A 57,671-nucleotide genomic window follows, 5' to 3' on the forward strand; every position below is an offset into this window, starting at 1 on the left:
GCCACCGTGGCCGCCAGCTGCTGCACGTCCGCCTCGTCCGAGCTCTTCTGGCTGGCCTGCTGCTCCTTGGCCGGGTCCTTGCCGACCTTCGGGGAGGTGATCGAACCGTCCGCCTTGATCTTCGGCAGGCTCTTCTCCGGGGTGGGCAGCAGCGCCTTCTTCTGGTCGATCGAGCCGTCGGCCTGGACGCCGTACAGGGCGTTGTAGATGTGGCGCACGGCCTCACCGGAGGCGCCCGAGCCCGTACCGGCCTGAGCGATCGTCATGACGATCGTGTAGTCCTTGCTGTAGGTGGCGAGCCAGGACGTGGTCTGCTTGCCGTAGACCTCGGCGGTACCTGTCTTGGCGTGCAGCGGGATCTCGTCCTGCGGCCAGCCCTGGAACTTCCACGCGGCGGTACCGCGGGTGACGACGCCTTCGAGGGCCGTGTCCATGCCCTTGAGCGTGGCCTTGCTGACCGGCAGCTTGGCCTTGACCTGGGGCTTGATCTCCTGCACGGTCTTGCCGTCGGCACTGACGATCGCCTTGCCGATGGTCGGGACGTACTCGGTGCCACCGTTGGCGAGGGCCCCGTAGATCATGGCCTGCTGGACCGGCGTGACGAGGGTGTCGCCCTGGCCGATGGAGTAGTTGATCGAGTCGCCCTCGCGCATCTTGTTGCCTTCGAGGCAGTTCTCGTAGGCGATCTTCTCGACGTAACTGCCGTCCTTCTTACCGGTCTTGCACCAGGAGTCCTTGTTGGCCTTCCAGTAGTCCTGCTTCCACTGGCGGTCCGGGACGCGGCCGGTGACCTCGTTGGGCAGGTCGATGCCGGTCTCCTTGCCGAGGCCGAACTGGTGCGCGGCCTTGTAGAAGTAGTCCTTGGGCTCACCCTTCTTCGGGTTGATGCCGCCGTCCTTCTTCCACTCCCGGTCGGCGAGGCCGTAGAAGACGGTGTCGCAGGAGACCTCCAGGGCTCGGCCGAGCGAGATCGGGCCGAAGCTCTCCCCCTCGAAGTTCTTGAAGACCTGGCCTCCCACCGAGTACGAGCTGGTGCACGGGTAGCCGCCGTCCCACTCGTAGCCGGCCTCGACCGCGGCTGCCGTGGAGACCACCTTGAAGGTCGAACCGGGCGCGGACTGACCCTGTATGGCCCGGTTGAGCAGCGGGTAGTTGGAGTCCTTGCCGGTGAGCTTCTTGTAGTCCTTGGCGGAGATGCCGCCGACCCAGGCGTTCGGGTCGTACGTCGGGGCGGAGGCCATCGAGACGATCCGGCCGGTCTTGGCCTCCATCACGATGACGGCGCCCGAGTCGGCCTTGTAGTTCTCGCCGGTGATCTTGTCGTACTGCTTGCGGGCGGTCTTCATCGCCTGGTTCAGCTCGTACTCGGCCACGCGCTGGACGCGGGCGTCGATGCTGGTGACCAGGTTGGAGCCGGGCTGGGCGGCGTCGGCCTCGGCCTCGCCGATGACGCGGCCGAGGTTGTCGACCTCGTAGCGGGTGACGCCGGCCTTGCCGCGCAGCTCCTTGTCGTACTCGCGCTCCAGACCCGAGCGGCCCACCTGGTCGGAGCGCAGGTAGGGCGAGTCGGTGTCCTGGGCCTTGGTGATCTCCTCGTCGGTGACGGGCGAGAGGTAACCGAGGACCTGGGCGGTGTTGGCCTTGCCGGGGGCGGCGTAGCGCCGCACGGCCTCCGGCTCGGCGGTGACGCCGGGGAAGTCCTCGGCGCGCTCGCGGATCTGGAGGGCCTGCTTGGCGGTGGCCTCGTCGGTGACGGGGATCGGCTGGTAGGGCGAGCCGTTCCAGCAGGGCTGCGGCGTCTTGGAGTCGCACAGCCGGACCTTCTCCATGACCTCCTGGGGCTTCATGCCCAGCACGCCCGCCAACTTGGTGAGGACGGCCTTGCCGTCGTCCTTCATCTTCAGCAGATCGGTGCGGGAGGCGGAGACCACCAGCCGGGTCTCGTTGTCCGCGAGGGGCACTCCGCGCGCGTCCAGGATCGAGCCGCGTACGGCGGGTTCGACGACCTGCTGGACGTGGTTGCCGGACGCCTCCTTGGCGTACTCGTCGCCCTCGCGGATCTGGAGGTACCACAGGCGTCCGCCGAGGGTGCCGAGCAGGGAGAGGACGAGGATCTGGATGACGACGAGCCGGATCTGGACCCGTGGGGTCCGGCCGGTCTCCGGGATGTTGGTCATGGGCGCAGCCCATTCGTCGGAAGGGTGGTGGCGGGCGACGGGTGGGCGGTCACTGCGGCTGCCTCCCCCTCTCAGTGTGTGTATGTGTCATATACGACGGACCTGTGAGCCGGTGACCCGGCCGACTCCCGCGCGATCACAGCCGCTTGACCCCCTTGATGCGGCCGGCCCGCGTCGTGCGGGCCCTGGCGGCCTTCACCTTCAGCCCGTTGCGCTGACCGCCGATCCGCAGCCCGGTGCCGGCGGAGAGCCAGCCGGAGGAGATGTCGGCGGTCTTGGCGGCGGAGTGGCTCTCCGCGAGGGGGTCGTTCTCAGCGCGCCGGGCCAGCGCCATGATGCCGGGGACGACGAACGGGGCGAGCAGCAGGTCGTAGAGCGCGGCCGTGAACAGCAGGCTGCCGAGGCCGACATGGCGGGCGGCGGTGTCGCCGACGAGGGCGCCGACACCGGCGTACAGCAGGGTGGAGCCGATGGCGGCGGCGACCACGACGACCATGGGTCCGGTGGCCGATTTCAGCCGGCCGTTCTCGGGTTTCGCCAGGCCCGCGAGGTAGCCGATGACGCACAGCACGAGGGCGTAGCGGCCGGCCGCGTGGTCGGCGGGCGGGGCGAGGTCGGCGAGGAGTCCGGCGCCGAACCCGACGAGGGCGCCGCCGACATGGCCGTACACCATGGCGAGGCCCAGGACGGTGAGGAGCAGCAGGTCGGGGACGGCGCCCGGGAGATGGAGGCGGGCCAGGACGCTCACCTGGAGGACCAGGGCGACGACGACCAGGGCGGTGGACAGCAGGATCCGGTTGACGCGCATGGGCTGAAGCTCCTACTGCTCTTCTTGGATCTGGCCGTCGATCGGCGCGTTCGCGGACGGGGTGACGGTGACCGTCACGGTCGGCGTGGGGGTCGGCTTCGGCTTGGCGGGCAGCACCGTATCGCGTGGGTCCTTCTTCGGGGCCTCGACGACGACGCCGACGATGTCGAGCTTGCTGAAGCTGACGTACGGCGTGACGTAGAGAGTGCGGGTGAGGTCGCCGGCGGAGGGGTCGACGCGGGAGACCACGCCGACCGGCACGCCGGGCACGAAGGGCTTGTCGGCCTGCGAGCCGAAGGTGACCAGGCGGTCGCCCTGCTTGATCTCGGCCTTGCCGTTGAGGAGTTCGACGCGCAGCGGGCGGTCGCCCTGCCCGGAGGCGAAGCCGAGTTCGTCACCGGCCTCCATGCGGGTACCGACGGTGAAGTCGGGGTCGTTGGCGAGCAGCACGGTGGAAGTGTCGGGGCCGACGGTCGTCACGCGCCCCACGAGGCCGTCCCCGTTCAGCACGGTCATGTCGCGCTTGATGCCGTCGCTCGCGCCGACGTCGATGGTGATGGTCCAGGAGAAGCCCTGGGCCGCTCCTATGGCGATGACCTGGGCGCCCTTGATGCCGTACTGGCCGGCGCCCGAGAGCTTCAGCATCTTGTCGAGCTGGGTGAGGCGGCTGCGGTTGCGGTCGTCGCTGCCGAGCTTCGCCTCGAGGGCCGCGTTCTCCTTCTCCAACTCGGCGAGCCGGTCGTGCCGTTCGCCGGAGTCACGGATGGCCGATACGGCGTTGCCGACCGGGTCGACCGCGGCCGACACCCCGTCCTCCATCGGGCCGAACACCGTGGCCGCGCCCTGGCGGGCACCGTCGACCGGCGAGTCCTCCCCACCGCGGATGTCCACCGTGATCAGCGCGAACGCGACGGCGACCAGCAGCACCAGGAGCAGCCGGCTCTCTCGTGTGTCCCTCACGTGCGGCGGCCGTGCCCTTCCTCATAGGAATGCGAGTGCAATGTTTACGTGTCGTTACTTATGGGGCGTGTTGATACTTATGAGCGAGCTTATGTCTCTATATCAACGATCCGCCGCACGAGAGGAGATCATCTCGTACGGCGGAATCGAAGAGTTGCGTCATCTGCGCGGCTGGGCGTCCAGAACCTGCTGCAACGCCTCGAACTCCTCGACGCACTTTCCGGATCCGAGCGCCACACTGTCCAGCGGGTCCTCGGCGATGTGGATCGGCATGCCGGTCTCGCGGCGCAGCCGCTCGTCGAGCCCGCGCAGCAGCGCACCGCCACCGGTGAGAACGATTCCGCGGTCCATGATGTCGCCGGACAGCTCCGGCGGGCACTTGTCGAGGGTCGTCTTCACGGCGTCCACGATGGCGTTGACGGGCTCCTCGATCGCCTTGCGGACTTCGGCGGCCGAGATGACGACGGTCTTGGGCAGCCCGGAGACGAGGTCCCGGCCACGGATTTCGGTGTGCTCGTCAGCGTCGAGGTCGTACGCCGAACCGATCGTGATCTTGATCTGCTCGGCCGTCCGCTCACCCAGCAGGAGCGAGTACTCCTTCTTGATGTGCTGGATGATCGCGTTGTCCAGTTCGTCGCCCGCCACGCGGATGGACTGGGCGGTGACGATGCCGCCGAGGGAGATGACCGCGACCTCCGTGGTGCCGCCGCCGATGTCCACCACCATGTTGCCCGTGGCCTCGTGGACCGGCAGGCCGGAGCCGATGGCGGCCGCCATCGGCTCCTCGATGATGTGCACCTGACGGGCGCCGGCCTGGGACGACGCCTCGATGACGGCGCGGCGCTCGACGCCCGTGATGCCCGAGGGCACACAGACGACGACCCGCGGACGAGCCAGATACCGCCGCTTGTGGATCTTCAGAATGAAGTAGCGGAGCATCCGCTCGGTGATCTCGAAGTCGGCGATCACGCCGTCCTTCAGCGGACGCACGGCAACGATGTTGCCGGGTGTGCGCCCGATCATCTTCTTCGCTTCGGCGCCGACCGCGAGGATGCCACCGGTGTTGGTGTTGATCGCGACGACGGACGGCTCGTTGAGTACGATCCCGCGACCCCTGACGTACACCAGCGTGTTGGCGGTCCCGAGGTCGACAGCCATGTCACGGCCGATGAACGACATTGAGTTCCCCATCAGGATTCGACTGGCCTTCCCATTGAGCTTTTGAGGGCTTTTCAGGTCGGCGAAGTGGGTGCAGCGACGTGAAGGCTTCCATCGTAGACGCGCCTTCGCGAACACTGCGTGAGGGTCTCCGCCATTGTCAGCAGATGCCGTGCGGGTTCGCTTCTGGAGACGGGCGTTCGGGGTCACTCGTTCCCTCGATCGCCCCGCATATGCCGGAACGTCCGGGGGCAAACACCCCCAGACTCTCACTCGGCCGCCGCGGGCGCTACGCGCGACCGGGGAAGAAGATCTTCACCTCACGTTCGGCGGACTCCTCGGAGTCGGAGGCGTGGATCAGGTTCTCCCGCACGATCACGCCGTAGTCCCCGCGGATGGAGCCGGGCGCGGCGGCGATCGGGTCGGTCGGACCGGCCAGCGCCCGCACCCCCTCGATGACCCGGTCGCCCTCGACGATCAGCACCACGACCGGACCGGAGGCCATGAACTCCACGAGCGGCTCGTAGAAGGGCTTGCCCTTGTGCTCGCCGTAGTGCTGCTCCAGGGTGTCCTGGTCCAGGGTGCGCAGCTCCAGCGCGGTGATCTGCCAGCCGGCCTTGCGCTCGATACGGCTGATGATCTCGCCGGTCAGGCCACGACGAACGGCGTCGGGCTTGAGAAGGACGAGGGTGCGCTGGCTCACGACGGGGCTCCTTCGGATCAAGGATGGTGCGGGATGCTGAGATTACAGGGCGTGTCCGGCCTCCTGTTACGCAGCGTCAGGTGCAAAGGAGCCGCGGTGGAACGGGTCACGCCGGGTCCGGCGTCGAGGTGTCCGCCTGCGCCGCGAATCTCGCCTTCGCCTCGTCGATCTTCCGTCCGTAGTGCACGGACGCCCACCACAGGGCCGCGAAGATCGCACCCAGGAAGAACATCGTCGGGACGATGACGCCGGAGGCGATCAGCGCGATCTGGAGGGCCCAGCCGAGCGCGACGCCGCCGGGCCTGGTGACCATGCCGCACAGCAGCAGGCACGCGAACATGGCGATCCCGCTGACCGTCCACACCGTGGTCGTGGACAGGTCGGGGTCCTTCATCGCGACCAGCGCGGCGAAGCCGATGATGAAGACCTCGCCGATCAGGGTCGATGCACAGAGCGTACGCATGCCGGTCTCAGCCCTTCCCCAGCAGCAGCCGGGCCTCGCCGACGGTGATGACGGAGCCGGTGACGAGCACCCCGCCGCCCGCGAACTCGCCCTCCTCCTCGGCCAGCGTGATCGCGGCCTCCAGGGCGTCCGGCAGCCGCGGTTCGACCTGCACCCGCTCGTCGCCGAACACCTCGACGGCGATCGCGGCGAGCTCGTCGGCGTCCATCGCGCGATGGCTGGAGTTCTGCGTGACGACGACCTCGGCGAAGATCGGCTCGAAGGCCTCCAGCAGCCCTCGTACGTTCTTGTCCCCGCTCGCCCCGACGATCCCGATCAGCCGGCTGAAGTCGAACGCCTCCCCGACCGCCTCCGCGGTGGCGCGGGCGCCCGCCGGATTGTGGGCCGCGTCCAGGACGACGGTCGGCGACCGCCGTACGACCTCCATCCGGCCCGGCGCGGCCACCGCCGCGAACGCCTTGCGGACGGTGTCGATGTCGAGCGGCTCGGGCCGCTGCGAGCCGACGCCGAAGAACGCCTCGACGGCGGCGAGGGCGACGGCCGCGTTGTGCGCCTGATAGGGGCCGTGCAGGGGGAGGTACACCTCGGTGTACTCGCCGCCGAGCCCGCGCAGGGTGAGCAATTGTCCGCCGACGGCGATCGTCCGTGCCACGACGCCGAACTCGAGCCCCTCACGGGCCACGGTCGCGTCGACCTCGACGGCCTTCTTCAGCAGCACCTGAGCGGCGTCGACCGGCTGCTGCGCCAGGATCACCGCCGCGTCCTGCTTGACGATGCCGGCCTTCTCGGTGGCGATCGCCGCGAACGTCTCACCGAGCCGGTCGGTGTGGTCGAGGTCGATGGGGGTGACGACGGCGACGTCCCCGTCGATGACGTTGGTGGCGTCCCAGGACCCGCCCATGCCCACTTCCACGACGGCGACGTCGACGGGGGCGTCGGCGAAGGCCGCGTACGCCATTCCCGTGAGCACCTCGAAGAAGGACAGCCGGTACTCCTGCTGCGCGTCGACCATCTCGACGTACGGCTTGATGTCCTGGTACGTCTCGATGAACCGCTCGGCGGAGATGGGTACGCCGTCGAGACTGATGCGCTCGGTGATCGACTGGACGTGGGGGCTCGTGTACCTGCCGGTGCGCAGCTCGAAGGCGCCGAGGAGGGCCTCGATCATGCGGGCGGTGGAGGTCTTGCCGTTGGTGCCGGTGATGTGGATGGAGGGGTACGACCGCTGCGGCTCGCCCAGCACGTCCATCAGCGCGGCGATGCGGCTGACGGAGGGCTCCAGCTTGGTCTCGCCCCAGCGGGTGGCGAGCTCCGCCTCGACTTCCCTCAGGGCCTTGTCGACCTCGGGGTCCGCCGGGCGTGTCGGCACGTCGGCCTGCGGCGAACCGCCCTGCGTGCGCAGGGTACGGCTGCCGGCCTCGATCACCGCGAGATCCGGGTCCCGCTCGGTCTCGGCCGCGATGATCTCGTCGAAGTCACTGCTGTCGTCACTGCTGTCGTGCGGGGGCTGCTCACTCACGGGGTCAGTCTACGGAGGCGACGGTGTGGGCGCGGGTCGGCGGGGGTGGTTGTCCCTGGGGGATCGGTCCCAGACCTCCGGGGCGCAGCCGCACATAGCCGTCCGCGTAGCTGCGGGCAGTCGTGCCGCTGGGGCGATGGGGGTCCCCCCGCTCGAGCGAAGTCGAGAGTGGGGGAGGCACCCCGCAACGCCGGGTTGCGCGACCCGTCCCGACTCCACCCCGTAGCGCCGGGCCGCGCGAACTTGCCCCACGGCAACCGAAGGCCCCCGGAGCCAACCAACTCCGAGGGCCTTCACCGACGTACCCGGACCGCCTACGCCTCCGGCAACCGGTCCAGCTGCGCGGCGATCCGCGCGATGTCCTCGTCCGCCTTCGCCAACCGCGTCCGGATCTTCTCCACCACGTGATCGGGAGCCTTCGCCAGGAACGCCTCGTTGCCGAGCTTCGCGTTCGCCTGGGCCTTCTCCTTCTCCGCCGCGGCGAGATCCTTGGCCAGCCGCTTCCGCTCGGCCGCCACATCGATCGTGCCGGACAGGTCGAGCGCCACCTCGGCACCGCCGACCGGCAGCGTCGCCGTAGCGGTGAAGGCGTCGCCCTCCGGCTGGAGCCGCAGGAGCTGGCGGATCGCCGCCTCGTGCGGGGCGAGCGCCGTGCCGTCCAGCGAAAGGCGGGCCGGGACCCGCTGCCCCGGCTGCAGACCCTGGTCGGCGCGGAAGCGGCGGACCTCGGTGATGACCTGCTGGAGCGTCTCGATCTCCTTCTCCGCGCCCGTGTCACGGAAGCCGCTGTCCGAGGGCCACTCGGCGATGACGAGCGACTCGCCACCGGTCAGCGTGGTCCACAGAGTCTCCGTGACGAACGGGACGACGGGGTGGAGCAGGCGCAGCGTGACGTCCAGGACCTCACCGAGGACGCGCTTGGAGACCTCGGCCGCCTCGCCGCCCGCCTGGAACGTGGTCTTGGACAGCTCGACGTACCAGTCGAACACCTCGTCCCACGCGAAGTGGAACAGCGCGTCGGAGAGCTTGGCGAACTGGTAGTCCTCGTAGAACGCGTCGACCTCGGCGACAACGGAGTTGAGCCGGGACAGGATCCATCGATCGGTCGCCGACATCGCCGAAAGCTCTGGCAGCGGCCCCTCGACCGTCGCGCCGTTCATCAGCGCGAAGCGCGTCGCGTTCCAGATCTTGTTGGCGAAGTTGCGGGAGCCCTGGACCCAGTCCTCGCCGATCGGGACGTCGACGCCCGGGTTGGCGCCCCGGGCGAGAGTGAACCGGAGGGCGTCGCTGCCGTACTTGTCCATCCAGTCCAGCGGGTTGACCGCGTTGCCGAAGGACTTCGACATCTTCTTGCCGAACTGGTCGCGGACCATGCCGTGCAGGGCGATGGTGTGGAACGGCGGGGTGCCGTCCATGGCGTACAGGCCGAACATCATCATCCGGGCGACCCAGAAGAAGAGGATGTCGTAGCCGGTGACCAGGACGGAGTTCGGGTAGAACTTCGCGAGCGATTCGGTCTGTTCGGGCCAGCCGAGGGTGGAGAAGGGCCACAGGCCGGAGGAGAACCAGGTGTCGAGGACGTCGGTGTCCTGACGCCAGCCCTCGCCGGTGGGGGCCTCGTCGTCGGGACCGACGCAGACGACTTCGCCATTCGGCCCGTACCAGACCGGGATTCGGTGCCCCCACCACAACTGCCGTGAGATGCACCAGTCGTGGAGGTTGTCGACCCAGTCGAAGTACCGCTTCTCCATCTCCTGCGGATGGATCTTGACGCGTCCGTCCCGGACGGCGTCACCGGCGGCCTTCGCGAGCGGGCCCACCTTGACCCACCACTGCATGGACAGGCGCGGCTCGATGGTGGTCTTGCAGCGCGAGCAGTGGCCGACCGAGTGGACGTAGGGCCGCTTCTCGGCGACGATCCGGCCCTCTGCGCGCAGCGCGGCGACGATCGCCGAGCGGGCCTCCAGCCGGTCCTGGCCCTGGAAGGGGCCGTGGGCGGTGATGACGGCGTGCTCGTCCATGATCGTGATGGCGGGCAGGTCGTGGCGCTGGCCGATCTCGAAGTCGTTCGGATCGTGGGCCGGGGTGACCTTGACGGCACCCGTGCCGAACTCGGGGTCGACGTGGTCGTCGGCGACGACCGGGATGGAACGGTCGGTCAGCGGCAGCCTGATGAGCTTGCCGACCAGGTGCTTGTACCGCTCGTCGTCGGGGTGAACGGCGACCGCCGTGTCACCGAGCATGGTCTCGGCACGGGTGGTGGCGACGACGATCGTCTCGTCCCCGTCGCCGTACTTCATGGAGACCAGTTCGCCGTCGTCGTCCTGATACTCCACCTCGATGTCCGAGATGGCGGTCAGGCAGCGCGGGCACCAGTTGATGATGCGCTCGGCGCGGTAGATCAGCTCGTCGTCGTAGAGCCGCTTGAAGATGGTCTGGACGGCCTGCGAGAGCCCTTCGTCCATGGTGAAGCGCTCACGGGTCCAGGCGACGCCGTCGCCGAGGCGCCGCATCTGACCGGAGATCTGCCCGCCGGACTCGGCCTTCCACTGCCAGACACGCTCGACGAAGGCCTCACGGCCGAGGTCGTGCCGGGACTTGCCCTCCTTGCCGAGCTCCCGCTCGACGACGTTCTGTGTGGCGATGCCGGCGTGATCCATGCCGGGCTGCCACAGCGCCTCGTAGCCCTGCATGCGCTTGCGGCGGGTCAGGGCGTCGATGAGCGTGTGCTCGAAGGCGTGCCCGAGGTGCAGGCTGCCCGTGACGTTCGGCGGCGGGATGACGATGGTGTACGGAGGCTTGTCGCTCTTCGCGTCGGCCTCGAAGTAACCGCGCTCTACCCAGCGCTCGTACAGCGGCCCCTCTACGTCGGCCGGCGCGTACTGGGTCGGCAGTTCGGTGTCGGGCGCTGATGGCTGCTGCTGAGCGTTCTCGGTCACGGGCTCAGTTTAGGGGTGTCACCGGGCAGTCCCGAAACGCGATTCTTGTGTAACGGTGAGCCCCCCGACGCCATGTGTCCCCTGTGGCTACGCCAGGATGTCAGGGACACATAAGCATCTGGAGGGGAACCCAGAAATGAGCTACAACCAGCCGGGCCCGTACGGCGGGCAGCCCCAGCAGCCTGGACCATACGGTCAGCAGGGCCCCTACGGCCAGCCGCCGCAGGCTCCGCCCGCCCAGCCCGGCTACGGTTACCCCCAGCAGGCCCCGCCCGCCCAGCCCGGTTACGGCTACCCCCAGCAGGCCCCGCCCGCCCAGCCGGGCTACGGCCAACCGCAACAGCCCCCGCAGGACGTCCCGCCCCAGCAGCAGCCGTACGGACAGCAGGCCCCTTACGGCCAGCAGCCGTACGGTCAGCAGCCGCCCTACGGCCAGGCTCCGTACGGGGTTCCGCAGCCGCCGGCCGCCGGTGGCGGCAAGAAGAAGACGGGCATCATCATCGCCGCCGTCGCCGTCGTGGCCGCCGTAGGCGTGGGTGCGTACTTCGTCATCGGCGGGAGCGGGGGCGGCCTGGAGGACGACGGCGCGCACAAGCTCGACACGCCGGCGACCGTGGTCACCGAGTACAAGCGCGTCGGCAAGGGCGGCGAGAGCAGCGACGCGAGCACCACCAAGTACCTCTCCGCAAGCGGCATGAAGGACGGCAAGGCCGTCGTCGTGCAGTACTCGACGGCCGACTTCAGCGGCTTCGACCAGAGCGACCCGAGCACCTTGCCGCCCCAGTCCGAGCTGCTGGTCGCCAAGGGCGTCACGGTCGTGGGCGGTTACGGCAAGATCGCGGACCCCGAGAAGGCCCTGGACACGTACTTCGCCGCCATCACGAAGCAGATCCTGGACAGTTCCTCCAGCTCCGGCTCCTCCGGCAGCGGCGCCGAGCTGATCGGCCAGCCCGAGGAGGCCGATATCGACGGGGCGCTCATGAAGTGCCAGTCGGCGAAGAGCACCAACAGCCTCACCAAGAAGGAGTCGACCGACTGGTTCTGCGTCTGGTCCGACTACAGCACGATCGCCATGGTCTCCCCCGGAGACAACACCAAGAGCACCACCAAGGACGTTGCGATCGACCTGACGAAGAAGATCCGCGACGAGATCCGCGTCTCGGCCTGACGCCCTCTTCTGAGCTCAACCACCGAGGGGCCCCGGTCCGTTGACCGGGGCCCCTCGGTGTACGTACGTCTGTGCCGCTACGCCGTCTTCTGCTCGCCCGGACCCCGCCCGCGCGCCTCCCGCGGGATCAGCGTCGGGTTCACGTTCGAGTGGACGACGTCGGCCGTGATGACCACGCGGGCCACGTCCTTGCGGGACGGGATCTCGTACATCACGCCCTGGAGGACTTCCTCCATGATGGCGCGCAGGCCGCGGGCGCCGGTCTGGCGGAGGATGGCCTGGTCGGCGATGGCCTCGAGGGCCTCGCGCTCGAAGTCCAGCTCCACGCCGTCGAGTTCGAAGAGGCGCTCGTACTGCTTGACGAGCGCGTTGCGCGGCTCGACCAGGATCTGGAGGAGGGCCTCGCGGTCGAGGTTGTGGACCGAGGTGATGACCGGGAGACGGCCGATGAACTCGGGGATCATGCCGAACTTGACCAGGTCCTCGGGCATGACGGACTCGAACTGGTCCTTGGTCTCCAGCTCGCGCTTGGACCGGATCGTCGCGCCGAAGCCGATGCCCTTGGCGCCGGCCCGGGACTCGATGAGCTTCTCCAGGCCCGCGAAGGCGCCGCCCACGATGAACAGCACGTTCGTCGTGTCGATCTGGATGAACTCCTGGTGGGGGTGCTTGCGGCCGCCCTGCGGCGGGACCGAGGCCGTGGTGCCCTCCAGGATCTTCAGCAGGGCCTGCTGCACACCCTCGCCGCTGACATCACGCGTGATCGAAGGGTTTTCGCTCTTGCGGGCGACCTTGTCGATCTCGTCGATGTAGATGATCCCGGTCTCGGCCTTCTTGACGTCGTAGTCGGCCGCCTGGATCAGCTTGAGCAGGATGTTCTCGACGTCCTCGCCGACGTACCCCGCCTCGGTGAGGGCCGTTGCGTCGGCGATCGCGAAGGGGACGTTCAGCATGCGGGCGAGGGTCTGGGCGAGGAGGGTCTTGCCGGAGCCCGTGGGGCCCAGCAGGAGGATGTTGGACTTCGCCAACTCGATGGCGTCGTCGCGGCCTTGGGCGCCGCCGTTCTCGCCGGCCTGGACCCGCTTGTAGTGGTTGTACACCGCGACCGAGAGGGCCTTCTTGGCCGGTTCCTGGCCGACGACGTACCCCTCGAGGAACTCGTAGATCTCGCGGGGCTTGGGGAGCTCCTCCCAGCGGACCTCGCTGGTCTCGGCCAGCTCCTCCTCGATGATCTCGTTGCAGAGATCGATGCACTCGTCGCAGATGTATACACCGGGACCTGCGATGAGCTTCTTGACCTGCTTCTGGCTCTTGCCGCAGAACGAGCACTTGAGCAGATCGCCGCCGTCACCGATGCGTGCCACGGTGTGCTTCCCCTTCGCCTGGGAGACGCCTAGGTCCAGCGGCTCCTGGTGCTGCCTTATGTCCGACGGTACCTTGCCGGGCCCCTCGTTCGGGCCCCCCTTGGCACGGTTCACTTTGACGTGCACTTTGTCGTGCACCGTCCTGAACCGTGCCAAGGAGCGGCAGACGATACAGCGTCCGCCGTCAGCGCACGCTCGCGTTGTTCATCTTCCGGGTGGAGATGATCTGATCGATCAGGCCGTACGCCAGGGCGTCCTCGGCCGTGAGGATCTTGTCGCGCTCGATGTCCTCGCGGATCTTCTCGATCGGCGTGGTGGAGTGCTTGGCCAGCAGCTCTTCCAGCTGGGCACGCATCCGGAGGATCTCGTTCGCGGCGATCTCCAGGTCGGACACCTGGCCGCGGCCGGTCTCGCTGTAGGGCTGGTGGATCAGCACGCGCGCGTTCGGGAGCGCCATGCGCTTGCCCGGCGTACCGGCGGCCAGCAGGATGGCGGCGGCCGAGGCGGCCTGGCCCATGCAGACGGTCTGGACGTCGGGCTTCACGAACTGCATCGTGTCGTAGATCGCAGTCAGCGCCGTGAAGGAGCCGCCGGGGCTGTTGATGTAGACCGAGATGTCCCGGTCGGGGTCCATCGACTCAAGGCACAGCAGCTGCGCCATGACGTCGTTGGCGGAGGCGTCGTCGATCTGCACGCCGAGGAAGATCACGCGCTCCTCGAAAAGCTTCGCGTACGGGTCGTACTCGCGAATGCCCTGCGAGGTGCGCTCGACGAAGCGCGGGATCACGTACCGGGACTCTGCCACGGGCACCGTGCTCTCGGCGCGTGCGCGGTCGTACAGGCCGCTGCCGGGGAAGTCGTTCACTGTCTCTCTCCTAGGGGCTGTGGCGGTCGGCTGGGGGCGTGCAAGGGGCCTCAGGCCCCGGTGCCGCCGCCGCCCGGCATGTTGGCGGCCGTGGTGATGACCTCGTCGATGAGGCCGTAGTCCCTGGCCTCGGCGGCGTCGAACCAGCGGTCCCGGTCGGAGTCGCGGGTGATCTGCTCGATGGTCTGGCCGGTGTGGAAGGACGTCAGCTCGGCCATGCGCTTCTTGGTGTGCAGCAGCCGCTCGGCGTGGATCTTGATGTCCGAGGCCGAGCCGGCGAGGCCGGCGGACGGCTGGTGGATCAGGATCTCGGCGTTCGGCAGCGCGAAGCGCTTGCCGGGGGTGCCGGCGCTGAGCAGGAACTGGCCCATGGAGGCGGCGAGGCCCATGGCGATCGTCACCACGTCGTTCTTGATGTACTGCATGGTGTCGTAGATCGCCATGCCGGCCGTGATCGAGCCGCCGGGGCTGTTGATGTAGAGGTAGATGTCCTTGTCGGGGTCGGCGGCAAGGAGCAGCAGCTGTGCGGTGATCTTGTTGGCGATGTCGTCGTCGACCGCCTGGCCGAGGAAGATGATCCGCTCGCCGAGCAGCCGGTTGTAGACCTGGTCGCCGAGGCCACCACCGATTGAGGGGTCGCCGGCGGCGGAGGGCATCAGATTCGTCACGTATCCACCTGCTCGTCTTACGACGGCGCCGGGCCGTCTCACGTTTCCCTGCGGGGCTGGAGCCGTTTCGGGGACTCCCCTGCCCTCGTATTCATGGACCCTAACGCGCTGGTCCCTCCGGAGAATCCCGGAGAAGAGACTGTTCGCTGTCAGCGCATGTCGCTCCGCCGGGTGGGGCGGGTTCTGCGCCGTGGGTCCATCGGCCGGTCGGCGGGTGCGGGTCCGCTGTGGCTCGTCGCGCAGTTCCCCGCGCCCCTTTGCGGCGTTGTCCAGCCGTACGCCGACAGGCCCCGGGGAGCGTGATCCTCCCCGGGGCCTGTCGTACGGGCGTCAGTCGCGCCGTGGGCGTCAGCCCTCGGTCTTCTCGGCCTCGGCCTCGGTGGTGGCCTCGGCCGCCGCCTCGCCGTCGGTCTCGGCCTCGGGCGCCTCGGTGGTGGCCTCGTCGGCCTCCTCCTCGTCCTCGAGGTCGATGATCTCACCGTTGGTGTCCTTGACCGTGGCCTTCTCGACCACGACGGCCAGGGCCTTGCCGCGGGCGACCTCGCCGACGAGGAGCGGAACCTGGCCGCCCTCGACGACCGCCTGGGCGAACTGGTCCGGGGACATGCCGGAGGAGGCCGCGCGCCGCATGAGGTGCTCGGTGAGCTCCTCCTGGTTGACGTTGAGCTTCTCCTGCTTGACGAGCTCGTCGAGGACGAACTGCGTCTTGATCCCCTTGACCGCGGCTTCCTTGGTCTCGGCGTCGAACTCCTCGACCGTCTTGCCCTGGATCTCGAGGTACTTCTCGAAGTCGAGGCCCATCTGGCCGAGCTGGTGGTGCTCGAGGTTGTGCTTGCGGGTGTTGATCTCGTCCTCGAGCAGCTTCTCGGGGACCGGGACCTCGACCAGCTCGAGCAGCTTCTCCAGGACGCGCTCCTGGGCCTGCGTGGCCTGGTCGTACTGCTTCATGTTCTCGAGGCGCTTGCGGCTGTCGGCCTTGAGCTCTTCGAGGGTGTCGAACTCGGACGCGAGCTGCGCGAAATCGTCGTCCAGCTCGGGCAGTTCGCGGGCGGCGACCTGGGTGACCTTGACGGTGACCTCGGCCTCCTTGCCGGCCGCCGAGCCGCCCTTGAGCTCGGAGGTGAAGGTGGCCTCGCCACCGGCCTCCAGGCCCTTCACGGCGTCGTCGATGCCTTCCAGCAGCTCACCGGAGCCGATCGTGTAGGAGACGCCGCTGGCGACGCCGTCCTCCAGGATCTCGCCGTCGACCTTGGCCTCCAGGTCGATGGTGACGACGTCGCCGTCCTCGGCGGCCCGCTCGACGGGGGACGTCGAGGCGAAGCGCTCGCGGAGCTGCTCGACCGACTTGTCGATGTCCTCCTCGGTGACCTCGACGGCGTCGACCTCGACCTCGATGCCGGAGAAGTCCGGGATCTCGATGGCCGGGCGGACGTCGACCTCGGCGGTGAAGTTCAGCGTCTCGCCGTCCTTCAGCTCGGTGATGTCGACCTCGGGCTGGCCGAGGACGTCGATCTCCGCCTCGTTGACCGCCTCGGTGTAGAACTTCGGAAGCGCGTCGTTGACCGCCTCCTCCAGGACCGCACCGCGGCCGAACCGCTGGTCGATGACGCGCGCCGGGATCTTGCCCTTCCGGAAGCCCTTCACCGTGACCTGCTGGTTGATCTTCTTGTACGCCGCGTCGAGGCTGTCCTTGAGCTCCTCGAAGGGCACCTCGATGCTGAGCCGAACCCGAGTCGGGTTCAGGGTCTCCACGGCGCTCTTCACGGTTCGGTCTCCTTGGGGGCTGACTTCTTGGTTTCTGCCGGAGCCAGACCGGCCCCGGCGGATTCGCCGCCCGGAGGACTTCCAGAGGAGAGAGACACACGGGCGTGCAGCTTGCATAGTAACGGCAGCGGCGACACGTCCCAAAGGCGATCACGTCGGGTGGTCACACGAGGTGACCGTGGGGTGACCGGTGATGGCCGGCCGGTACATGGTCGGGGTGGCGGGATTTGAACCCACGGCCTTCCGCTCCCAAAGCGGACGCGCTACCAAGCTGCGCCACACCCCGTCGGTGCGACACGTAGGGTACATGCCCGCAGGCAGCGGAGTCGCCGCATTTCGCGAGCGCGCGTCCGGCACCCGGGTGCGCGGGAACGCGGTGTGCGACGAAGGGGGACGACCCGCTACGATGCCTCCAGTGCCGCGGTCACTGACCTGCGGCGCGCGCTGTGCGGGCGTAGCTCAATGGTAGAGCACTAGTCTTCCAAACTAGCTACGCGGGTTCGATTCCCGTCGCCCGCTCCGAACAGGCCTCCGGCCCGGTCCTTACGAGGATCGGGCCGGAGGCCTTTGTGCTGTCCGGGGGTGTCGTGCGAGGTCTGCGGCGGCTGCGCGGCGGCGGACCATGCGGGCGCGCCTGGAGGACAGGGCCCTAGAACTGGATCGAGTTGATGGTCTCCGCTATCGAGTTCAGGAACCGCTGGATGTCGTCGGCCATGCCGGTCGAGGCGAGGAAGAAGCCGAAGAGCACCGCGACGACGGCGGGGCCGGCCTTGATGGAGCCTCCCCGGATCAACACCACCAGGATGATCGCCAACAGCAGCACCACTGACAGAGAAATGGCCACAACTGATCACACCCTTGGTCGGTCCGCTCTCCCGGCCCGGGGACGCGACCGTGCGCACCCCCGCCAGAACCATCGTGCCACCAATGAGGCCCGCATATGCGGCGCGTGACTGAACGTTGGCCACTTCCGTGCCCGGAGCCGCCCGCGGCCGGGCGGGCGGGCGGATCAACTCGGCTCGTCCGCACAGTAATTCGACCCTGCACCCACACGGGAAATCGGACGAGTTCGTTTCCGCGTCCACACAACGTGTTCGCAGGTAATTCGAATTGAGGCCACAAAAGACGCCAACCGCCCTGGGAGCAGGCCCTCAAAGGCGTCTTATGCCCTACTTAGTCAGGATGAATGGCGACAAGAAGGTCCCATGTGGGGCACTCGGTTGAACTCTGAACGTGTGTCGGTCATCACGTCGGCGGTGACGTCAACTACGGGATATCCCGGGCACTCGCAGGCATTAGCCAGGAATGACATGGAGGGTTTTACGAAAACCCACAGCCAAGGCTAGGGTGCCTCAGATGTTCCACGCCGTCTCGTCCCCCTCAAGCGCAGTGCCGAGTCCGCGTTCGCCGCAGAACGCCCGCCCCGCCGCGGGCGACAAGCCCGCCCCAACCGGCGACAAACCCGGCAAACAGCGCGACGCGTTCTTCGACAACGCCAAGTACCTGGCGATCGTGCTGGTGGCCATCGGCCACTCCTGGGAGCCCCTCAAGGGCGACAGCCGGATCCTGGAGGGTCTGTACACGGCCGTGTACGCCTTCCACATGCCGGCGTTCATCGTCATCTCCGGCTTTTTCTCGCGCAGTTTCGACATGCGCGCCGACCGGCTGCAACGGCTCATCACCGGCGTCGTCGTGCCGTACGTCCTCTTCGAGACCGCGTACTCGCTCTTCAACCGCTATGTCGGCGACACGCCGGACCAGGACATCAGCCTGCTGGATCCCTGGTACCTGACCTGGTTCCTGATCGCGCTGTTCATCTGGCGGCTGACCACGCCGATCTGGAAGCTGGTGCGGTGGCCGCTGCCGCTGGCGCTCGCCATCGCCATGCTGGCGTCCGTCACCCCGGAGATCGGCGACGACCTGGACCTCCAGCGGGTGCTGCAGTTCCTGCCGTTCTTCGTGCTCGGCCTGATGATGAAGCCCGAGCACTTCCGGCTGGTGCGCCGGCGTTCGGTGCGGATCCTGGCGGTGCCGGTGTTCGCCTGTGCGGTGGTCGTCGGCTGGTGGTCGGTGCCGCGTATGAACACCGGGTGGTTCTACCACCGCGACTCCGCGCAGGAGTTGGGCGCGCCCTGGTGGACCGGGCCGGTCATGGTCCTCGCCCTGTTCGGCTGCTCACTGCTGCTGACCGCCTGCTTCTTCTCCTGGGTGCCGGGCCGGAAGATGTGGTTCACCTCGCTCGGCGCGGGCACGCTGTTCGGCTATCTGCTGCACGGCTTCCTGGTCAAGGCCGGCGACTACGCGGGCTGGTTCGACCACCCCTGGCTGCACCGGCCGCTCGGCGAGATCTTCGTGAGCGTCTGCGCGGGCGTCGCCGTCACCGTGCTGTGCACCGCGCCGGTGCGCCGCGTCTTCCGGTTCGCCATGGAGCCGAAGATGGAGTGGGCCTTCAAGCCGGATGCCACCGAGGCGGCCCGCGGCCGCGAGCAACGCGAGAAGACCCCCGTACGGGAACGGGAGAAGGTCACGGCGGCGAGCTGAGACAACACCCGAGCCCCCCACTGCCGAGCAGTGGGGGGCTCGGTCATTCCCGAGCGACCGGGCTACTCGCCCTTCAGGTGTCTCATCAGGCGCTCCAAGGCCTGCCGGCCCGACAGGTCCGACGGGTCGCCCGGCAGCGGTAGTACAGCGCGGGACGGGTCCTCGGGCCCGACTCCAGCAGCTGACTGTCGTAGTCCCGTGCCATTCATTCGTCCTGGGGAGGGGTGTGCCCGAGGGTCAGTCGCCCGGGGCGAGACCGAGACGGTGCCGCATGGCGGCGTACTTCTGCCTGAGCCGCCGGGCGGTGTGCTCGTCTAGTACGGCGAGACGGCCCGGGTCGGCGTTGTGCGCGAGGTCGGCCGCCTTGACGAGCCGGGCGCCGGGGGTGGCCAGGATCCGGGACGCGTACGCCTCCTGGTCCTCGTCCGGCCGCTTGGTCATCGCCCGTACGACGTCCTTGGTGCGCTGTGGAACCGCGGCGGCGTCGAGCCAGTCCTCACTGAGCACTCCGTCCTCCAGGGCGTCGTGCAGCCAGGCGGCGGCGACGAGTTCCTCACCGCCACCCCGGGCACGCACTCCCTCGGCGACGGCCGACAGATGCTCGGCGTACGGCCGTCCGGCCTTGTCCGTCTGCCCGGCGTGCGCGGCACGGGCGACGGCCTCGACCTCGCTGAGACTCATCTCCGCCCCGGTCCCGGGCGGCCTCTCCTGCGGCATGTGGATCCCCCCTACTTCGCTTGCGCAACATAAGACATCAACGCGCCACCCGTACAGCCGGGGTACGGCCGTCTCTCGCGGCGGGTTGAGGGTGCGCGGCCGTGGAGGGGCCCGGGTGGACCTGGGGTTGCTCGGTGGGTGGGGGCGTCGGCCAGGAGCCGCTCCTCGGCGGAGAGGCGGTCTCAGGCGGGCGCCGACCGACCGATCTCGGTGAGCACCGTGTCCGCGTAGGGACGTACCTGCGCTCTCAGCTCCTGGCTCCGGTTCTCCTCGGAGTAACGGCAGTTGAGATACAGCGCTCTGGCGTGTTCCAGTACCGGGCGCCGATCCGGGGGAAGCCGGACGAGGGCCCAGTCGGCCGCGGCGCCATGGACCTGATCTCACCGGTGGCGAGCGTGGTCCAGATGCGCGCCAGGGTCAGCACGACGTTGCGGGTGTCGCTCTCCAGGTCGTCGAGCAGGCCCGGGATACCCGACACACTGGCCCGGACCAAGTCCGCATACCGGACGCGATCCAGGACCCGCGCCGGCGGCGGAACGCTGACGGCGCGGTTGCCGGAGAGCACCATGGTGATCAGCAGCGCCAGATCCGGCATCGGCCCCGGCAGAGGGGGCCGACCTGCCTCGAACTCCTTTTCCTGACCGTTCATGCTCCGCCGTGAGACCACAAAGATGTCCACATCACTGGCCGGCTTGAGGCCGCCGAGCACCCAGGACCCCTGCACATACGCCCCGATGGGCTCGGACCCCAGCACGGAGCCGGCCAGGCCCACGATCTTCCGCAACTGGTCCATCACACCAGCGTGGCACCGCGGCTCGCGTGGCGGCACCTGTCTCGTATCGCTACTCGGGTGAGGTCGTCTGCGACTTCGACGCGGGAGTCGCCCTGCTCATCGTCGAGCGGCCTCGTGGGGACAAGACAACTCAGTGAGGGGACGACGCGGCCGCCGCCGTCGGGCCCTCGCGGCAGATCAGCAGCAGCGCCCGGTCGTCGTTGACGTCCTTCGCCACCGCCTCGATGAGGTGCCACGCGGCTCCGTGGAAGCCGCCGGCGACATAGCGGTCGGCCTCGCCGGTGAGGCGGTCGATGCCCTCCACGATGTCGCGGTCGGACGTCTCCACCAAACCGTCCGTGAACAGCATCAACACGTCCCCCGGGCGCAGCGAGCCCTTCACGGGGTCGAACTGCGCACCGTCGTACACACCTAGGAGCGGGCCCTCGGCGGCCTTCTCCTCCCAGCGGCCGCTGCCCGCGCTGAGCTGCAACCCCGGCGGGTGGCCCGCGGAGTACAGCTCGTAGTCTCCCGAGTCCAGGTCCAAAACCAGGTGGATCGAGGTCGCGAAGCCCTCGTCCCAGTCCTGGCGGAGCAGGTAGCCGTTCGCCGCCGGCAGGAACGCGTGCGGGGGGAGCGAGCCGAGCAGGCCGCCGAAGGCTCCCGACAGGAGCAGCGCGCGCGAACCCGCGTCCATGCCCTTGCCGGACACGTCGGTCAGGACGACCTCCATCGTGCGGCCGCCGTTCGTGCGGGCCGCGACAACGAAGTCACCGGAGAACGACTGGCCGCCCGCCGGGCGCAGCGCCATCTCCCGGTGCCAGCCCTGTGGCAGCTGCGGCAACTTGCTCTGGACGCGGATGCGTTCGCGCAGGTCGAAGAGCATGGTGCCGCCACGCCGCCAGGGCACGCCGACCCGGCTGCGGAACTGGGCGATGAGGAGACCGAAGAACCCGCAGGCGGCGACCACCAGGACCACGCCCGGGGTGACCCGGGACGGGCCCTCCGTGTACGGGCCCAGCTGCACCGACTCCACGATCAGCGCGGTCGCCGCCGCCGCGTACAGGCCGAGCAGGCTCGCCGGGCGCAGCAGCAGGCCGCCGGCGACGATCGGCAGGACCAGCGCGGCCGGTGAGCACCACACCGAGTTGGCCAGTGTGGTGGCCGCGATCACGGGAACGGTGATGAGCAGACCGGCCAGCGCGACCCAGTCCGAGCCGTCGCCGCGGAAGTAGTCGACGGCACTTCTGCGCAGGCCGACGCGAGCCCGGTGCCACTGCATCTTCAACCGGGCCGTGAACGTCTCGGCTTCCGCGCGCCGCTCTCGTCCTGCTGCCATTAGTTCGGGACCCTATCCATCGGACCAGGTGCTTGGCACGGGAGGTCCCACTTCTCCCCCGTCCGAGGCTCGACTTCACAGTGAACTTCACAGAACGCCATCGTGGCGCCATCAAGGCGAAATTCCCTGGCCCGTCCCGCAATGCCCTGGTAGGCATGGTTCATGGGGACTGACGTGCGGGTACTGCAGCGGGACGACTGGGACCAGTGGTACGACAAGCTGATCCGCGCCTTCGGCGGGGTTCCGGAGTCGTCCGAGGAGCGGGAGGTGTGGCGCTCGCTCACCGAGACCGACCGTTCCCTCGGCGTCTGGGACGGTGACGTGTGCGTGGGCACGGCGGGGGCGTTCAGCTTCCGGCTGACCGTGCCGGGTGGCGCCTCGGTGCCGGCGGCCGGCGTGACCATGGTCAGCGTGGCCGCCACGCACCGGCGGCGCGGCGTGCTGCGTTCCATGATGCGTCGGCAGCTGGACGACGTACGGGAATGGGGCGAGCCGCTGGCCGTCCTGACGGCCTCGGAGCCCGAGATCTACGGCCGGTTCGGGTACGGCGCGGCGACCCACTGCGTGAACATCGAGGTCGACACCACGCGCGTACGGCTGTCCGTGCCGCCCGGCACCGATGACGTACGGCTGCGGTACGCCGCCCCCGCCGACGTCCTCGACGCGTGCGAGGCGGTGTACGCGCGCAAGGTGCCCGGGCGGCCGGGGATGGTGGCGCGGCAGCCCGGGTGGGAGCGGGTCGGGGTGCTCGACCCGGAGAGCGGCCGGGGCGGGGCGTCACCGCTGCAGTGCGTGGTGGCCGAGCGGGGTGGCGAGGTCGTGGGGTACGCGCGCTTCCGGATCAGGCCGGAGTGGGAGACCGCCGGGCCCAAGAGCGTGGTGGTCCTGCGGGACACGGAAGCGCTGGACGCGGCGGCGCATGCCGCGCTGTGGCGCTTCCTGTTCGGGATCGACCTGACGTCGACGCTGACCGCGCTGGGACGGCCGTCGGACGAGCCGTGGCTGTCCATGGTGTCCGACATCCGGCGGTGCGGGCTGCGGGTGCGGGATTCGTTGTACGTCCGGCTGGTGGACGTCGGCGCCGCGCTCGAGGCGCGGACCTATCAGGCGCCGGTGGATGTGGTGTTCGACGTGGAGGACGCCTTCTGCCCCTGGAACGCGGGGCGTTGGCGGCTCACCGGTGACGCGAAGGGCGCCTCGTGCGCTCGTACGACGGATGCGGCCGATCTCGCCTTGTCGGTACGGGAGTTGGGGGCGGCGTACCTCGGAGGGGTGAGCCTGGCGTCGTTGGGCGCGGCCGGACGGGTGCGGGAGCTGCGGCAGGGGGTGCTGGCGGAGGCGGCCGTGGGGTTCGGGTCGGTGGTCGCGCCCTGGCTGCCGCACGGGTTCTAGGCCGGCGTAAGGGTGTGGGCGTGGTTCCAGGCCGGCCTCAGGGCTTCTGGCAGGTCGGGCACCAGAAGAGGTTGCGGGCGGCGAGATCGGCGGTGCGGATCTCGCCACCACAGATGAGGCAGGGCAGGTTGGCCCTGCGGTACACGTAGACCTCGCCGCCGTGGTCGTCGACGCGCGGCGGGCGGCCCATCGCCTCCGGGGTGTGTTCCGGGCGGACGGTGTCGATGCGGTTGTTGCGGACGCCCTCACGCATGAGGTCGGCGAGGTCCTGCCAGATCGCGTCCCACTCGGCGGGGGTGACGCTGTTGCCGGTGCGGTACGGGTCGATGCGGTGCCGGAAGAGGACCTCGGCGCGGTAGACGTTGCCGACGCCCGCGACGACCTTCTGGTCCATGAGCAGGGCGGCGATCGTCGTACGGCTGCGGGAGACGCGCCGGTACGCGGCCTTCGGGTCGGCGTCCTCACGGAGGGGGTCGGGGCCGAGGCGGCCGTGTATCGCGCCCTTCTCGCTGTCCGTGATCAGCGCGCAGGTCGTCGGGCCGCGGAGATCGACGTACGACGTGCTGTTCGCGAGCCGGAGACGGACGGTGTCCGTGGGTCGGGGTGCGGGGGCGGGGCCGAAGGTGACCTTGCCGAAGAGGCCGAGGTGGATATGAATCCACTCGCCGGCGCGGAAGCCCAGGAAGAGGTGCTTGCCGTGGGCCTCGGTGGCGGTGAGTTCCGTACCGGTGAGGAGGGCGGCGGAGTCGGTGAACTTGCCCTGGGGACTGGTCACCTGCGGTGCGGTGCGGAGAAACGCGGCGGCGTAGTCCTGAGCCAACCGGTGAATGGTGTGCCCCTCCGGCACGGTGCGGTTCCTTTCCCAACCCCTGGGGCTCCGCCCCAGACCCCGCCAGGGGCTCCGGCCCCTGGACCCCTGGCCTGTGCCCACCCTCCCCCACGCTCGGCTGCGCTCGCGCGGGGGGGGGGACCCCCATCCCGACTCGGTGGGTCACCAACGAGCCGTAGCGCCTACTGCTGCGGGTGGTGTGCCGGGATCGGCGGCAGGTCGCCCGTCGTCTCGTAGTCGGCCAGCATCTCGATGCGGCGCATGTGGCGCTCGTCACCCGAGAACGGCGTGTTCAGGAAGGTCTCGACGAACTTCGTCGCCTCCTCCTGGGTGTGCATGCGCGCGCCCACCGCGACGACGTTGGCATTGTTGTGCTGGCGGCCGAGGGAGGCCGTCTCCTCGCTCCAGGCGAGGGCCGAGCGCACGCCCTTCACCTTGTTCGCGGCGATCTGCTCGCCGTTGCCGGAGCCGCCGATGACGACGCCGAGGGCGTCGGGGTCCGCGGCCGTCCGCTCGGCGGCGCGGAGGCAGAACGGCGGGTAGTCGTCCTGGGCGTCGTAGATGTGGGGTCCGCAGTCGACCGGGTCGTGGCCCGCCGCCCTGAGCCACTCGACGAGGTGGTTCTTGAGTTCGAAGCCGGCATGGTCGGAGCCGAGATACACGCGCATGGGACGAGTGTGACACGGGCGTTTCCGGGCAGCAGCTCGGGGGGCCAACCCGGAAAACTGTGGGCAACACTACAGAACCTCAGGAAAAGCTCAAGTAACGATCCGGAATCAAAGGTTCACCAATCCCTTTACCTCCGATTCACTGGACCGACCCGTACGCCGCTCGTACGGGAACCCGCACCACCCCCGTGCGGGAAGAGCTCACCCGGCGCAAAGGAATCCCCCCTCCTATGACCTCGCAGCCGACCCTTCCCAAGACTGGTCACGACCCCGGAGTCCCCGGCGAACCCGGCGGCGACCTCCAGGCAGGCCTCAAGAACCGTCATCTCTCGATGATCGCCATCGGCGGTGTCATCGGGGCCGGACTCTTCGTCGGATCCAGCTCCGGCATCGCCACCGCGGGCCCCGGCATCCTCCTGTCGTACGCGCTCGTCGGCACGCTCGTGGTGCTGGTGATGCGGATGCTCGGCGAGATGTCCGCCGCCAACCCGACCTCGGGTTCGTTCTCCGCGCACGCCGACCGGGCGCTCGGGCCGTGGGCCGGGTTCTCCATCGGCTGGCTGTACTGGTTCTTCTGGGTGGTCGTCCTCGCGGTGGAGGCCACCGCCGGGGCCAAGATCCTCGAAGGGTGGATTCCCGCCGTACCGCAGTGGGGGTGGGCCCTCATCGTGATGGTGGTCCTCACCGCGACCAACCTCGTGTCCGTCGGTTCCTACGGCGAGTTCGAGTTCTGGTTCGCCGGGATCAAGGTCGTGGCGATCGGCGCGTTCATCGTCGTCGGCGGGCTCGCCGTCTTCGGCGTGCTGCCCGGCGCCGGCAGCGACCAGGCGGGGCTCGGCAACCTCACCGACCACGGCGGCTTCCTGCCCAACGGGCCCGGCGCCATCCTCACCGGTGTGCTGCTCGTCGTCTTCTCCTTCATGGGCAGCGAGATCGCGACCCTCGCGGCCGGCGAGTCCGAGGACCCGCAGCGGGCCGTGACGAAGTCGACCAACAGCATCATCTGGCGGATCGGCGTCTTCTACCTCGGCTCGATCTTCGTCGTCGTGACGCTGCTGCCGTGGGACGCCAAGTCCATCCAGGACGACGGCTCCTATGTCGCCGCCCTCGACTCCCTCGGCATCGCGCACGCCGGTCAGATCATGAACTTCATCGTGCTGACGTCGGTGCTGTCCTGTCTCAACTCGGGGCTCTACACGGCCTCCCGCATGGCCTTCTCGCTCGGCCGACGCGGTGACGCGCCGAAGGCGTTCGCGCGGGTCAACAGCCGGGGCGTGCCGATGGCGGCGATCCTCGCGTCGGTCGTGTTCGGCTTTGTCGCCGTCTTCTTCAACTACCTCTCCCCGGACAAGATCTTCCTCTTCCTGGTCAACTCCAGTGGTGCGGTCGCCCTGTTCGTGTGGCTGGTGATCTGTTTCTCGCAGCTGCGGATGCGGAAGATCATCCAGGCCGAGGCGCCGGAGAAGCTGGTCGTGAAGATGTGGCTGTACCCGTACCTGACCTGGGCCACGGCCGCGCTGATCGTCTTCGTCCTCGGCTACATGCTGACCGACACCGAGCACGACGGCCGCGAGACCGTGTTGCTGTCGCTGCTCGTCGCGGCGGGCGTGATCGTCATCGCCTTCGCGAAGGAGAAGGTCAAGGGCGGGCGCGAGCTCACGAAGGTCTGATCGCCCCGTACGAGAGAGGAGGCGTACGGCACGTGCCGTACGCCCCCTTCGGCGTCCCTCTCACCGCACCGTTCACAGCACGATTCACCTGTTTCTTGCGTGGAGGCCCCGGCGTTCACGCCGGGGAGGAATCGCATCCGGGGTCGCGACGCGGAGCGTCGCCGCGTCCGGTTCAGGGCGCGGAGCGCCCGTACCGCTGTCAGCACCGCCGAGGTGACGCGAACACTTGTGCCTGTGGTCGCTGGTCGGGGTGATGGCCGGGGGATCGGGGGGCGCGTGTGCGGCTGTCGTACGTATGGTCGTTCGGAGGGTTCGGGGCGGCACAGTGTCCCGGCCGGGGCCGTGAGGGGGCGGGATGGCGCAGGTGGGGGTGGCTGCGGAGGGCGGGCATGCCCGGTACACCTACCGGCTGCGCCTGCCGTCCGCTGCCCGCACCGCCCTGGCGGGGGAGTGGGGCCGGTGCCGCTGGGTGTGGAACGGTGCGACACGAGGTCGCTCCTATCAAGTGGGGGCAGCTTTCAGAGAGAAAGCTCAAGGGTTGCCTCCCTGACAAGTGTCTGGATGTCAGTCCCCAGGTCCGCATGCGTCGCTGGTAACGGCGGGGTGTGAAGCCGGGCCGGAAAGCCCAAGAATTCCCGAACCGTCCGGGAATCACAGGCGAGGGGAAGACTGGGATGGGCGAGCACGTGCGAATCCCCGGCAATGCCTCGTGAACCCAACGGCCAGGAGACGGAAAGAGGCACTGGCTGACAGGCCCTCGGCGTGGAGAAACGCCAGGTGATCCCTCCGGACGTTCCTGAGGGGAGTCGGACACCACCGGGCCCGGGGTATAGGGGACGCCCTGCTCAGTCGAATCTTGAGGGAGCGGAACGTGGGAACCCCGATGTGGTCTGCCAACCGGCAGTAGGTGGCCGTAAGGGAAGCCGATGCCACAGCGGGAACAGGATGGTCCAAGAAGCGAATGCCGACAGGCCGAAAGGCCGGGGGAAACTGTGGATGCCAACTCTGGGACGCCACATATAACCCGTCGGATACGGGCGGATGCCCGACCTGAAAGGGAGCTGACGTGGACTGGGTGGAACTTTGAAGAGCAGGTGGGGAGGGACCCGAACCGATGGGCAAGTTGGACGCCGCACCGGCCGCAACGGCCACCGTGGCGAACGGACCTGAGGACGGTCCGGCTCTGGACTGGCACAGCATCGACTGGGCTTGCGAGGAGCAGAACGTACGGCGACTCCGCCAGCGAATCTTCAAGGCGTCGCAGGAAGGGGATCTGGCCAAGGTCCGCAACCTGCAAAAGCTCATGCTGCGGTCGAGGAGCAACACGCTGGTCAGCGTGAGGCGAGTCACGCAGCGGAGCTCCGGCCGTAAGACCGCCGGGATCGATGGGAAGGTCGTCCTGACCCCGAAAGGGCGAGCCTCGCTCGCTCAGGAGATTCAGGAGAAGCCCGAACGCGGTCCCGTTCCGGTCAAACGGGTGTACATCCCGAAGAGCAATGGAAAGCAGCGGCCACTCGGAATCCCGGTGATCAGGGACCGTGTCAATCAGGCGCGGGTCAAGAACGCCCTGGAGCCGGAATGGGAGGCCCGCTTCGAACCTCGATCCTACGGGTTCCGCCCGGGAAGGAGCTGCCACGATGCCGTGGAAAGCATCTTCTCGGTGGTGGGGCAGAAGACCGCGGTTCGGACATGGGTTCTGGACGCGGACCTCTCGGCGGCCTTCGATCGGATCCACCACGGCAGGATGATGCAATCCGTCGGACTGTTTCCCGCCAGGGACGCAGTCTGGGGATGGCTGAAGGCCGGCGTGATGGAAAAGGGAAGATGGGCGCCTACGGAGGAAGGCACCCCGCAAGGGGGCGTGATCAGTCCACTGTTGCTGAACATCGCGCTGCACGGGATGGAGCAAGCCGCAGGGGCGGGATGGCTGCGCAGCGGAGCTGCAAAGCCAGGCACCCCGGTCCTGATTCGGTACGCCGACGACTTCGTAGTGCTCACGTACTCGGAGGAGGAAGCGGAGGAGGTCAGGCGGAAACTGGCCGGGTGGCTGGAGCCCCGAGGGCTCCGGTTCAACGCGGACAAGACCCGAATCGTCCACCTGGAGGAAGGTTTTGACTTCCTGGGGTTCAACGTCAGGAAGATGAAACGCAAGACCATCATCACACCGAGCAAGGAAGCGGAAAGGAGAATCCGGGAAAGGCTGCGGAACGAGATGAAAGCCTTGCAAGGGGCGAACGCCGCAGCGGTACGGAGAACGCTCGCGCCGATCGTGCGCGGGTGGGCGACGTACTACCGGGGGGTGGTGTCCAGCAAGATGTTCAAGACGCTGGATGACTACGTCTGGAAACTCACCTACAAGTGGGCCACCAGACGCCACCCCAACAAGCCGAAGAACTGGGTCATCGCCCGGTACTACGGCAAGTTCAACAAGTCGCGGGCGGATAAGTGGGTGTTCGGCGATCCGGTCACCGGTGCCTACCTCTACAAGTTCGCCTGGACCCCCATCGTCCGGCACGTCAAAGTGAAGGGCGGGGCGTCCACGGACGATCCGTCCCTCACCGAGTACTGGACGAACCGGCGCCGCAAGAAGACGCCTCCCGTCATGGACAAGACCAGCCTGTATCTGGCGTTCCGTCAGCAGGGGCTGTGTCCGATCTGTGGCGGGGCCCTGATCACCGGAGCCGAATACGAGCCGGACAATCCACGAGAGTGGATTGAATGGTTCGAAGCGGTTGCGAGGAGGCTGCACAGGCACCACTTCGCATACCGGCGAGACGGGGGCGGGGACGACAAGAGCAATCTCCGGCTCGTACACGCCGATTGTCACCGTCAGCATCATGAAGCCGATGACAAGCGGACCGGACGAAAGACCAGACGCCCATAGGGTTCTGCTTGAGCCGTGTGCCGGGAAACCGGCATGCACGGTTCTGAGGGGGCCGGGGCCCGGCGACGGGCTCCGGCTACCCGACAATGCGTCGCCAAGGCCAGGGCCGTGCACCTGCACAACAAGTCCACCGGCCAGAAGGCCACGTGCGGCCCGGCTCAGCTCGACAGGATGCTGACCGAAGCCCGCGCCCGTACGCCATGGCTGCGTGAGGGCTCATCGGTTCCCCAGCAGCAGATCATCCGCGACTTCGGCCGCTCCCGCGCCAAGGCGCACAAGGACATCACAGAGCGCCTGCCCATGGCGCGCCGGGCCGGGATGCCCACGTACAAGAAGAAGCGCGAGGCACTGCCGAGCCTCAACTACACCAAGCGCGGGTTCCGGTTGAAGGACGGCCGGCTGCACCTGGCGGGCGGCATCGTCGTGGCGATGGTGTGGTCGAGGGAACTGCCGGCCGAGCCTTCCTCGGTGCGCGTGTACCAGGACAGCCTTGGGCACTGGTACTGCTCGTTCGTCGTCCCTGCCCAGGTTCAGCCTCTGCCGGAGACCGGCCACGCACTCGGCGTCGACTGGGGCGTGAAGGAGACCGCGACCACCACCTCCGACGCGCACGATCTGCCGCATCCCGAGTACGGCAAGAAGGCTCAGACCAAGCTGACGCGGTACGACCGGATGATGGCCCGACGCAAGCCGAAGAAGGGACAACCGGCATCGAAGGGCTACCGCGAGGCGAAGAAACTGCGGGCGAAGGCATATAAAAAGGTCGCCAGGCAGCGTGAGGATACCGGCCGCAAGTGGGCCAAGGAGGTGGTCCGCGATCATGACACCATCGCTGTCGAGGACTTCCGCCCGAAGTTCCTCGCCAAGACCACCATGGCCCGCAAGGCCGCTGACGCCGCCATCGGCGCCACCAAGACCGCTCTGATAGAGATGGGCCGCAAGCACGGGCGGGACATCCGCCTCGTGCACCCCGCGTACACCACGATGGACTGCGCGCACTGCGATGCGAGAGCCAAGCACGCACTGCCGCTGGGGGAGCGCACCTACACCTGCACCGCGTGCGGAACCGTGTCCCCACGGGACAAGAACTCCGCAAGCGTGATGCTCGTCCGGGCTGGTCTCAACCCGGCTGGTGCTGATGGCGGAAGACCTCCTGGAGCGCTGCTCCAGGAGGCGGCCTGAGCCAGGAATCCCCTTCCCTTCTGGGAGGGGAGGATTCAAAGCACCGTGAAGCTGTCCCTCACCCTGTCGTACGTCTTGAGGGCCTGGCTCTCGATGTCCGGCTGGTACCAGGTGTTGATCTGGTACGACTTTCCGTCCTCGTTGAAGCCCAGCAGCCGGGCGTGCCAGGGGACGCCCTCCAGGGTGAAGGTGTACTCCCAGACGACCGCGGGGTTGCCGCGGAACGTCGTCTCCTCCAGGCGGATCTTCCGGTAGTTCCTGCCCTGGTGGGCGTTCTGTTCCGAGGTCCGCCAGGTCTCCATCAGGTCGCCGCGGGCGAGGGAGGACTTGGCGGCGAGCTCCTGTTTCCCGTCCGGGGACGTGTAGTGCACCTCGGCGCCCGTCTTGATGTCCCGCCGCCAGCCGGCCGGTGTCGCCCACGCGAACCCGCCCGCCTCCCGGTGCGCGCCCGGCGGCAGGCTCTGCGGCCTCGACGTGCCCTCGACGGTGGGGGACGGGCTGTCGCTCGGGGTGGTGGACGGGGACGCTGGGGAGGAGACCGACGCGGACCCTCCCGCCCGGTCGTCGTCCGGCGAGCCGCTCGTCGCCGCCAGGACGATCGCGACGACCGCGCCCGCGGTGACCACGCCCACGGCGGTGATCAGGCCCGTACGACGTCCCGCGCGCCGCCTGCGCCGGGGGTCCGCCGGGACGGCGGGGCCGGGCAGTTCGCCGGGCGGCATGGGGAGGGGGGTGGCCGGGACGGGGGCGCGGCGGCGTTCGGTCTCCGCCCGGGCGCGGACGAGTGAGACGCCGGTGACGGTGGTGGCGTCGGCCACCCTGCGGGGCGCGGTGGGGGCAGCGGAGGTGGCTGCTCCGGCCGGGGTGGCCGCTTCGGCGCCTGCGGAGTTGCCGGACGGGGTCTCGGAGCGGGTCTCCGAGCGCAGTTCGGACGCCGCTTCGGTGGAGGCGCCGGCGGGCTGGGGAGCGGGTTCCGGTGCCCGTTCGGGTGCCGGCTCGGCTTCGGGGTCGGGGTCGGGGTGGCGTTCCGGCGGCGGTACGGGGGCGAGCCCCGGGCGCGATGCGGGCGTCCTGGGGTCCCGCACCGTGCGCAGATGCCGGGTGTTGACGAAGGGGGGTGTGGGCGAGTCCTGAGGTGCCTGTGGGGGGAGCGGGGTCGCGTCCTGGACGTCCGGCACCTCCGGGTCGGGCGTCGGCTCGGACGGGTCGGGCGCCGACGCCGACGCCGGCTGCGGCTGCGGCTGCGGCTCACCCTCCTCGCCCCGTCCCTCGGCCAACTCCTCTTTCCGCCCCGCCTCCTGAGGAACGGCGCCGGCTTCTCCCCCGCCCACCGGGACGGTCCGCAGCGTCGGCGGCGCCGGATACGCGAGCGGCCGTAGGGACGCCTCCAGCTCCTCGAGCCCCGGCCGTACCGTCGGGTCCTTCTCCAGCAGGGCCGCCAGGATGTCCCGCAACGGGCCCTCCGTCGCGGGGAGTTCGGGCTCCTCGTACAGGACCGCGTGCAGGGTCGCCAGTGTCGTGTCGCGGGAGAACGGGGAGCGGCCGCCCAGGGCCGCGCACAGGGTCGCGCCGAGGGACCACACGTCGGACGGCGGGCCCTGCGGGCGGCCGGAGACGCGCTCGGGGGCCATGTAGTCGGGCGAACCGACCAGCATGCCGACCATCGTGAGCGCCTTGGCGTCCTGGATCGCGGCGATGCCGAAGTCGGTGAGGACGATGCGCCGAGCGCCGTTCTCCACCAGGACGTTGCCGGGTTTGATGTCCCGGTGCAGGACACCCCGGTCGTGCACTTGGCGCAGTGCCTCCACCAGGCCGAGTCCGAGCTGCGCGGTCTCGCGCGGGCCGAGCGGGCCGTCCTCCGCCATGATGCGTTCGAGGGAGCGGCCGGCGACCAACTCCATGACGATCCAGAGGCGTTCGCCCTCGTCCACGACGTCGTACACGCGCACGACGTTGGGGTGGTCGATCCGGGCGGTGGCCCGGGCCTCGCGCAGGGTGCGTTCGCGGCGGGTGCGGGCGTCCTCGGCGTCCAGGCCGTCGATGCGCATCTCCTTGACGGCGACCTGCCGGTCGAGTATTTCGTCGGCGGCTCGCCACACCCGCCCCATTCCCCCTTGGCCGATACTTTCGACCAGGCGATAGCGCCCTGTCACCAAGAGCCCTGGAACTCCACCGCTCCTCGCATTCCCCGCGTTCCCCATATTCCCCGGCAATCCGCTGCACCCCCCTCAATGCCTTCCGGACGTTCCCGACTGGAACACAATGGTCACACTTCGCGCCGCACCTGCATAGTGCGGAGAAATCTTGTGGTACCTCTTCAAGTACTGCGAATTCAGGCGCAGCCAAGGGGGACGAACATGAGTTCTCGTCGTGCGACGACCATCGCGGGATCGCTGGTCACGGCATCTTTCGCGGCCGTGGTGATCCTTTCCGGAACCGCCGGTGCGGATGACCAGGGACCCGGAAGCAGCAAAGGGGGAAAGGCCGTTGACGAGGCGCCGGCGGGCGTGAAGCTGACCACCCTGCTGCCCGAGAAGATCTCGGTCGACAACAGCTCACAGCAAACCGACCTCACCGCCACGGTGAAGAACGAGGGGACGAAGGACAGCGGCAAGATCAGGCTTTTGGTCGTCGGTTTCGACGGCCTTTCGGTCAAGGGCGTTCAAGGATGCTCTCCGATTGACGAAAAGGATCTGCCGGAAGGCTCGAACAGCGGCTTCGCCTGCCCCATCGACAATCTCGCGGCCGGTCGGTCGAAGTCGTACGCCGTCGACGCGACGTTCGATCTCGGCAAGACCGGAAAGATCTGTCTGCCGGTGCAGACCAGCGACGGAAAGAAGACGTACTGGCAGCAGGGACCGGTTCCGTTCGGTACGACGAACCCGTCGCCGAACGCCCCGGCCACCCCGCTGCTGCTCGGCACCGACAACAAGCCGGTCGGGCCGGGTGGCGACGAACTGCCGAAGACCGGTTTCGAGCGTGACGTCCTGCCGCTGGGGGCGGCCGGGGCGGCGCTGATGGCGGCCGGTGCGGCGGGGCTGTGGTGGTCGCAGCGGCGGCCGAGGCAGCTGGAGAACTGAGGCCTGCGACGAGGCGGCATAACGTGACGGCACCTGTCAGGTTATGCCGCCATCATCGGCCGCATGAGCTTCCCGAACTCTCCTACCGACATCGCGGACCTGCCCGTTCTCCGCCCCGGCGACCCCGGCTACGACGCCGAACTCGCAGGTTTCCAGACCGGTTTCGTGCAACGCCCCGCCCTCGTGGTCGCCGCCCGCTCCCCCGCCGAGGTGGTCGCCGCCGTGCGGTACGCGGCGGACCGGAACCTGCCGGTCGGCGTCCAGGCCACCGGGCACGGGCTGCCCGGTGCCTCGGAGGGTGGCGTCCTCATCACGACCGGGCGCATGGACGCGGTCCACATCGACCCCAACGCCCGTACCGTCCGACTGCAGGCCGGCGTCCGCTGGGGCGAGGTCGTAGCGGCCGCCGAGCCGTACGGACTGGCGCCCCTCAACGGTTCCGCCCCGTCCGTCGGTGCCGTCTCCTACACGCTGGGCGGCGGACTGGGCATCCTGGCCCGCGAGTTCGGCTACGCCGCCGACCATGTGCGCGCCCTCGACGTCGTCACCGGCGACGGTGACGTGCGGCACGTGACCCGCGAGTCCGACCCCGACCTGTACTGGGCCCTGCTCGGCGGCGGACCCGTCGTCGCGCTCGGCGTCGTCACGGAGCTGGAGACCGGCCTCGTCCCCGTCCGCACCCTCTACGGCGGCTCGCTCGTCTTCGACGGCCGCGAGGTCGATCCGGCGGCCGTGCTGCGGGCGTACGAGGAGTGGACGCGGACCGTGCCCGACGGGCTGACCTCGTCCTTCGCCGCCGTACCGTATCCGGACCTACCGGCGTTGCCGCCGCACCTGCGCGGGCGGTACGTCCTGTCCGTGCGGGTCGCCCACACCGGAGCCGACGGCGACGAACTCGTCGCCCCGCTGCGGAAGACCGGGCCGGTGCTCGCCGACTCGCTGCGTGAGATGCCGTACGCCGAGAGCCGTACCATCCACAGCGACCCGGACTTCCCCCACGCGTACTACGGGGACAGCGCGGTGCTGAGTGAGCTGGACCTCGACAGGGCCGCCGAGTTGCTCGCGCGTACGGGGCCGGACGCCGGCGCCATGTGTGTCGTCCAGGTCAATCATCTGGGCGGGGCACTGGCGCGACCCGCGCCGAACTCGGTGCCGTATCGCGAAGGGCGTTTCCTGGTGCGGTTGTTGGCGATGGGGGATCGCGAGGAGGTCCGCCGGATCCTGGATCCCGCCTTCGCGCTGCTCGCGCCCGTCACCCTCGGGCGGGCGGTCAACTTCGCGTTCGGGGCGGGCGACCGGAGCGAGGGCCTGTACGACGCGGAAACGCGAAAGAGGCTCGCCGGGATGAAGTCACGGTACGACCCGGCGAACCTCTTCCGGAACGGCTACCGGGTCAGCGCTTGACGAGCTTCCAGGCGGAGGGCAGCAGGCCCATGGCCAGGGCCGCCTTCACGGCGTCGCCGATCAGGAACGGCGTCAGGCCGGCCGCGATCGCGGCGGACACCGAGAGGTCGGCCGCGTAGGCGAGGTACGGGACGCCGACGGCGTAGATGATCGCCTCGCCCACCAGCATCGTGCCCGCCATGCGGAGCATCGAGCGGTCGGCGCCGCGGCGGGCCAGGGCGCCGACGGCGGCGGAGGCGAGCAGCATGCCGAGGATGTAGCCGAAGGAGACGGAGACTCCGGAGGTGCCGCCCGCGAACCACGGCACACCGGCGAGACCGGCCAGCGCGTACAGCACGAGCGCGGAGAGGCCGCGGCTCGCGCCGAGCGTCGTGCCGACCAGCAGCGCGGCGAAGGTCTGGCCGGTCACCGGCACCGGGGAGCCCGGCACGGGCACCGCGATCTGGGCGGCCAGGCCGGTGAGCGCGGCGCCGCCGACCACGAGGGCCGCGTCCCGGACACGGGAGACGGGGAGCAGGTCGGCGAGGACCTGCCCCGGGCGGGCGGGGGCGGCAGCGGTGCTCATGGGGACTCCGCGGGCTGAAGGGCACAGGGGACACGGTGACGCTATCCCAGCGCCCTCGCGCCGATCACCGTCAGCGCCCGACAAAGGGGGGAACGCGGACTTGGTGGGCTCCGGACAAAGGATGGCAGTTACACCGGCTACGGGGGTGATGCCGGTCACTGAGGTGAAGGGGTGCGGGATACGGGGAGGCGGCGGGCGGGATCTGTCGGGTCCCGCCAATGGGACGCGCGGCGTGGACACCCGCCGTCTCGCCCGTCGGTCGCCGTCTGGGCAGCGCGGGACCGTTTTGCTAGCTTCGGGCGCATGGTTGCCCAAGCCCGGAACTTCTCGTCGCGTCGCCACGTCGACCTGCGACGCGTGGGCACGGCCGTCTGTCGCCGCCGGTAGGTCGGGGCGGACGGAGCGGATCCGGTGCGCCTCGACTCATGAGTCGGCGCACTGTCGGACCCGTTCCCGAGGATGAATTCCCATGCCCCGTACCGCGGCACCACACGCTCCTGCCTCTTCTGGCTCTCCGCCTCCCGTCTCTTCGATTCCGCGCGCCGCCGATCCCGACCGGCGCCGGACCAGTGCGAGTGTCGTGCTGCGCTCCGTGCTGGAGCACGGGCCGGTCGCGCGCAGCACCATCGCCCGGCTGACCGGGCTGTCCCCGGCGTCGGTGACCGACTACTGCGCCCGCTTCGCGCGGGCCGGTCTGATCCGTGAGGCCGCCGCGCCGCGGCAGTCCAAGGGTGTGGGCCGGCCACATGTGCCGGTCGACCTCGACGACTCGCGGTTCGTTGTGGGCGGCGTCCATGTGGCCGTCCCCTACACGACGGTCGCGCTCCTGGACCTGCGTGGCCGGGTGGTCGCCGAGCGGCGGCTGAAGCACCCGGCCGGGGCTGTCGAGCCCGGGCAGGTGCTGCCCCGGGCCGCCGACGGGCTGGCCGCGCTGCTCGAGGAGGCTCCGGAGTGCCGGCCGCTGGGTGTCGGTGTGGCCGTCGGCGGCTGGGTGGACCGGGACTCCGGGACCGTGGTCGCGCACCCGCTGCTGGACTGGCGGAATGTGCCGGTGCGCGATGTGGTCGGCGCACACACCGGGCTGCCGGTCCATGTGGACGGACATGCGCGGGCGTTGGTCAACGCGGAGCGCCTGTTCGGGCGGGCACGCGGCAGCCGGAGCGTGCTGCACCTGTTCGTCGGCAACGTGGTCGACGCGGCGTTCGCCACCCACGACGAGGTGCACCACGGGCCGCGCAGCCAGGCGGGCGCCATCGCGCATCTGCCGGTGCCGGGCGGCACGGAGGTCTGCGAGTGCGGGCGCACCGGCTGCCTCCAGGCCGAGTTGAGCGAGCGCACCCTGTGCCGGCGGGCACGGGAGGCGGGTGTCACCGACGGCGTGAACCCGATGCACGTGGTCGCCGCGGCGGCCGACGGCGACCCGGCCGCCGCAGGGCTGTTGGTGGACCGTGCGCGTCGGGTCGGGCGGGCGGTCGGGCTGCTGCTCGACGTGCTCAATCCGGAGACCGTCGTCGTCACCGAGATCGGCGTCCTGCATCGGGAGGACTGCCTTTCCGCGCTGCGGGACGAGGTCGGGGCGGAGCGGGCGGCGGCCGTCGTACCGACGAGTTTCGCGGATTCCGTGCTTGCCGTGGCGGGTGGATCGGTCGCTCTGGACGTGCTCTACCGGGATCCGCTGGGCGTTTCACCTGAGCGGAATTAATTCAGAAATGCGGAATGTTGACAGGCCCCGTCCGAGGGAAGGAACATCCTGGTCATGAGCTGTCGCACCCTCTGTTGCTGACGCGTTGCCGCGCTTGAAGCGCGCGCCCACCTCTCTTCTCGCGTGAATTCCCTTGTCGGGCCCCGGGCTTTCCGCTGCCCGGAATCGCGCGCGCGTTTCCCTTCACTTCTCGCTCACTTCTCGGCCTACGGAGTCCTCCCATGCCTTCCCCACCCCTGCCCGGAATCGACCGGCGGCTCTTTCTCACCTCCCTGCTCGGCGTCTCCGCCGCTGCCGCCGGCCTCAGCGGCTGCGCGGACAGCAGCTCCGCGGCCTCGAAGACGTCCCTCTCCGAGCCGCTGGCGAAGACGGTCCCCGCCGGCACCAGCCTGAAGATCGCCTCGTACCAGGGTGTCCAGCAACTCCAGTTCAGGCTCGCGAAGTTCGGTCGGCTGCCGTTCAAGGTGAGCAGCTGGGCGAACATCGGCGCCGGACCCGATGTCATCAACGCCTTCCGCGCCGGGTCCCTGGACGTCGCCAACAACGCGGGCATCCCGCCGATCCAGGCGCAGTTCCAGGGCTACGACGCGAAGATCGTCGCGATCAACATCACCCGCAAGCCGAACTACCTCTTCGCCACCAAGCCCGGCAGCGACATCCGCTCGGTCGAGGACTTCAAGGGGAAGAAGCTCGCCTTCTCGCAGGGCCAGGCGCAAGGCGTCGTACTCCTGCGGGCGTTGAAGAAGGCCGGGTTGGCCTACGACGACGTGAAGCTCGTGCCGCTGACCAGCAACCAGTTCCTCACGGCCCTGCAGTCGGGCCAGGTGGACATCGCGCCGCTGGCCAACCAGCAGGCGCCCGCCTATCTCCAGCAGTACGAGTCCAAGGGCGCCCACGCCATCACCACGGACGTCGTGGACCTGCTCAACCTGCTGTGGGCGCCGACCTCCGTGCTGTCGGACCCCGCGAAGGCCGCCGCGGTCGCCGCGTACATCCCGTACTGGGCGAAGGGCCAGGTGTGGCAGTACGAGCACCCGGACCTGTGGAACGAGGAGTTCTACGTCAAGACGCAGAACCTGAGCCTCGCGCAGGCCCGGTCGATCACCGAGCTCGCCAACAAGCCGCTGTTCCAGCCGAGTTGGGACGAAGCCGTGAAGTGGGAGCAGGAGACCGCCGATCTGCTGGCGGAGGGCGGCTTCGTGAAGAAGATCAAGGTCGACTCGCTCTTCGACCGGCGCTTCGAGGGCATCGCGGCGAAGTCCGTACCGGCGGAGTACCGGAGGTGAGCGCCGCCGTGACCACGACCTCGACCACTACCACGACCGCGACCACGCCCGTCACCGCGACCGAGGACAGTCCCCAGGTCCGCAGGCGCCGCCGCCTCTCCCCCGGCAAGCGGCTGCCCGCCACCCGTCTCCTCGGCCCCGCCCTCATCCTCGCCCTGTGGGCCGCCGCCTCCGCCGCCGGACAGCTCGACCCGAGTGCCATCCCGGCGCCCTGGACGGTACTGGAGACCAGCGTCCACCTGTGGACCGCCGGTACGCTGCCCACCGACATCCTGACCTCGCTGCAGCGCGCGGGATCCGGCTTCGCGATCGGCCTGGTCGCGGGCATCGCCCTCGCGCTGGCCTCCGGGCTCAGCCGGACGGGCGAGGCGCTGATCGACGGGTCCGTGCAGCTCAACCGGGCGATCCCGACGCTCGGTCTGATCCCGCTGTTCATCCTCTGGCTGGGCATCGGCGAGACCTTCAAGGTGGCGATCATCGCGATCGTCGTCTACATCCCGATCTACCTGAACACGCACTCCGCGCTGTCCGGCATCGACCACCGGTACGTCGAACTCGCCGAGGTCCAGGGCCTGTCGAGGTACGCCTTCATCCGGCGGATCGTCATCCCCGGCGCGCTGCCCGGCTTCTTCGTCGGGCTGCGGCTCGGGGTGACCGGCTCCTGGCTGGGTCTGGTCGTGCTGGAGCAGATCAACGCCACCAGCGGACTCGGCTACATGATGTTCCAGGCCCAGAACTACGGCCAGACGGACGTCATCCTCGTCGGCCTGGTCGTCTACGGCGTCTTCGGCCTGATCTCCGACAGCGCGGTCCGTCTGATCGAACGGAGGGTGCTGTCATGGCGCCGCACGCTCAGCAACTGACCCGCCCGGCCGTTCAGATCCGCGGCCTGACCAGGTCGTTCGAGGGGCGCACGGTTCTCGACGGCATCGACCTCGACCTCCCCGCCGGACAGTTCACCGCCCTGCTCGGGCACAGCGGCTCCGGCAAGAGCACGCTGCTACGGGCCATCGCCGGCCTCGACCACGAGGTGGCGGGGAGCGGTCGGCTGACCGCTCCGGAGCGGGTGTCGGTCGTCTTCCAGGACTCCCGACTGCTGCCCTGGCAGCGCGTCCTCGACAACGTCCTGCTCGGCCTCGACGGCAAGGAGGCGGACCAGAAGGGCCGCGAGGCCCTCGCCGAAGTGGGCCTGAAAGGCCGCGAACGGGCCTGGCCCAACGAGCTGTCCGGCGGCGAGGCCCAGCGCGCCGCTCTGGCCCGCTCCCTGGTCCGCGAGCCGGAACTCCTGCTGGCCGACGAGCCGTTCGGCGCCCTCGACGCGCTCACCCGGATCCGGATGCACGTCCTGCTGAGGGAGCTGTGGGAGCGCCACCGGCCCTCCGTGCTGCTCGTCACCCACGACGTGGACGAGGCGATCGTGCTCGCCGACCGGGTCCTCGTCCTCGACCAGGGCCGTATCGGCCTCGACCTGACCATCGACCGCCCGCATCCGCGCTCCTACCGGGATCCCCTGCTGGGCGAGTACCGGGAGCGGCTGCTGGCCGCCCTCGGCGTGACGGAGGACCACAAGTGACCACCAGACAGCTGCACCTGAACGCGTTCCTGATGACCACCGGCCACCACGAGGCGTCGTGGCGGCTGCCGGAGAGCGACCCGTACGCGCACGTGGACCTCGCCCACTACGTCCACCTCGCCCGGATCGCCGAACGCGGCACCTTCGACTCGCTGTTCCTCGCCGACGGCCCGCAGCTGTGGGGAAGCGTGGAACAGCGGCCCGCCGGCGCCCTGGAGCCGCTCACCCTGCTGACCGCGCTGGCGACGGCCACCGAGCACATCGGCCTGATCGCCACCGCCTCCACCTCCTACAACTCCCCCTACAACCTGGCCCGCAAGTTCGCCTCGCTCGACATCATCAGTGGCGGCCGGGCGGGCTGGAACATCGTCACCACGGCCGGTGCCGAGGCCGCCCGCAACTTCGGTCTCGCCGCCGAGCCCGCGCACGCCGAGCGGTACGCCCGCGCCGCGGAGTTCCTCGACGTGGCCCTCAAGCTGTGGGACAGCTGGGAGGACGACGCGATCGTCGCCGACAAGGCGTCCGGCGTCTGGGGCGACGACACGAAGATCCATCCACCCCGGCACCAGGGGACGTACTTCAGCGTCGAGGGCGCCCTCAACGTCCCGCGCAGCCCGCAGGGCTACCCGCTGCTCGTGCAGGCGGGATCGAGCGAGGACGGTAAACGCTTCGCGGCGCGGTACGCGGAGGCCGTGTTCACCGCCCAGCAGACCATCGAGGACGCGCAGGCCTTCTACGCGGACCTCAAGTCCCGTACGGCAGCGGCCGGTCGCGACCCCGACCACATCAAGGTGCTGCCCGGCATCGTCCCGGTGATCGGGTCGACGGAAGCGGAGGCCCGTTCCAAGGAGCGGCTCCTCGAGGACCACATCGTGTACACCCACGGAGTGGCCCGGCTGGAGAGCCTGCTGCAACTGGAGCCGGGGACGCTGGAACTGGACGCGCAGCTCCCCGCCGACCTGCCGCCGGAGAGCGCCATCGAGGGCGCCAAGAGCCGCTACACCCTCATCGTCGACCTCGGCCGGCGCGAACGCCTCACCGTGCGGCAGCTGGTCGGGCGGCTCGGCGGCGGTCGCGGGCACCTCACCTTCGCGGGCACGCCCGAGCAGGTCGCCGACGCGATCGAGACGTGGTTCACGCACGGCGCCGCCGACGGCTTCAACATCATGCCCGCGGTCCTGCCCTCCGGCCTCGACACCTTCGTCGACCACGTCGTCCCGATCCTGCGCAGCCGCGGCCTGCTCCGCACGGAATACGGCCCGCGCCGGACCCTGCGGGAGCGGTACGGGCTTCCGCGCCCCGCCAACCAGTACGTCACGCCCGTTCAGGAATCCGCCGAGGAATCCGCACTCGCCCGAGTCTGAAAGGACCCGCTCCCCATGACCGACATCCACATCCGCAAGGTCACCGCCACCATCGGCGCTCAAGTCTCCGGCGTCGACCTCGCCAAGCCCCTCGACGAGGAGACGGTCGTCGCCCTCCGCGACGCGCTGAACACCCACAAGGCCCTGGTCTTCGACGACGTCGACCTCGACGACGAGGGCCAGCAGGCGTTCGTCCGGCACTTCGGTGACATCACCACCGCCCACCCGACCGTGCCGTCCGTCGAGGGCGTACCGAACGTCCTGCCCGTCGACAGCGAGCGCGGCCGCGCCGCCAACCACTGGCACACGGACGTCACCTTCGTCCTCAACCCGCCGCAGGCCAGCACTCTGCGCAGCATCACGATCCCGCCGTACGGCGGCGAGACCCTGATCGCCAACTCGGCCGCCGCCTACCGCGACCTGCCGCAGCCGCTGCGGCTGCTGGCCGACACCCTGTGGGCCGAGCACACCAACGACTACGACTACGCGGTGCCGCAGGAGACCGTCGACGAGGCCCAGGCCGCCGCACGCGCCCAGTTCACGTCGATCAAGTACCGCACGGCCCATCCGGTCGTCCGCGTCCACCCGCTGACCGGCGAACGCGGCCTGTTCATCGGCGGGTTCGCGCAGCGGATCGTCGGCCTGTCCGCGGGCGAGTCCCGCAAGATCCTCGACCTGCTCCAGGCGTACGTCACCCGCCCGGAGAACATCCTGCGCCACCGCTGGTCGGAGAACCAGCTCGTCCTCTTCGACAACCGCATCACCCAGCACTACGCCATCGACAACTACGACGGCCTGCCGCGCCGTCTGCACCGCGTGACCGTCGCCGGCGACGTGCCGGTGGGCGTGGAGGGCAAGGAGAGCTACGTGATCGAGGGAGACGCCTCGCACTACACGTCCGTAGCGGCGTAACCGCCCCTTCGCCGGCACCAGGCCCTCACGTGCGCCACGTGAGGGCCTTGTGCTCAGGGCTTGCGGCCCAGGCCGCCGTGCTGGCCGATCGGATCGGGGGCGGGGCCGTCGGGGCGCCACAGGGGTACCGACACCACGCCCGGGTCGACCAGTTCCAGGCCGTCGAAGAAGGCGGCGATCCGGTCGACCGGGCGCAGGAAGTAGGGGACCGCGCCGGTCTCGTTGTAGGCGTCCTGGGCCTGCTCGTAGTCGGGGTCGGTGCCCCGGGAGCCGTCGTTGACGGAGAGGAAACTGCCGGAGGGGAGGCCCTCCAGGAGGCGGCGGACGAGCTCGCGGGCCGCTTCGTAGTCGGCGACGTGGCCGAGGATGCCGCTGAGGATCAGCGCGGTGGGCCGGTCCGGGTCGAGGGTCTGCGCGGCGGCGCTCAGGATCTGCTCCGGCTCGAAGAGACTGATGTCCTCGTACGCCGTCGCGCCCTCGGGCGTGGACGTGAGCAGGGCGCGGGCGTGGGCGAGGACCAACGGGTCGTTGTCGACGTAGACGATCTTCGACTCGGGGGCGAGGCGCTGGGCGACCTCGTGGGTGTTGTCGACGGTGGGCAGTCCGGTGCCGACGTCGAGGAACTGGCGTACGCCCGCCTCCTCGACCAGGTACCGGATGCTGCGGCCGAGAAAGGCGCGACTGCTGCGGGCGATGGTGACGATGCCGGGGAAGACGGCGGTGTAGGCGTCGCCGGCCAACTCGTCGACCGGGTAGTTGTCCTTGCCGCCGAGCCAGTAGTTCCAGATCCGGGCCGAATGCGGCACCGATGTGTCGATCTCCGTCATGCACACATGGTGCTACGACAGGTCCGGCTCGCACGGCACATTGGGTGAGAGAGGTGCGGCGGATCCGATGGCGTTCACACGCAGCTACCGACCGCCGCGCTGCGCGACCGGGGAACACTCCGCGGCACCCACCGGTGACTGTGCGGGCCCCCGTGAGAACGCGGCTCACGGGGGCCTCTCGGAGGGTTACAGGTTGCTGAAGTCGGGGCCCTTGGTCCGGGTGCGCTTGATCTCGTAGAAACCGGGGATCGAGGCCACGGCGAGCGTGCCGTCCCACAGCCTGGCGGCCTCCTCGCCCTTGGGGGCCGGGGTGACGACCGGGCCGAAGAAGGCGATCTGCTCGCCGTCGGGGCCGGGGACGGCGATGACCGGGGTGCCGACCTCCTGGCCGACCTTGTCGATGCCCTCCTGGTGGGAGGCGCGCAGCTCGGCCTCGAACTCGAAGTCCTTCTGGTCGGCGTACTTGATCAGGTCGGCGGGCAGGCCCGCGTCCGCCAGGGCCGCCGCGATCGCTTCCTCGGTCGGGCCCTCGCCCTGGTTGTGGAAGCGGGTGCCGAGGGCGGTGTAGAGGGGGCCGAGGACGTCGGCGCCGTGCTTCTGCCAGGCGGCGGTCGCCACCCGCACCGGCTTCCACGCCTTGGTCGCGAGCATCTCCCGGTACTCCTCGGGCAGTTCGTCGATCCTGTCCTCGTTGAGCACCGCGAGGCTCATGATGTGCCAACGCACCTCGATGTCGCGCACCTTCTCGACCTCCAGGACCCACCGGGAGGTCATCCAGGCCCAGGGGCACAGCGGGTCGAACCAGAAGTCGACGGGGGTCTTGCCGGAGGTGGTCGCGGTCTCGGACATGGGTCTCCTCACAATGCGGTCTTTGAACGTGCAACAGCGACCGACCCTGTGCCCATTCCCTGATGCCCGCTTTCCGGGGCCCATGGCAGGATCAGGCTGTCCGCGTACTGAACACCCCCGAGGGAGTGCCGCCCGTGCCCGGTGAGAATCTGTCCCGCGACGAGGCCCGGGAGCGGGCCGCCCTGCTGTCCGTGGACGGCTACGACGTGTCCCTCGACGTCCGCTCCGCCGTCGGCGACGACAGCGGAAACGCCACAGCAGACGCCACCGGGGGTGCACCGCGGACCTTCCGGTCCGTGACCACGATCCGCTTCCGTTGCGGCGAGCCCGGCGCGTCGAGCTTCGCGGACCTGATCGCGCCGAGTGTGACCTCCGTCTCCCTCAATGGCAGGGACCTCGACCCCGGCGAGGTCTTCGACGGCTCCCGGATCACCCTGGAGGACCTGGCCGCCGAGAACGAGCTGGTCGTCGACGCGCAGTGCGCGTACTCCCGCACCGGCGAGGGCCTGCACCGCTTCGTCGACCCGGAGGACGGCGAGGTCTACCTCTACACCCAGTACGAGCCGGCCGACTCCCGCCGTGTCTTCGCGAACTTCGAGCAACCCGACCTCAAGGCGCCGTTCCGCTTCGAGGTACGGGCGCCGGAGGGGTGGACCGTCTGGAGCAACGGCGTCGGTGAACTGGCCGACGGCGCCTGGAAGTTCGCGAAGACGAAGCCGATCTCGACGTACATCACGTGCGTGGTGGCGGGCCCGTACCACTACGTCACGGACTCGTACTCCCGCGTCCTGGCCGACGGCACGACGCTGGACATCCCGCTCGGCGCCATGTGCCGCAAGGGTCTGGCCCCCCACTTCGACTCCGACGACGTCTTCCTCGTCACGAAGCAGGGCCTGGACTTCTTCCACGACCACTTCGACTACCCGTACCCCTTCGGGAAGTACGACCAGGCCTTCGTCCCCGAGTACAACCTCGGCGCGATGGAGAACCCGGGCCTGGTGACCTTCCGCGAGGAGTTCATCTTCCGGGGCAAGGTCACGCAGGCGTCCTACGAGGGCCGGGCCAACGTGATCCTGCACGAGATGGCGCACATGTGGTTCGGCGACCTGGTCACCATGGAGTGGTGGGACGACCTGTGGCTCAAGGAGTCCTTCGCCGACTTCATGGGCGCCTTCGCCCTGGTCGGCGCGACCCGCTTCAAGGACGGCTGGATCACCTTCGCCAACCGCCGCAAGGCCTGGGCCTACCGCGCCGACCAGCTGCCCTCCACCCACCCCATCACCGCCGACATTCGCGACCTCCAGGACGCGAAGCTCAACTTCGACGGCATCACGTACGCCAAGGGGGCTTCCGTACTGAAGCAACTGGTGGCGTACGTCGGCCAGGACGCGTTCCTGGAGGGCGCGCGGCGCTACTTCAAGCGGCACGCGTACGGCAACACGCGCCTCGGTGACCTGCTGTCGGTGCTGGAGGAGACCAGCGGGCGGGACATGGCGGCGTGGTCGCGGGCGTGGCTGCAGACGGCCGGGGTCAACTCTCTGACCCCGCAGGTGCTGTTGGACGCTCAGGGCCGCGTCGACGAGCCGGCGGTGCTGCAGGAGGCGGCCGAGTCACACCCCGAACTGCGCCCGCACCGGGTGGCGGTGGGCCTGTACCGGCGTTCCGCGGACGGTGAGCTTGCGCGGTACGCCCGGGCCGAGGTGGACGTCGAGGGCTCGCGCACGGTCGTGGCGGATCTGGCCGGTTCGCGGGCGCCCGAGCTGGTGCTGGTCAACGACGACGACCTGACGTACTGCAAGATCCGCTTCGACGAGACGTCGCTCGAGACGCTGCGGGGCGGGCTGGGTGACCTCACCGACCCGCTGGCCCGGGCCCTGTGCTGGTCGGCGCTGTGGAACATGACACGGGACGCGCTGCTGCCGGCGCGGGACTTCGTGGACCTGGTGCTGCGGTACGCGGGGCGCGAGTCCGGCATCGGCGTTCTGCAGATGCTGCACGCGTGGGCCAACTCGGCGCTGGTCAACTATGCGGCGCCGCAGTGGCGGCCGGTCGGTGAACGCCTGCTGGCCGAGGGCGCGCTGCGGGAGTTGCGGGCCGCTGAGCCGGGCAGCGAACACCAGCTGGCGTGGGCGCGGTTCTTCGCGACGGTGGCGTCCGGTGCGGAGGATCTGGCCTTGCTGCGCGGCCTGCTGGACGGCACGGCGAAGATCGACGGGCTGGACGTGGACCAGGAGCTGCGCTGGGCGTTCCTCCAGCCGCTCGCGGCACACGGGGCCGCGGACGAGGGGGTGCTCGGCGCCGAACTCGCCCGCGACAACACGGCGTCCGGCAAGCGTCACCAGGTCCGCTGCCTCGCCGCACGCCCGTCGGCGGCGGTCAAGGCGCAGGCGTGGGCGCAGCTGATGGAGTCCGACGCCCTCTCCAACGCCCTGGTCGAGGCGACCATCGCGGGCTTCACTCAGCCCTCCCAGCGGGAGCTGCTCGCGCCGTACGCCGAGAAGTACTTCGCGGCGATCGAGCGGGTCTGGCGGGAGCGGTCGATCCAGATCGCGATGCACGTGGTCGAGGGCCTGTTCCCGTCCCTCCAGCACTCGCAGGCAACGCTGGACGCGACGGACACGTGGCTGGCGGCCCACGAGGACGCGGCCCCGGCGCTGCGGAGGCTGGTGCTGGAGGCGCGGGACGACCTGGCGCGGGCGTTGCGGGGACAGGCGTGCGACGCGGCAGCGGCCGGCGACGAGGGCTGACGATCTCTGGCCCACGATTGGGCATTCCGTGACCGTTACGGAATTCAGGCAATCGGAACCGTAACCCCTGGTCCCACCCGAACGGACCAGGGGTTTTCCATGCCAACTCGGCATCCGAACACACGTCCTTTAGTTCTTTCTTGTCCTGATTTGTCGACGAGCGTGTAACAGCGGTTAGAGGGCCGACAGACTGCGGAAATCTGCACGCCATGAACCACAACACCCCGGTCCCCCCGCTCTCCCCTCGCCCCCTGCACCACCTCGCCGAGGTGCACCGCCGCGTCGTGACGGCCGCGGTACTCCGCTCGCAGGGCGTCTCCCCGGCCGAGACAAACGAGCGGTGCCGCCCCGGCGGCCCCTGGCAACAACTGCTCCCCTGCGTCTTCCTGCTCCACCCGGGCCCGCCGACCAGCGAGGAGCGGCTGCACGCGGTGCTGATGTACGCGGCGAAGGAGCGGGCGGTGGGCATCCCGACCCAGCCGGGCGCGGAGGAACCGCACCGGCCGGTGTACACGGAGGCAATGATCACAGGCCTGGCGGCCCTCACCCTCCACGGCTTCTCCGCCACACCCACGCTGACCGCCCTGGACCGCATCGACGTCCTGGTCCCCCGCCTGCGCCGGCTCCGCTCCACGGGCTGCGCCCGCATCGTCCGTACGGCATCCATGCCCACCCCGGAGCAGGTCACCGGCGTCCCGGTCGCCCCCGTCCCGCGCGCCCTCGCCGACGCGGTGACCGAACTGACGGACGCGGGCGCCGTACGTCGGCTGCTGACGGAGGCGGTACGCGGCGGTCACTGCGAACCCGCCGCCGTCGTATGGGCGTTGAGCAACGCCAAACTGCTGAGCCGCCCGCACGTCGTCGACGCGGTGGACTCGCTGCTCGCGGAGGGCAGGGCGATCGCGGAGGACCGCCTGTACACGATGGTGACGCAGTACGGCCTGCCGGACCCCGTCTGGAACGTGGACCTGCGCCTCCCCGGCGGCCCTCACCTCGGCGGCCTCGACGCGTACTGGCCCGATCAGGCCGTCGCGGTGGAACTGGACACCCGCGCCCCCCGCCAAGGCCATCGGGAGGAGGACGACGCCCTCTGGTCCGAATACGCCCGCAAGCGCGAGCACCTGGAGCGGCTCGGCATCACGGTCGTCCACATCACCCCGAAGAAGCTGAGGGACGCGATGGAGCAGCAGGCGGCCGTGGTCCGCACGGCACTCATGGCGTCCGGCGACCGCGATCCGGCCGCGTATGTCGTAGTGCTGCCCCGGTAGTGACGGACCGCGGCGGAACCAGGAGGGGAGAGGAGGGGCCGACGGGACTGCACCCGGCGACCCCTCCTCGCATGTGGGTGGCCATACGGGCGTGCCCATACGGGCGTGACCATACGAGCGAGACCGCTACTCGCCGCAGACCGGGGGCAGTAAGCGAAGGTTAAGTACCTTTACGGCAGTTGGGCAGGTTTCAGCCCTTTTTCAGGAGGAGCTCCGTGTTCCGGTCCTTCGACTCCCCGCCCAGGTTCGTCTGCGCGCCCGGCGCGTTGCAGGAGAGCTCGCGGTAGAGGGCGGCCAGGCCGGTCTGGGTGAGGTCGGTGAAGTCGGTCTGATGGGGGGCGGATGACTCGATGCAGGTGGTGAAGAGCGAGAGAGTGCCGTCCTTGTTGTCCACCAGCTCGATGACGCGGGCGAGTTGGGGATAGTCGACGTGGGAGGCGGTGGAGATCTCCCAGAAGGACCGGCCGTCGGGGGCGGAGTGCGGGGTGATGGCGTTGCGGTGGATGTGGCCGTTCACCCAGGCCAGGACGTTGGCATGGCTGCCGAGGACGGCGATGAGCTCCTGGCCGTCGTGTCGCCGCTCGCCCGGACGGGCCGGGTCCGGGCGGGTGTTGGTCATCGACGTGCTGGTGTGGTGGCTGAAGACGACCGCGTACGCGTCCCTGTTGTCGCGCAGCGTCTTGTCCAGCCACTTCAACTGGGCCGTCCCGATGGAGCCGTTGTAGTGGCCGCCGGGGTCGGTGGTGTCGAGGCTGATGCCGATGACGTCGTCGGCGATGCGGAAGCTGTAGTACTGGGTGCCCGCGTCGACGTTGGCGGAGGAGTAGCCGTGGCCGACCGGGCCCACACCGCGGTAGGCCGGGTCGAGGTGGGCCTTGAGGTAGTCGGCGGAGGTGTACGGGGCACGCTTCTCGTCCGGCGTGACCGAGCGCATGTCACGGGCGTGCGCCTTGAGCAGGTCGCGGAAGGCGGTGCCCATGGGGTCCTTGCCGTTCCTGATGGCGTCCTGGAGCTTCTTCGCCTCGGAGGCGGGCAGGCTCATCAGCTTCCTGCCGCCGATGGCGTACTCGGCGAGCCAGGTGTCGCCGAGGCCGTAGCAGCCGAGCGGCAGGGAGTCGTGGTTGCCGACGGTGGAGTACCAGGGCAGGTTGAGGCCGGGGCTGTTCAACTCCCGTACGGCGGCGGCCAGGAAGCCCTCCAGATGCGGGAAGCCGAGCTGCTTGTCGGTGTCGCGCACGGTCGTGTCGGGCTGCCAGTACTGCTTGAGGCCGCTGTTCTGCACGCCCTCGTAGTGGCGCGGGTCCCCCGAGTTCGGAGTGATCCGGCCGCCGCTCATGACGGTCAGGAACCACTCCAGCTCGGTCCGCGCGTTGTTGTCCGTGTTGTCGCCGGTCGTCATCGCGAAGTGCAGCGGGGCACCGGTGACGGGGGCGCCCCGCAGCGCGTTGACCCGCTCCACGAGCGAGACCGCCCCGTGCACGGTCAGCGCCTCGTGCGGCCGCCAGGCGTGGATGTCCGTGGCGCGCATGTACTCCAGGCGCATCGGGTGCTGGGCGTCGATCAGGTGCAGGTCGGTGAGCTGCACGAACGCGGCGAGCGTGGTCCGGCGTCCGGCCCGGCCGGTCTTCGGTGCGGCGAGCTCGCCCCGCACCCGCCGCTTCCAGCCGGGTCCGTTGCCCAGGCGCCGGAAACCGGAGCTCGTCCGCGGGGTGGCGACGGAGGCGAGGGTGGTGCCGCGGGTGTACGGCGTCAGGGGCCCGGCCGGTGCCCTGCGCCCCTGGGCCACGGGCGCCCCTTCGGCGGCGGTGCCGGTGGTGTTGGTGGCGGCCCGGCTGTCGGTGGGCCGCAGGGCGTAGCCGACGCCCGCGGAGAGGGTGACCGCCGCGGTGGCGGCGAGGACGGAACGGCGGTTGGCCGCGAAGGCGGAACCGGCGACAGAGCGTGTGCGCGACATGGCGCGATCTCCCCGAGTGCGAACGCGTCGGCAGTGGGCGCGGACGGCCGCTGGTGCGAACCTTCCGCTCACTGTGGATCGTTGGCATCGGGGATGACCTGGGCGTGAACGAGGCCGCAACGCGCAACGCCGATCACCGTACGTGGATCTTCGACTACCTTGCGCGCCCTCCCCCGCTCCTCGAACGGTCCGGAGGCGGTTACTCCGCGTTCATCTTCCCGGGTAGGGGCGGTGTTTCCGGAGCCGGCCCGAGGCGCCCGTCGGCGGGTCGCTCCCGCCACAGCCGCAGCCCGATGTCGACCATCGACACCCGGTTCAGCCCGGGCACGGCGTCGAGCTCCTGCCAGGCGGCCATGTCGGTGGATCCGCCGACCTCGTAGCACAGCTCGCCGCCGGTGACCCTGCCTTCGTAGACGAGCCGTACGCCGTGGTGGTCGACGGCACGGCCGAAGCCGCGGGGGAGGACGTGGTGGCTGGAGTCCACGCCGAGCAGGCCGGTGACCTCGATGCGGTATCCGGTCTCCTCGGTCACCTCCCGCCGGACGGTGTCGTAGGGGTCCTCGCCGTGCTCCATGCCGCCGCCGGGCAGCACCCATTCCGGCGGTCCACCGTCCTGCGCCGGGGAGCGGGAGAGCAGGATCTGTCCGTCACGGACGCACACGGCGTAGGCCGCCACCCTCAACTTCCTTGGCATCGGTGGAAGTTACCCCAATCTGCAACCGCTTACATCCTGAACCGCACCCCCCTGGGGGACTTGCCCCTTTCACGGCCCATCTCCCCCAATGTCGCAGGGGGTTTTCCCCATGGCCCCATATCGATTCGGTCAACTCTCCCTAAACATCCTTCCCATGCGTAAAGCTGTGCGATCGTCCGGGATCGCATTCCGGACCACCGCGACCAGGACCGATCGGTCCCGGCCGCCACCCGCTCGTTCCTTTACCTACAAGGGATGCCGATGACCCTCACCCCCCAGCGCGAACCGATACCCGGCGCGAGACGCGTGGCCCGGATAGCCGTGGCCGCCGGTCTGGTGGCCGCGCTCTCCGCGGCGGGGCCGATACCCATGGCCCTCGCCGACGCCGAGGCTCCCGTGGCGGCCGACCCGGGCGTGAAGTCCGCCCACGACAAGCTCGGTTCCGACGACGCCGACCTCCTCGCCGAGGCCAAGGCCGACGGCGACAAGACCGTCACGATGATGGTCGCGACCGCGCCCGGGCAGACCGAGAAGGTCGCCGAGCAGCTGGACGCGGTCCAGGGCGGCCTGGTCGGCCGTACCTACGACAAGCTCGGCTACGTCCGCGCGACGGTCCCCACCGGCAAGGCGGACTCGGCCATCGCCGCCGCCGCGAAGCTCACCTCCGTGCACGGCATCGACCTGCGGCAGGACATCCCGCTGGACGACCCGACGCCGAGCGCGGACGCCGCCAAGGGCGCCACGGCCACGGGCTCGGCCGCCTACTCGGCGCCGAACAAGAAGACCCCCGCCGATAACCCGTACAACCCGTCCTTCGAGACGGGCGCCGTCGACTTCGTGGAGGACCACCCGAAGGCGGACGGCCGCGGCGTCACCATCGGCATCCTCGACTCGGGTGTGGACCTCTCCCACCCGGCGCTGCAGAAGACCAGCACCGGCGAGCGGAAGGTCGTCGACTGGGTGACGTCGACCGACCCGGTCTCCGACGGCGACGGCTCCTGGCGGCGGATGCTCGCCTCGGTGGCCGGCCCGGCGTTCTCCGCGACCCCCGTCGGCGGCGCCGCAGAGGCGTTCACGGCGCCCGCCGGCTCGTACAAGTTCGACTACTTCTACGAATCCGCGACCGCCGGTGGCGACCAGCTCGGCGACGTCAACCGCGACGGCGACAAGACCGACGTCTGGGGCGTGCTGTACGACGCCGCGGCCGGCACGGTCCGCGTCGACCTCGACGACGACCACGACTTCGCCGACGAGCAGCCGATGAAGCCGTACAAGGACGGCTACCAGATCGGTTACTTCGGCACGGACAACCCGGCGACCGACGTCGCCGAGCGCATCCCGTTCGTCGTCGAGATCCGCAAGGACGTCGTCTACAACGCCGCCGGCGCCAAGGCCGACTACGTCAACATCGGCATGATCTCCAGCGAGCACGGCACGCACGTGGCCGGCATCACCGCCGCCAACGGCCTGTTCGGCGGCAAGATGAACGGTGCCGCGCCGGGCGCGAAGATCGTCTCCTCCCGAGCCTGTGAGTTCGGCCCCGGCTGCACCAACGTGGCGCTGACCGAGGGCATGATCGACCTCGTCGCCAACCGGGGCGTCGACATCGTCAACATGTCGATCGGCGGCCTGCCCGCGCTGAACGACGGCAACAACGCGCGCGCCGAGCTGTACACGCGCCTCATCGACACCTACGGCGTCCAGCTGGTGATCTCGGCCGGCAACTCCGGCCCCGGCGCCAACACGATCGGCGACCCCGGCCTGGCCGACAAGGTCATCTCGGTCGGCGCGTCCATCTCCAAGCAGACCTGGGCCGCCAACTACGGCTCGGTCGTGGAGAAGAAGTACGCCATGATGCCGTTCTCCTCACGCGGTCCGCGTGAGGACGGCGGGTTCACGCCCACCCTGGTCGCCCCGGGTGCCGCGATCAACACCATCCAGACCTGGCTGCCGGGCGCCCCGGTCGCCGAGGCGGGCTACACCCTGCCGGCCGGTTACGGCATGCTCCAGGGCACCTCGATGGCGTCCCCGCAGGCCGCGGGCGCGTCCGCGCTGCTGCTGAGCGCCGCCAAGGCGAAGAAGATCGACCTCGCCCCCGCCACCCTGCGCACCGCGCTCACCTCGACCGCCGACCACATCAGTGGTGTGCAGGCGTACGCGGAGGGGGCCGGCCTCATCGACATCGAGGACGCCTGGGACTCGATCCTGGACGGCGCCACCGCGCACGACTACACGGTCAAGGCCCCCGTCGACACCGCGATCGACCAGTTCCTGAAGACCCCGGGCTTCGGCACGGGTCTGTACGACCGCGAGGGCGGCCTCAAGGCCGGTCAGAAGAAGTCGTACGACGTCACGATCACCCGGACGTCCGGCGCCGACAAGGCGATCCGCCACGAGCTGGACTTCGAGAACAACGCGGGGAGCACCTTCAGGATCGTCGGCTCGGACGAGGTGAAGCTGCCGCTGAACCAGCCGGTGACCGTCAAGGTCCAGGCCGCGCCGAGGTCCGCGGGTCTCAAGAGCGCGATCCTCGAGGTCGACGACCCGAAGACCGAGGGCGTCGACAAGCAGGTCATGACGACGGTCGTGGTCTCGACGCCGCTGAACTACACCTACTCCGCGTCGAGTTCGGTGCAGCGCAACAGCAACCACTCGTACTTCCTGACCGTGCCCGAGGGCGCCAAGTCCCTCGAGGTCGCGATGAGCGGGCTGAAGGACAAGAGCCAGACGCGGTTCATCGCCATCCACCCGTACGGCGTCGCGCTCGACTCGACGGCCACGATCGACTGCTACCCGAACTACACCAACCCGGCCAGCAAGCCCTGCCGTCCCGACGTGCGTTCCTACGCCGACCCGGTGCCGGGCGTCTGGGAGGTCGAGGTCGAGTCGCGTCGTACGTCGCCACTGCTCGACAACCCGTACAAGCTGGACGTCGCCGTCCTCGGCGCGGCCTTCGACCCGGAGACCGTGACCGTTCCCGAGGCCAAGGTCGGCACCCCGGCCGCCGCCTCCTGGAAGGTGACGAACAACTTCGCCGCGATCGACGCCAAGCTGGTCGGCGGCCCGCTCGGCTCGGCCAAGTCGGCCCGGCCGACGATCGCCACGGGCGAGACGCAGACGACCACGGTCGAGGTGCCCGCGGGCGCCGCGTCCCTGGACGTGGCGATCGGCAACGTCTCCGACCCGGCCGCCGACCTCGACCTCGTCGTGACGAACGCGGCCGGCACCCAGGTGGGCATCTCCGCCGACGGTGACTCGGAGGAGGCGGTCTCGGTTCCCACCCCGGCCGCCGGCACGTACACCATCGAGGTCATCGGCTACGCGGTTCCGGCCGGCTCGACCGCGTACGACTACCAGGACGTGTTCTTCTCCGCCAGCCTCGGCAGCGTCACCGTCGACGACTCGACGCCGGTGAAGCTCGCCACGGGCGACTCGGCGACCGTCTCCGGCAGCGTCGTCGCCGCGGCGGCCGCCCCGGAAGGCCGTGAGTTCTTCGGCCAGGTCCAGCTGGTCAACGCCCGCGGCACGGTCGCGGGCACAGGCAGCGTGAAGATCGAGAAGGTCACGCCGTAGTCGTTACGGCTGTCAGGGCGGGCGTTCGTCGTTGCATCGGCGGGCGCCCGCCCTCTCTCGTGCGCTCAGGAGATCGTCATTCGCAGGTGAGCCCGCGCGACTCGGCCGCCGAGACGCTGAGCCGGGCCCGGTTCCGGGCGATCTCCTTCTCTCCGACGAGCCAGTAGGCGGGTTGGCGCTCGCCGTTCGGGATGGCGAAGAGCACCTGGTCGCCCTCGCGGAGGCCGGGGACGATGTTCCGGTCGATCACGTAGGTGAGCTCCTTCTTGTCGTCCGCGCCCGGCTTCGCCGGCTTGTAGGAGCGCGTCACGTCCACAATGACGCGGATCGACTCGGTGCCGGGGAGCTGCTCCACGCTCGTGGCCCGCCCCTCGGCGATCAGGCGGGAGCAGGCGAAATAGTCGGGGCTGCCGAAGGTGCTGCCGCCTTCGGAGCTCGTCTTGGAGGCCGCGCTGTCGCTGCCGGAATCGGCGCCGCCCATGCCGCCCCCCGCCTGTGCCAGCAGCCAGGCCATGCCCGACAGCACGGCCGCGACGGCGGCCACCGCGAGGGTGCCGAAGGCGAGGTTGAGCGCGCGGCGCCGAGGGCGGAACGGGCGTACGGGAACGGGCTCGGCGGCTTCGGCGGCCCCCTCGGGGTCTCCGAGCACATGCCCGATGATGCCCAACTGCTCGCGCAGCAGCGCGAGATCGGCCTCGGCGGAACGGTGTTCGGCCATGAAGGCGGCGTCCGCGCGGGCGTCGTCCGACAGCGGTTCGTCGATGATGGCGGCCATCAGCGCGTCCATGCCGGCGTGTTCGGCACGTCCGTCGTGTTCGGCGGTCATGTCACACCACCTCGTCCTCGTGCAGGCGGGCACGCAGGGCCCGTACCGCCGTGTGCAGCCGGCTCTTCACCGTGCCCTCGGGGATGCCGAGCTCCTCGGCGATCCCGCGCACCGGGAGGTCGGCGTAGAAACGCAGGACGAGGACCTGGCGCTGGGCGTCGGGCAGTTCGTCCAGCCCTTGGGCGACGGCGAGGGAGAGCACGCTGGTGTCCTCGCCGGAGGGCTGCTCCAGCTGGCGCAGCGAGGCCAGGCGTTCGCCGACGCGTTCCTGGCGGCGGTTGGCCCGGTGCCAGTCCATGGCCAGGTTGGAGGCGACGACCGCCGCCCACGCGGACACGTCGCGCGGCGCCTCGTCCCCCCGCGCCGCACGCTCCAGCAACCGCAGGCGGACCTGCTGCACCCCGTCCGGCAGGTCCGCCTGCGGCACCCCGCCCAGGGCGAGCACAGCTCGCACTCGGCGTTCCTGAGCCGCGTCCAGCGGGTCGTCGAGTACGTCCCCCTGGCCGCGGCGGGCCTTTCTGCGCAGCACAGACACCCCTCCCCTCACCGCGTTTCCTCTATGACGCCGCAGCGGGCGGAAACGTTCGGCGCAGCGGGTGGGAGTTCTTTCGGAGGCGTACGTCACACCATCGCGGAAGGCCGCACAGCTTGCGGCGCGGGGCGGTCGCATGGCGAATTCCTGCAGCTCAGGGGCGGTGTGGGCAGGAGTTCCGCAGGTGTCGGCCGCTCTGGCGTGTCCCAGACCTCGGGCATGGTGAGCAAAGAATTGGACAGGTAGGCCCATGTCGGCCGCATCATGGAAAAGCCTCGGCCAGGCAACACGCACGTAAAAGACAGACAGAGGGAGTCACCGTGAGGGTCGGAATCGTCGGAGCCACCGGTCAGGTCGGCACGGTCATGCGCAGGATCCTCAAGGAACGTGACTTCCCGGTGACCGAGCTGCGCCTGTTCGCCTCGGCCCGCTCGGCGGGGACGGTCCTGGACGGCGTGACGGTGGAGGACGCGACGACGGCCGACTTCACCGGGCTGGACATCGTCCTCTTCTCCGCGGGCGGCTCCACCTCCAAGGCACTGGCCGAAAAGGTCGCCTCGCAGGGCGCGGTAGTGATCGACAACTCGTCGGCGTGGCGGCGTGACCCGGACGTACCGCTCGTGGTCTCCGAGGTGAACCCGCACGCGATCGCCAACCGCCCCAAGGGCATCATCGCCAACCCGAACTGCACGACGATGGCCGCGATGCCGGTCCTGAAGCCGCTGCACGCCGAGGCGGGCCTCGAAGCCCTGGTCGTCGCCACCTACCAGGCGGTCTCCGGTTCCGGTCTGGCCGGCGTGGACGAGCTGTTCGAGCAGGTCAAGAAGGTCGGCGAGGACGCGCCGAAGCTGACGCACGACGGCTCGGCGGCCGAGTTCCCCGCGCCGAACAAGTACGTCGCCCCGATCGCGTACAACGTGCTCCCGCTGGCCGGCTCGATCGTCGACGACGGCCTGAACGAGACCGACGAGGAGCAGAAGCTCCGCAACGAGTCCCGCAAGATCCTGGAGATCCCCGAGCTCAAGGTCTCCGGCACCTGCGTCCGCGTCCCCGTCTTCACCGGCCACTCCCTCCAGGTCAACGCCCGCTTCGCCCGCCCGATCAGCGTGGAGCGCGCGAAGGAGCTGCTCGGCGGCGCCCCCGGCGTCGCGGTCACCGAGGTCCCGACCCCGCTCCAGGCGGCCGGCCAGGACCCGTCCTTCGTGGGCCGCATCCGCCAGGACGAGACCGTCGACAACGGCCTCGCCTTCTTCGTCTCCAACGACAACCTCCGCAAGGGCGCCGCGCTGAACGCCGTGCAGATCGCGGAGCTGGTGGCGGCGGAGCTCAAGGGCTGACGCCTTTCCGTACGCAAGGGGGCGCCCACCCGGTGTGACCGGTGGGCGCCCCCTTCCGTGCTCAGGGCGTCCTCGACTCTCCTTTGCCGCCGGCGCCAACTGGGCATCGGGTACCGCAAAGGGAAACATGTACAGAACACCGAGGGACGTGCGCCACACGCCGCTCAGGAGGCGGACGATCACCCGGCGTCTTGGCGCACCTCATAGAGGAAGCATCCGAATTCGACGGCTCGGACGTGGGCGAGGGCCACGGCCGGGTCGTCGAACGCTTCCGCGATGGCCGCCTCGAAGTCGTCGGGGTGCTGCACCAGTCGCCCGCCCAGGATGTGTCCCTCGCGCGAGTACCGGCGGACCGTGCGGTGGGCGTGGGTGAAGGGGAGGCCGTCGCCCTCCGGCCCCGCGCACTCCTGCGCGTGGATGAAGACGGGGCCCTGCTCGTCGTACGCCCCCGGATCGGCGCCCGTCTCCGCAGCCCAGCGGCGCAGCGGGGCGTACGAGACCAGGGCGGTCCGTTCGCCCGGCTCGCTGCGGCGGAGGCAGCAGCGGAGGGGGGCGCCGCCCTCGTCGTCGGTCACGGGAACCATCCCGCGTCCCGAGTCGTCAGCAGAGCGCAGCTCCTTCAGGACCG

The 57,671-nt window shown here is 69.5% G+C and carries 43 protein-coding genes, 2 tRNA genes and 2 pseudogenes (2 of these 47 cut by a window edge); 19 read left to right on the forward strand and 28 right to left on the reverse strand.

Going from position 1 to position 57,671, the window contains the following annotated elements:
- The 8 genes from mrdA to ACFYO2_RS28110 form a co-directional block, all read right to left on the reverse strand.
- Window positions 1-2,177: the 5' portion of a penicillin-binding protein 2 gene (gene mrdA, locus ACFYO2_RS28075; RefSeq protein ID WP_388354606.1), read on the reverse strand. It extends 73 nt beyond the left edge of the window; the window shows 2,177 of its 2,250 coding nt (coding positions 1-2,177); the start codon lies at window positions 2,175-2,177; its stop codon lies beyond the left edge, outside the window.
- Window positions 2,178-2,313: 136 nt separating this feature from the next.
- Entirely contained in the window at window positions 2,314-2,985 is a 672-nt protein-coding gene (gene mreD, locus ACFYO2_RS28080; RefSeq protein WP_388354609.1) for a rod shape-determining protein MreD, read from the reverse strand.
- A gap of 12 nt (window positions 2,986-2,997) precedes the next feature.
- Complete coding sequence (gene mreC, locus ACFYO2_RS28085) at window positions 2,998-3,945, reverse strand: rod shape-determining protein MreC (RefSeq protein ID WP_388354612.1); 948 nt, start codon at window positions 3,943-3,945, stop codon at window positions 2,998-3,000.
- Between the two features lie 159 nt (window positions 3,946-4,104).
- Window positions 4,105-5,124, reverse strand: coding sequence for a rod shape-determining protein (locus ACFYO2_RS28090; RefSeq protein WP_004931372.1), 1,020 nt, complete (start codon window positions 5,122-5,124; stop codon window positions 4,105-4,107).
- A gap of 268 nt (window positions 5,125-5,392) precedes the next feature.
- The gene (gene ndk, locus ACFYO2_RS28095) at window positions 5,393-5,806 is read right to left on the reverse strand and encodes a nucleoside-diphosphate kinase (protein ID WP_388354616.1); all 414 of its coding nucleotides are present in this window, start codon (window positions 5,804-5,806) and stop codon (window positions 5,393-5,395) included.
- Window positions 5,807-5,912: 106 nt separating this feature from the next.
- Window positions 5,913-6,269: a DUF4233 domain-containing protein gene (locus ACFYO2_RS28100; protein WP_388354619.1), complete on the reverse strand. Its 357-nt coding sequence runs from the start codon at window positions 6,267-6,269 to the stop codon at window positions 5,913-5,915.
- Between the two features lie 7 nt (window positions 6,270-6,276).
- Window positions 6,277-7,788 carry a bifunctional folylpolyglutamate synthase/dihydrofolate synthase gene (locus ACFYO2_RS28105; protein WP_388354621.1) on the reverse strand — a complete coding sequence of 504 codons (1,512 nt, stop codon included), beginning with the start codon at window positions 7,786-7,788 and terminating at the stop codon, window positions 6,277-6,279.
- Window positions 7,789-8,102: 314 nt separating this feature from the next.
- A complete protein-coding gene (locus ACFYO2_RS28110; protein WP_388354624.1) occupies window positions 8,103-10,727 on the reverse strand; it encodes a valine--tRNA ligase in 2,625 nt (874 codons plus the stop codon).
- 136 nt (window positions 10,728-10,863) lie between these two features.
- Here ACFYO2_RS28110 and ACFYO2_RS28115 point away from each other — a divergent pair, with 136 nt between their 5' ends.
- Window positions 10,864-11,895 carry a hypothetical protein gene (locus tag ACFYO2_RS28115; RefSeq protein WP_388354627.1) on the forward strand — a complete coding sequence of 344 codons (1,032 nt, stop codon included), beginning with the start codon at window positions 10,864-10,866 and terminating at the stop codon, window positions 11,893-11,895.
- 77 nt (window positions 11,896-11,972) lie between these two features.
- On the opposite strand, the gene clpX is transcribed toward ACFYO2_RS28115, so the two are convergent.
- The 5 genes from clpX to ACFYO2_RS28140 all read right to left on the reverse strand — a co-directional run bounded on the left by clpX (window position 11,973) and on the right by ACFYO2_RS28140 (window position 16,842).
- Window positions 11,973-13,259, reverse strand: a complete 1,287-nt coding sequence (clpX, locus tag ACFYO2_RS28120) for an ATP-dependent Clp protease ATP-binding subunit ClpX (RefSeq protein ID WP_388354797.1) — start codon at window positions 13,257-13,259, stop codon at window positions 11,973-11,975.
- 184 nt (window positions 13,260-13,443) lie between these two features.
- Window positions 13,444-14,124, reverse strand: coding sequence for an ATP-dependent Clp protease proteolytic subunit (locus tag ACFYO2_RS28125; protein ID WP_388354630.1), 681 nt, complete (start codon window positions 14,122-14,124; stop codon window positions 13,444-13,446).
- A 50-nt stretch (window positions 14,125-14,174) separates the two neighbouring features.
- The gene (locus tag ACFYO2_RS28130; protein ID WP_307680063.1) at window positions 14,175-14,780 is read right to left on the reverse strand and encodes an ATP-dependent Clp protease proteolytic subunit; all 606 of its coding nucleotides are present in this window, start codon (window positions 14,778-14,780) and stop codon (window positions 14,175-14,177) included.
- 360 nt (window positions 14,781-15,140) lie between these two features.
- The gene (gene tig, locus ACFYO2_RS28135; RefSeq protein ID WP_388354633.1) at window positions 15,141-16,556 is read right to left on the reverse strand and encodes a trigger factor; all 1,416 of its coding nucleotides are present in this window, start codon (window positions 16,554-16,556) and stop codon (window positions 15,141-15,143) included.
- Window positions 16,557-16,765: 209 nt separating this feature from the next.
- Window positions 16,766-16,842, reverse strand: a tRNA-Pro gene (locus ACFYO2_RS28140).
- 162 nt (window positions 16,843-17,004) lie between these two features.
- Between ACFYO2_RS28140 and ACFYO2_RS28145 the strand changes: the two genes are divergently transcribed.
- A tRNA-Gly gene (locus ACFYO2_RS28145) sits at window positions 17,005-17,075 on the forward strand.
- Window positions 17,076-17,205: 130 nt separating this feature from the next.
- Here ACFYO2_RS28145 and ACFYO2_RS28150 read toward each other — a convergent pair.
- Window positions 17,206-17,400 carry a hypothetical protein gene (locus tag ACFYO2_RS28150; protein WP_190035304.1) on the reverse strand — a complete coding sequence of 65 codons (195 nt, stop codon included), beginning with the start codon at window positions 17,398-17,400 and terminating at the stop codon, window positions 17,206-17,208.
- Window positions 17,401-17,912: 512 nt separating this feature from the next.
- Between ACFYO2_RS28150 and ACFYO2_RS28155 the strand changes: the two genes are divergently transcribed.
- Window positions 17,913-19,097, forward strand: coding sequence for an acyltransferase family protein (locus ACFYO2_RS28155; protein WP_388354637.1), 1,185 nt, complete (start codon window positions 17,913-17,915; stop codon window positions 19,095-19,097).
- 237 nt (window positions 19,098-19,334) lie between these two features.
- Here ACFYO2_RS28155 and ACFYO2_RS28160 read toward each other — a convergent pair whose 3' ends face one another.
- From ACFYO2_RS28160 to ACFYO2_RS28170, 3 genes and pseudogenes are all read right to left on the reverse strand, one after another.
- The gene (locus ACFYO2_RS28160; protein WP_388354640.1) at window positions 19,335-19,778 is read right to left on the reverse strand and encodes an HD domain-containing protein; all 444 of its coding nucleotides are present in this window, start codon (window positions 19,776-19,778) and stop codon (window positions 19,335-19,337) included.
- 218 nt (window positions 19,779-19,996) lie between these two features.
- Window positions 19,997-20,607, reverse strand: a pseudogene (locus ACFYO2_RS28165) (aminoglycoside adenylyltransferase domain-containing protein).
- A 130-nt stretch (window positions 20,608-20,737) separates the two neighbouring features.
- Complete coding sequence (locus tag ACFYO2_RS28170; RefSeq protein WP_388354644.1) at window positions 20,738-21,925, reverse strand: PP2C family protein-serine/threonine phosphatase; 1,188 nt, start codon at window positions 21,923-21,925, stop codon at window positions 20,738-20,740.
- A gap of 162 nt (window positions 21,926-22,087) precedes the next feature.
- On the opposite strand from ACFYO2_RS28170, the gene ACFYO2_RS28175 reads away from it, so the two are divergent.
- On the forward strand, window positions 22,088-23,317 hold the full coding sequence (locus tag ACFYO2_RS28175) for a GNAT family N-acetyltransferase (RefSeq protein WP_388354647.1): 1,230 nt from the start codon (window positions 22,088-22,090) through the stop codon (window positions 23,315-23,317).
- A 37-nt stretch (window positions 23,318-23,354) separates the two neighbouring features.
- Here ACFYO2_RS28175 and ACFYO2_RS28180 read toward each other — a convergent pair whose 3' ends face one another.
- A complete protein-coding gene (locus ACFYO2_RS28180) occupies window positions 23,355-24,164 on the reverse strand; it encodes an Fpg/Nei family DNA glycosylase (RefSeq protein WP_388354649.1) in 810 nt (269 codons plus the stop codon).
- A 164-nt stretch (window positions 24,165-24,328) separates the two neighbouring features.
- Window positions 24,329-24,814, reverse strand: coding sequence for a ribose-5-phosphate isomerase (locus ACFYO2_RS28185; protein WP_388354652.1), 486 nt, complete (start codon window positions 24,812-24,814; stop codon window positions 24,329-24,331).
- Window positions 24,815-25,044: 230 nt separating this feature from the next.
- On the opposite strand from ACFYO2_RS28185, the gene ACFYO2_RS28190 reads away from it, so the two are divergent.
- From ACFYO2_RS28190 to ACFYO2_RS28200, 3 genes and pseudogenes are all read left to right on the forward strand, one after another.
- Entirely contained in the window at window positions 25,045-26,484 is a 1,440-nt protein-coding gene (locus ACFYO2_RS28190) for an amino acid permease (RefSeq protein ID WP_388354655.1), read from the forward strand.
- Between the two features lie 1,114 nt (window positions 26,485-27,598).
- A complete protein-coding gene (ltrA, locus tag ACFYO2_RS28195; protein WP_388354658.1) occupies window positions 27,599-29,368 on the forward strand; it encodes a group II intron reverse transcriptase/maturase in 1,770 nt (589 codons plus the stop codon).
- 84 nt (window positions 29,369-29,452) lie between these two features.
- A pseudogene (locus tag ACFYO2_RS28200) lies at window positions 29,453-30,550 on the forward strand (RNA-guided endonuclease InsQ/TnpB family protein); the annotation flags it as partial.
- Between the two features lie 35 nt (window positions 30,551-30,585).
- Here the strand turns inward: ACFYO2_RS28200 and ACFYO2_RS28205 are convergent.
- The gene (locus ACFYO2_RS28205) at window positions 30,586-32,658 is read right to left on the reverse strand and encodes a protein kinase (protein ID WP_388354661.1); all 2,073 of its coding nucleotides are present in this window, start codon (window positions 32,656-32,658) and stop codon (window positions 30,586-30,588) included.
- A 249-nt stretch (window positions 32,659-32,907) separates the two neighbouring features.
- On the opposite strand from ACFYO2_RS28205, the gene ACFYO2_RS28210 reads away from it, so the two are divergent.
- Entirely contained in the window at window positions 32,908-33,630 is a 723-nt protein-coding gene (locus ACFYO2_RS28210; RefSeq protein WP_388354800.1) for an LPXTG cell wall anchor domain-containing protein, read from the forward strand.
- Window positions 33,631-33,693: 63 nt separating this feature from the next.
- On the forward strand, window positions 33,694-35,034 hold the full coding sequence (locus ACFYO2_RS28215) for an FAD-binding oxidoreductase (RefSeq protein ID WP_388354664.1): 1,341 nt from the start codon (window positions 33,694-33,696) through the stop codon (window positions 35,032-35,034).
- Here the strand turns inward: ACFYO2_RS28215 and ACFYO2_RS28220 are convergent.
- The gene (locus ACFYO2_RS28220) at window positions 35,024-35,599 is read right to left on the reverse strand and encodes a biotin transporter BioY (RefSeq protein ID WP_388354667.1); all 576 of its coding nucleotides are present in this window, start codon (window positions 35,597-35,599) and stop codon (window positions 35,024-35,026) included. The two genes, ACFYO2_RS28215 and ACFYO2_RS28220, sit on opposite strands and share 11 nt — an antisense overlap.
- Window positions 35,600-36,068: 469 nt before the next feature.
- Between ACFYO2_RS28220 and ACFYO2_RS28225 the strand changes: the two genes are divergently transcribed.
- The 6 genes from ACFYO2_RS28225 (at window position 36,069) to ACFYO2_RS28250 (ending at window position 42,436) form a co-directional block, all read left to right on the forward strand.
- The gene (locus tag ACFYO2_RS28225; protein WP_388354669.1) at window positions 36,069-37,301 is read left to right on the forward strand and encodes an ROK family protein; all 1,233 of its coding nucleotides are present in this window, start codon (window positions 36,069-36,071) and stop codon (window positions 37,299-37,301) included.
- A gap of 221 nt (window positions 37,302-37,522) precedes the next feature.
- Window positions 37,523-38,587 (forward strand): ABC transporter substrate-binding protein, encoded by a 1,065-nt coding sequence (locus tag ACFYO2_RS28230; protein ID WP_388354672.1) that lies wholly within the window; start codon window positions 37,523-37,525, stop codon window positions 38,585-38,587.
- Window positions 38,584-39,450 carry an ABC transporter permease gene (locus ACFYO2_RS28235; RefSeq protein ID WP_388354675.1) on the forward strand — a complete coding sequence of 289 codons (867 nt, stop codon included), beginning with the start codon at window positions 38,584-38,586 and terminating at the stop codon, window positions 39,448-39,450. The genes ACFYO2_RS28230 and ACFYO2_RS28235 overlap by 4 nt, the downstream gene beginning before the upstream one ends.
- Window positions 39,426-40,160 carry an ABC transporter ATP-binding protein gene (locus ACFYO2_RS28240; protein WP_388354678.1) on the forward strand — a complete coding sequence of 245 codons (735 nt, stop codon included), beginning with the start codon at window positions 39,426-39,428 and terminating at the stop codon, window positions 40,158-40,160. The genes ACFYO2_RS28235 and ACFYO2_RS28240 overlap by 25 nt, the downstream gene beginning before the upstream one ends.
- The gene (locus tag ACFYO2_RS28245; RefSeq protein WP_388354681.1) at window positions 40,157-41,524 is read left to right on the forward strand and encodes an LLM class flavin-dependent oxidoreductase; all 1,368 of its coding nucleotides are present in this window, start codon (window positions 40,157-40,159) and stop codon (window positions 41,522-41,524) included. The genes ACFYO2_RS28240 and ACFYO2_RS28245 overlap by 4 nt, the downstream gene beginning before the upstream one ends.
- Before the next feature lie 15 nt (window positions 41,525-41,539).
- Window positions 41,540-42,436 (forward strand): TauD/TfdA dioxygenase family protein, encoded by an 897-nt coding sequence (locus ACFYO2_RS28250; RefSeq protein WP_388354684.1) that lies wholly within the window; start codon window positions 41,540-41,542, stop codon window positions 42,434-42,436.
- Window positions 42,437-42,489: 53 nt separating this feature from the next.
- On the opposite strand, the gene ACFYO2_RS28255 is transcribed toward ACFYO2_RS28250, so the two are convergent.
- The gene (locus ACFYO2_RS28255) at window positions 42,490-43,263 is read right to left on the reverse strand and encodes an SAM-dependent methyltransferase (protein ID WP_388354686.1); all 774 of its coding nucleotides are present in this window, start codon (window positions 43,261-43,263) and stop codon (window positions 42,490-42,492) included.
- A 186-nt stretch (window positions 43,264-43,449) separates the two neighbouring features.
- Window positions 43,450-44,112, reverse strand: coding sequence for a DsbA family protein (locus ACFYO2_RS28260; RefSeq protein ID WP_388354689.1), 663 nt, complete (start codon window positions 44,110-44,112; stop codon window positions 43,450-43,452).
- 134 nt (window positions 44,113-44,246) lie between these two features.
- Between ACFYO2_RS28260 and pepN the strand changes: the two genes are divergently transcribed.
- Both pepN and ACFYO2_RS28270 read left to right on the forward strand, forming a co-directional pair.
- Complete coding sequence (gene pepN, locus ACFYO2_RS28265) at window positions 44,247-46,859, forward strand: aminopeptidase N (RefSeq protein WP_388354691.1); 2,613 nt, start codon at window positions 44,247-44,249, stop codon at window positions 46,857-46,859.
- A 209-nt stretch (window positions 46,860-47,068) separates the two neighbouring features.
- On the forward strand, window positions 47,069-48,127 hold the full coding sequence (locus ACFYO2_RS28270) for a hypothetical protein (protein ID WP_388354694.1): 1,059 nt from the start codon (window positions 47,069-47,071) through the stop codon (window positions 48,125-48,127).
- A 190-nt stretch (window positions 48,128-48,317) separates the two neighbouring features.
- Here ACFYO2_RS28270 and ACFYO2_RS28275 read toward each other — a convergent pair whose 3' ends face one another.
- Entirely contained in the window at window positions 48,318-50,081 is a 1,764-nt protein-coding gene (locus ACFYO2_RS28275; protein ID WP_388354697.1) for a TIGR03767 family metallophosphoesterase, read from the reverse strand.
- A 199-nt stretch (window positions 50,082-50,280) separates the two neighbouring features.
- Entirely contained in the window at window positions 50,281-50,775 is a 495-nt protein-coding gene (locus ACFYO2_RS28280; RefSeq protein ID WP_388354700.1) for an NUDIX hydrolase, read from the reverse strand.
- Between the two features lie 261 nt (window positions 50,776-51,036).
- On the opposite strand from ACFYO2_RS28280, the gene ACFYO2_RS28285 reads away from it, so the two are divergent.
- The gene (locus ACFYO2_RS28285; protein ID WP_388354702.1) at window positions 51,037-54,348 is read left to right on the forward strand and encodes a S8 family serine peptidase; all 3,312 of its coding nucleotides are present in this window, start codon (window positions 51,037-51,039) and stop codon (window positions 54,346-54,348) included.
- 76 nt (window positions 54,349-54,424) lie between these two features.
- On the opposite strand, the gene ACFYO2_RS28290 is transcribed toward ACFYO2_RS28285, so the two are convergent.
- A complete protein-coding gene (locus ACFYO2_RS28290; RefSeq protein ID WP_388354705.1) occupies window positions 54,425-55,174 on the reverse strand; it encodes a hypothetical protein in 750 nt (249 codons plus the stop codon).
- A 1-nt stretch (window position 55,175) separates the two neighbouring features.
- Entirely contained in the window at window positions 55,176-55,709 is a 534-nt protein-coding gene (locus tag ACFYO2_RS28295; RefSeq protein ID WP_388354708.1) for an RNA polymerase sigma factor, read from the reverse strand.
- A gap of 317 nt (window positions 55,710-56,026) precedes the next feature.
- Between ACFYO2_RS28295 and ACFYO2_RS28300 the strand changes: the two genes are divergently transcribed.
- A complete protein-coding gene (locus tag ACFYO2_RS28300; RefSeq protein ID WP_388354711.1) occupies window positions 56,027-57,043 on the forward strand; it encodes an aspartate-semialdehyde dehydrogenase in 1,017 nt (338 codons plus the stop codon).
- A gap of 179 nt (window positions 57,044-57,222) precedes the next feature.
- On the opposite strand, the gene ACFYO2_RS28305 is transcribed toward ACFYO2_RS28300, so the two are convergent.
- On the reverse strand, window positions 57,223-57,671 hold the 3' portion of the coding sequence (locus ACFYO2_RS28305; protein ID WP_388354713.1) for a DUF1203 domain-containing protein. It continues 34 nt past the right edge of the window; 449 of the gene's 483 nt are visible here — the last part of the coding sequence; its start codon lies off the right edge, out of view — the gene reads right to left on this strand; the stop codon is at window positions 57,223-57,225.

Origin of the sequence: Streptomyces sp. NPDC006602 (assembly GCF_042870385.1) — a bacterium.
In the GTDB taxonomy this organism is placed as follows: domain Bacteria; phylum Actinomycetota; class Actinomycetes; order Streptomycetales; family Streptomycetaceae; genus Streptomyces.

Coding starts and splice junctions, on each gene's coding strand:
- ACFYO2_RS28220 (WP_388354667.1), bottom strand. CDS start 35,599: ATGAGCACCGCTGCCGCCCCCGCCCGCCCGGGGCAGGTCCTCGCCGAC.
- ACFYO2_RS28210 (WP_388354800.1), top strand. CDS start 32,908: ATGAGTTCTCGTCGTGCGACGACCATCGCGGGATCGCTGGTCACGGCA.
- ACFYO2_RS28175 (WP_388354647.1), top strand. CDS start 22,088: ATGGGGACTGACGTGCGGGTACTGCAGCGGGACGACTGGGACCAGTGG.
- ACFYO2_RS28250 (WP_388354684.1), top strand. CDS start 41,540: ATGACCGACATCCACATCCGCAAGGTCACCGCCACCATCGGCGCTCAA.
- ACFYO2_RS28160 (WP_388354640.1), bottom strand. CDS start 19,778: ATGAGTCTCAGCGAGGTCGAGGCCGTCGCCCGTGCCGCGCACGCCGGG.
- ACFYO2_RS28290 (WP_388354705.1), bottom strand. CDS start 55,174: ATGACCGCCGAACACGACGGACGTGCCGAACACGCCGGCATGGACGCG.
- ACFYO2_RS28185 (WP_388354652.1), bottom strand. CDS start 24,814: ATGCGCGTGTATCTCGGCTCCGACCATGCCGGCTTCGAACTCAAGAAC.
- ACFYO2_RS28190 (WP_388354655.1), top strand. CDS start 25,045: ATGACCTCGCAGCCGACCCTTCCCAAGACTGGTCACGACCCCGGAGTC.
- ACFYO2_RS28260 (WP_388354689.1), bottom strand. CDS start 44,112: ATGTCCGAGACCGCGACCACCTCCGGCAAGACCCCCGTCGACTTCTGG.
- ACFYO2_RS28215 (WP_388354664.1), top strand. CDS start 33,694: ATGAGCTTCCCGAACTCTCCTACCGACATCGCGGACCTGCCCGTTCTC.
- ACFYO2_RS28285 (WP_388354702.1), top strand. CDS start 51,037: ATGACCCTCACCCCCCAGCGCGAACCGATACCCGGCGCGAGACGCGTG.
- ACFYO2_RS28240 (WP_388354678.1), top strand. CDS start 39,426: ATGGCGCCGCACGCTCAGCAACTGACCCGCCCGGCCGTTCAGATCCGC.
- ACFYO2_RS28230 (WP_388354672.1), top strand. CDS start 37,523: ATGCCTTCCCCACCCCTGCCCGGAATCGACCGGCGGCTCTTTCTCACC.
- ACFYO2_RS28205 (WP_388354661.1), bottom strand. CDS start 32,658: ATGGGGCGGGTGTGGCGAGCCGCCGACGAAATACTCGACCGGCAGGTC.
- ACFYO2_RS28280 (WP_388354700.1), bottom strand. CDS start 50,775: ATGCCAAGGAAGTTGAGGGTGGCGGCCTACGCCGTGTGCGTCCGTGAC.
- ACFYO2_RS28225 (WP_388354669.1), top strand. CDS start 36,069: ATGCCCCGTACCGCGGCACCACACGCTCCTGCCTCTTCTGGCTCTCCG.
- ACFYO2_RS28275 (WP_388354697.1), bottom strand. CDS start 50,081: ATGTCGCGCACACGCTCTGTCGCCGGTTCCGCCTTCGCGGCCAACCGC.
- ACFYO2_RS28270 (WP_388354694.1), top strand. CDS start 47,069: ATGAACCACAACACCCCGGTCCCCCCGCTCTCCCCTCGCCCCCTGCAC.
- ACFYO2_RS28130 (WP_307680063.1), bottom strand. CDS start 14,780: ATGCCCTCCGCCGCCGGCGACCCCTCAATCGGTGGTGGCCTCGGCGAC.
- ACFYO2_RS28255 (WP_388354686.1), bottom strand. CDS start 43,263: ATGACGGAGATCGACACATCGGTGCCGCATTCGGCCCGGATCTGGAAC.
- ACFYO2_RS28115 (WP_388354627.1), top strand. CDS start 10,864: ATGAGCTACAACCAGCCGGGCCCGTACGGCGGGCAGCCCCAGCAGCCT.
- ltrA (WP_388354658.1), top strand. CDS start 27,599: ATGGGCAAGTTGGACGCCGCACCGGCCGCAACGGCCACCGTGGCGAAC.
- mreD (WP_388354609.1), bottom strand. CDS start 2,985: ATGCGCGTCAACCGGATCCTGCTGTCCACCGCCCTGGTCGTCGTCGCC.
- ACFYO2_RS28170 (WP_388354644.1), bottom strand. CDS start 21,925: ATGGCAGCAGGACGAGAGCGGCGCGCGGAAGCCGAGACGTTCACGGCC.
- ACFYO2_RS28090 (WP_004931372.1), bottom strand. CDS start 5,124: ATGTCGTTCATCGGCCGTGACATGGCTGTCGACCTCGGGACCGCCAAC.
- ACFYO2_RS28155 (WP_388354637.1), top strand. CDS start 17,913: ATGTTCCACGCCGTCTCGTCCCCCTCAAGCGCAGTGCCGAGTCCGCGT.
- ACFYO2_RS28100 (WP_388354619.1), bottom strand. CDS start 6,269: ATGCGTACGCTCTGTGCATCGACCCTGATCGGCGAGGTCTTCATCATC.